Annotated in this window: 31 protein-coding genes and 2 tRNA genes (1 of these 33 cut by a window edge); 15 read left to right on the forward strand and 18 right to left on the reverse strand. The window is 63.7% G+C overall.

The annotated features are described in order from the left end of the window. The 3 genes from M2332_RS16055 to M2332_RS16065 all read right to left on the reverse strand — a co-directional run. Positions 1–521, reverse strand: partial view of a right-handed parallel beta-helix repeat-containing protein gene (locus M2332_RS16055; RefSeq protein WP_264574828.1) — the 5' portion only. 1,483 nt of this gene lie to the left of the window's left edge; 521 of the gene's 2,004 nt are visible here — the first part of the coding sequence; the start codon lies at positions 519–521; its stop codon lies beyond the left edge, outside the window. Between the two features lie 161 nt (positions 522–682). Continuing rightward, the gene (locus M2332_RS16060) at positions 683–2,227 is read right to left on the reverse strand and encodes a tryptophan halogenase family protein (protein WP_264574829.1); all 1,545 of its coding nucleotides are present in this window, start codon (positions 2,225–2,227) and stop codon (positions 683–685) included. 65 nt (positions 2,228–2,292) lie between these two features. Beyond that, complete coding sequence (locus M2332_RS16065) at positions 2,293–5,196, reverse strand: TonB-dependent receptor (RefSeq protein WP_264574830.1); 2,904 nt, start codon at positions 5,194–5,196, stop codon at positions 2,293–2,295. A gap of 364 nt (positions 5,197–5,560) precedes the next feature. On the opposite strand from M2332_RS16065, the gene M2332_RS16070 reads away from it, so the two are divergent. From M2332_RS16070 to M2332_RS16090, 5 genes are all read left to right on the forward strand, one after another. Beyond that, positions 5,561–6,250, forward strand: coding sequence for a SapC family protein (locus tag M2332_RS16070; RefSeq protein WP_264574831.1), 690 nt, complete (start codon positions 5,561–5,563; stop codon positions 6,248–6,250). 13 nt (positions 6,251–6,263) lie between these two features. Beyond that, positions 6,264–7,280: a cupin-like domain-containing protein gene (locus tag M2332_RS16075; protein ID WP_264574832.1), complete on the forward strand. Its 1,017-nt coding sequence runs from the start codon at positions 6,264–6,266 to the stop codon at positions 7,278–7,280. A 39-nt stretch (positions 7,281–7,319) separates the two neighbouring features. Continuing rightward, entirely contained in the window at positions 7,320–8,408 is a 1,089-nt protein-coding gene (locus M2332_RS16080; protein ID WP_319801492.1) for an alpha/beta hydrolase, read from the forward strand. Beyond that, positions 8,405–10,354, forward strand: coding sequence for an NPCBM/NEW2 domain-containing protein (locus tag M2332_RS16085; RefSeq protein WP_264574833.1), 1,950 nt, complete (start codon positions 8,405–8,407; stop codon positions 10,352–10,354). Before M2332_RS16080 ends, M2332_RS16085 begins: the two co-directional genes overlap by 4 nt. 366 nt (positions 10,355–10,720) lie before the next feature. Further along, a complete protein-coding gene (locus M2332_RS16090; protein WP_264574834.1) occupies positions 10,721–11,590 on the forward strand; it encodes an OmpA family protein in 870 nt (289 codons plus the stop codon). Between the two features lie 78 nt (positions 11,591–11,668). Here M2332_RS16090 and M2332_RS16095 read toward each other — a convergent pair whose 3' ends face one another. The 6 genes from M2332_RS16095 to M2332_RS16120 all read right to left on the reverse strand — a co-directional run bounded on the left by M2332_RS16095 (position 11,669) and on the right by M2332_RS16120 (position 19,813). Continuing rightward, the gene (locus M2332_RS16095) at positions 11,669–12,478 is read right to left on the reverse strand and encodes a FadR/GntR family transcriptional regulator (protein WP_264574835.1); all 810 of its coding nucleotides are present in this window, start codon (positions 12,476–12,478) and stop codon (positions 11,669–11,671) included. A gap of 120 nt (positions 12,479–12,598) precedes the next feature. Further along, the gene (locus tag M2332_RS16100; RefSeq protein ID WP_264574836.1) at positions 12,599–14,170 is read right to left on the reverse strand and encodes an alpha-N-arabinofuranosidase; all 1,572 of its coding nucleotides are present in this window, start codon (positions 14,168–14,170) and stop codon (positions 12,599–12,601) included. A gap of 82 nt (positions 14,171–14,252) precedes the next feature. Next, positions 14,253–16,172, reverse strand: coding sequence for a sialate O-acetylesterase (locus M2332_RS16105; protein ID WP_264574837.1), 1,920 nt, complete (start codon positions 16,170–16,172; stop codon positions 14,253–14,255). A gap of 111 nt (positions 16,173–16,283) precedes the next feature. Continuing rightward, positions 16,284–17,216: a Gfo/Idh/MocA family protein gene (locus M2332_RS16110; RefSeq protein WP_264574838.1), complete on the reverse strand. Its 933-nt coding sequence runs from the start codon at positions 17,214–17,216 to the stop codon at positions 16,284–16,286. Continuing rightward, positions 17,216–18,208, reverse strand: coding sequence for an AraD1 family protein (araD1, locus tag M2332_RS16115; RefSeq protein WP_264574839.1), 993 nt, complete (start codon positions 18,206–18,208; stop codon positions 17,216–17,218). The genes M2332_RS16110 and araD1 overlap by 1 nt, the downstream gene beginning before the upstream one ends. 72 nt (positions 18,209–18,280) lie before the next feature. Continuing rightward, positions 18,281–19,813 carry an aldehyde dehydrogenase (NADP(+)) gene (locus M2332_RS16120; RefSeq protein ID WP_264574840.1) on the reverse strand — a complete coding sequence of 511 codons (1,533 nt, stop codon included), beginning with the start codon at positions 19,811–19,813 and terminating at the stop codon, positions 18,281–18,283. A gap of 281 nt (positions 19,814–20,094) precedes the next feature. On the opposite strand from M2332_RS16120, the gene M2332_RS16125 reads away from it, so the two are divergent. Further along, positions 20,095–21,471, forward strand: a complete 1,377-nt coding sequence (locus tag M2332_RS16125) for a cation:proton antiporter (protein ID WP_264574841.1) — start codon at positions 20,095–20,097, stop codon at positions 21,469–21,471. A 51-nt stretch (positions 21,472–21,522) separates the two neighbouring features. On the opposite strand, the gene M2332_RS16130 is transcribed toward M2332_RS16125, so the two are convergent. From M2332_RS16130 to M2332_RS16145, 4 genes are all read right to left on the reverse strand, one after another. After that, positions 21,523–21,597 (reverse strand) — tRNA-Glu (locus tag M2332_RS16130). Between the two features lie 165 nt (positions 21,598–21,762). Beyond that, positions 21,763–21,838, reverse strand: a tRNA-Ala gene (locus tag M2332_RS16135). A gap of 190 nt (positions 21,839–22,028) precedes the next feature. Beyond that, positions 22,029–23,495 (reverse strand): DEAD/DEAH box helicase, encoded by a 1,467-nt coding sequence (locus M2332_RS16140; protein ID WP_264574842.1) that lies wholly within the window; start codon positions 23,493–23,495, stop codon positions 22,029–22,031. A 308-nt stretch (positions 23,496–23,803) separates the two neighbouring features. After that, the gene (locus tag M2332_RS16145) at positions 23,804–24,187 is read right to left on the reverse strand and encodes a hypothetical protein (RefSeq protein ID WP_264574843.1); all 384 of its coding nucleotides are present in this window, start codon (positions 24,185–24,187) and stop codon (positions 23,804–23,806) included. Between the two features lie 375 nt (positions 24,188–24,562). Here M2332_RS16145 and M2332_RS16150 point away from each other — a divergent pair, with 375 nt between their 5' ends. Continuing rightward, complete coding sequence (locus tag M2332_RS16150) at positions 24,563–25,357, forward strand: response regulator (protein ID WP_264574992.1); 795 nt, start codon at positions 24,563–24,565, stop codon at positions 25,355–25,357. Here M2332_RS16150 and M2332_RS16155 read toward each other — a convergent pair. Further along, positions 25,354–27,015, reverse strand: coding sequence for a CHASE domain-containing protein (locus M2332_RS16155; protein WP_264574844.1), 1,662 nt, complete (start codon positions 27,013–27,015; stop codon positions 25,354–25,356). The genes M2332_RS16150 and M2332_RS16155 overlap by 4 nt on opposite strands. A 106-nt stretch (positions 27,016–27,121) precedes the next feature. On the opposite strand from M2332_RS16155, the gene M2332_RS16160 reads away from it, so the two are divergent. From M2332_RS16160 to M2332_RS16180, 5 genes are all read left to right on the forward strand, one after another. After that, positions 27,122–27,625 (forward strand): Dps family protein, encoded by a 504-nt coding sequence (locus M2332_RS16160; RefSeq protein WP_264574845.1) that lies wholly within the window; start codon positions 27,122–27,124, stop codon positions 27,623–27,625. Between the two features lie 122 nt (positions 27,626–27,747). After that, on the forward strand, positions 27,748–27,921 hold the full coding sequence (locus tag M2332_RS16165; protein ID WP_264569909.1) for a NepR family anti-sigma factor: 174 nt from the start codon (positions 27,748–27,750) through the stop codon (positions 27,919–27,921). 31 nt (positions 27,922–27,952) lie between these two features. Further along, the gene (locus M2332_RS16170; RefSeq protein WP_264572220.1) at positions 27,953–28,492 is read left to right on the forward strand and encodes a sigma-70 family RNA polymerase sigma factor; all 540 of its coding nucleotides are present in this window, start codon (positions 27,953–27,955) and stop codon (positions 28,490–28,492) included. Between the two features lie 111 nt (positions 28,493–28,603). After that, positions 28,604–28,969 (forward strand): response regulator, encoded by a 366-nt coding sequence (locus M2332_RS16175; protein ID WP_264574846.1) that lies wholly within the window; start codon positions 28,604–28,606, stop codon positions 28,967–28,969. Positions 28,970–29,119: 150 nt separating this feature from the next. Then, positions 29,120–29,389: a GlsB/YeaQ/YmgE family stress response membrane protein gene (locus M2332_RS16180; protein ID WP_264574847.1), complete on the forward strand. Its 270-nt coding sequence runs from the start codon at positions 29,120–29,122 to the stop codon at positions 29,387–29,389. Between the two features lie 63 nt (positions 29,390–29,452). On the opposite strand, the gene M2332_RS16185 is transcribed toward M2332_RS16180, so the two are convergent. From M2332_RS16185 to M2332_RS16195, 3 genes are all read right to left on the reverse strand, one after another. Further along, positions 29,453–31,774 carry an EAL domain-containing protein gene (locus M2332_RS16185; protein WP_264574848.1) on the reverse strand — a complete coding sequence of 774 codons (2,322 nt, stop codon included), beginning with the start codon at positions 31,772–31,774 and terminating at the stop codon, positions 29,453–29,455. Positions 31,775–31,973: 199 nt separating this feature from the next. Next, positions 31,974–34,067: a peptidase domain-containing ABC transporter gene (locus M2332_RS16190; protein WP_264574849.1), complete on the reverse strand. Its 2,094-nt coding sequence runs from the start codon at positions 34,065–34,067 to the stop codon at positions 31,974–31,976. Positions 34,068–34,091: 24 nt separating this feature from the next. Beyond that, entirely contained in the window at positions 34,092–34,649 is a 558-nt protein-coding gene (locus M2332_RS16195) for an HlyD family secretion protein (protein ID WP_264574850.1), read from the reverse strand. A 564-nt stretch (positions 34,650–35,213) separates the two neighbouring features. Between M2332_RS16195 and M2332_RS16200 the strand changes: the two genes are divergently transcribed. Further along, positions 35,214–36,659, forward strand: coding sequence for an FAD-binding oxidoreductase (locus tag M2332_RS16200; RefSeq protein WP_264574851.1), 1,446 nt, complete (start codon positions 35,214–35,216; stop codon positions 36,657–36,659). A 126-nt stretch (positions 36,660–36,785) separates the two neighbouring features. After that, positions 36,786–37,559 (forward strand): glycosyltransferase family 25 protein, encoded by a 774-nt coding sequence (locus tag M2332_RS16205; protein ID WP_264574852.1) that lies wholly within the window; start codon positions 36,786–36,788, stop codon positions 37,557–37,559. Here M2332_RS16205 and M2332_RS16210 read toward each other — a convergent pair. After that, positions 37,556–39,502 (reverse strand): PAS domain-containing sensor histidine kinase, encoded by a 1,947-nt coding sequence (locus M2332_RS16210; RefSeq protein WP_264574853.1) that lies wholly within the window; start codon positions 39,500–39,502, stop codon positions 37,556–37,558. The two genes, M2332_RS16205 and M2332_RS16210, sit on opposite strands and share 4 nt — an antisense overlap. Positions 39,503–39,733: 231 nt before the next feature. Here M2332_RS16210 and M2332_RS16215 point away from each other — a divergent pair, with 231 nt between their 5' ends. Continuing rightward, the gene (locus tag M2332_RS16215) at positions 39,734–41,134 is read left to right on the forward strand and encodes an aldehyde dehydrogenase (protein WP_264569917.1); all 1,401 of its coding nucleotides are present in this window, start codon (positions 39,734–39,736) and stop codon (positions 41,132–41,134) included. Positions 41,135–41,304 lie beyond the last annotated feature (170 nt).

The following is a 41,304-nucleotide window of genomic DNA, read 5'->3' on the forward strand; positions in this document are numbered from 1 at the left end:
AAGCGCCAGGCCGGATCGACGATTTGGATGCCCCAATCGCAAAAGGCGAAGGCGCTCCGGGGCGCCTCGACAGCGGCGCGATGGGCGAGGCGGCCATCGACCCATAATTGGCGCGGATCGCTGCCTTTGCCGATCGACGCCGTCCAGATGTTGCGGTCGCGGTCGGCGAGCGTCCAACCCTGCACGATCGACCCGCCGGAGAGCGTGGGCTGCGCGCCCGGCGCGGCTTCCCAGCGGACGATATGGCCGGCATGGCCGCCATCCTCCGCGCCAAAGTGCAAAGGCGCGTCGAGGGAATAGACGCCGTCGGCGAGCTGGACGGTGACCGGCCTGTCGCGGTTCAGCCGCCGTACCGCTGCCTGCGCCTGCACCAGCGTGCCGAACGGACGCGCGGCGCTGCCATCGCCCGTCTCTGCGCCGATCGGCGCGACGTGCAGCACCACCGGCTTGGCCTCCGGTCGCGGGGATATCTGCACATTGGAGAAGGCATCTTCCGAATTGGGTGCGCCTCGCGCAGGCATTGCGGGGATGACGGGCGCAGGCGGCAATTGCGCGGCGACCACGCACGGCCATCCGCAGGTTAATGCGATCAGGATGCGAAGTGGTGGAAGAAAGGTAGCGCTACCCAATAAGCGTGGGACGTGGGGCCGAATGCCGGAAGCCTGTCTCATGCCCCCAAAGCTCAGACGGGCTGGAGGCCGTAGTCGCGAATCTTGCGCAGCAGGTCGCGATGGCGGGGGAGGCTGGTGCGCAGCCGGTCGGTCTGGCGGCTGTTTTCGCGGATCGCCTGCATGGCGACGGCAGCCTCCGGCGTCAGCGTTTCGGGTGCGACTTCTGTGCGGAAGCCCATGCCGTACAGCACATATTGGTAGCTCGCGGCGGGGAAGACCTCCTCGATGCGGTCGAACTCGTCATGGAACCAGGGCGACTGGTAGCGCCAGAGGTCCAGCAGGTCCTGCAACCGGTCCGGAATGGTCTCCGGCAGCAGATTGTCGCGCCAGAAGGCGCTGTCGGTGCGTTTGGTCAGCACATAATGCAGCTTGAGGAAATCGATGATCCGGCCCCAGCGATAGCTGGTGGTCTCGTTGAAGCGTCGGGCGATGATGTCCATCACCTCGCGGCAGGCCGGCATCTGCTCGGCGATCATCTTGGCGGAGAGTTCCACCAGCACGATGGCGGAGGCTTCCAGCGGCTCGAGGAAACCGGCGGCGAGACCAACCGCGACGCAATTGCGCTTCCAGAAGATTTCGCGATGGCCCGAGCGGACGTCGATCTTCCTCAACGGAAGGTCCGCGCCTGCCGGGCCGAGATAAGCGCGCAGCTCGCGCTCGGCCTCGTCCTGCGTGATGTGGCGGCTGGAATAGACATGGCCGATACCACGGCGGGAGGGCAGGCCGATGTCCCAGATCCAGCCGGCGCTTTGCGCGGTGGAGATGGTGTGCGTCGCGACCGGGCTGCTCTCGCTCTCATAGGGCAGTTGCACGGCCAGCGCGGTGTCGCAGAACAGGATGTCGCCGCAATCTTTGAACGGCACGCCCAGCGCATCGCCCAGCAAAAGGCTGCGAAAGCCCGTGCAGTCGATGAACAGATCGCCTTCGATTTCGCCGGCCTGCTCCGTGTCGATGGCGCGGATGTCGCCATTCTCCGCCAGCAGCACTTGCCGGACATCGGCCAGCACATGGCGCACGCCCAAGGTCTCGCAGCAATGGCGCTGCAGGAAGGGCGCGAACTTTCCGGCATCAAGATGATAGGCGTAGTTGGCGGCGCCTTCATACTCGGCCGTGGTGATGGATTTGGGCCCTAGATTCTCGTCGCAGATCACGCCCTGCGGGCACACCGTGTCGCAAAAGCTCTGGCCCTTGCCGTTGGCGAGCCAGTGGGGGACGAGATTGACCCGGGCAAAACCCTCCGGGAGAACGAGCGGGTGATAATAGCCGTCATCGGCCGCGCCGGTGGTCCAGCGGTTGAAGCGCGCGCCCTGTTTGAAGGCCGCGTCGCATTCGCGGAAGAAGTCGGTTTCGGAGACGCCCATGGTCTTGAGCGTTGAGCGCAAGGTGGGCCAGGTACCTTCCCCAACCCCGATGATCGGCGTGTTCGGCGATTCCACCAGCGTGACGGTGAAGCTGTGCGGAATGCGGCCGCGATGTCTCGCCGCGATGATCCCAGCCGTCAGCCACCCGGCGGTGCCGCCGCCGACGATCACGATATTCTTGACCGGATGAACCATGACCACTCACATGAACGATGCGGGGGAGCGCAGGAGTGCGCTCCCCCGGCAAGAAGTCAACCCGATCAGTACTTCACACGGACACCGGCCGAGAAGCGGCGCCCGTAAGAGAAGACATCCAGCGTCTGATTGCTGAACCGCCCGTGCGTGCTGTAGGTCGAATTGTTGAGGTTGTTGGCCTCGACAAAGACCGTCGCGAAAGGCGTGACGTCATAGCTGGCCGAGGCATCGATCTGTAGTTGCTGATCGACATAGACCGGCTCCGCACCGAAGGTGCCGCCCTGATCCTGACCGAGCCGGACCAGATATTCGTCGCGCCAGTTGAGGGCACCACGGATCTGGAAGCCGTCCTTGTCGTAGAAGGCGATCAGGTTGGCCGACTTGGCAAGGCCGGTGATCGAGAAGGCCGAGCCGTCCGTGCTGGTGGGATCGTAGTTGCGGTTGCTCCACGGGAAGGTGGCATTGGCCTGGAAGCCGAAGCCGCTCTCGCCAAAGACGTGCTGCACGGCGATTTCCACGCCCTTCACGGTGGCTTCCGGCCCGTTGACCTGGCTGTTCACGTTGAAGCGCGCAAGCCGGCCGGTGCTGGGATCGATCGCATCGTCGATCGACTGCACCGACACGCCACCGACCACGAAGTTGGTGATGTGCTTCAGGTAGAAGTTGGCCGAAACATAGGAGTTGCGCTGATAGTACCACTCTGCCGCCGCATCGAAGTTATCGGAGAGATACGGCTTGAGGTCGGGGTTGCCGCCACTGGCCGAGAGGCTGCCCACGCGCAACGTTCCCAGCGTGACGGTGGGACGCAGCGCGGCGAGGCCCGGACGGGTGAGGGTCCGTGAGGCACTCATGCGCAGCAGCAGGTTGGGCATCACCTCCAGCTTCGCATCGAGGCTGGGCAGGAGGAAGGTGTAGTTGGAACTGCGCGAGATGGTCGTCGGATCGGAGAAGCCGTTGGTCCCCAAGGCCGGGTTCGGCTGGATGAGGGTCGGATCGCCCGACGGGATGGACAGGCCCAGCAGACGGCGCCCGATCGCGTTCGAGGTCAGATGCGTGCCTTCATGCCGCAGACCGGCCGTCAGGCTGAACGGCATGCCGCCCAGATCGGTGTCGAAGGTTGCCCGGAAGAAGATGGCATAGGTCTTCTCGCGGATTTCATACACGCTGGCCGGATCGAGCGTCGGTGCCACCGATCCACCCGAGGCTTCGAGCAGCTTGTAGACCTGATAGGGATCATAGACGATGACCGAAGGCCCGAGATTGCCCTGATAGCCGGGGATCCAGTTCGCGGTGCTGATGATGCCCTGATAGACGCTGGCCGGCAGTGGCGCGATGCCGCCGCTTGATCCGCCGGGGCGTCCGGAAGGCGTGCCATAGCCCGAGCGGCTGGCGAACACGCCATTGCTGAACGTGCTGGTGTTCTCGCCGTACAGCTTGTCTTCCATATACTGGCCACCGAAGGCCAGCTTGACGTTGTCCTGATCCCAGCGGAGCACGGCCCGCAATTGCTTGACGGTGTCGGCATTGTAGGGCGCGCCACGGACAATCACGTGCGAACCGATCACGCTGGTGTCGGTAAAGCGCGAGACATTGCCTGCCGGACCGATGTCGTGGATCTGCGGCAGATAGTCCTTGCTGGGCCCAAGGATCGTGACGCCGGTATTGGCCCCCAGGATGGTGGTGCCGCCAGCATTGGTGCCACCGTAACCGATGTCCATGCTGTCATTATAGCCGTTCCGACCCGGATTGCGGGTGCTGCGGGAAATGAAGCCGTCGACATCCAGCTTGAGGTTCTCGCTGACATCCCATTTGACGTTCGCGCCGATGGTGTTCGTTTCGAGAATGGTGCGGGTGTAGTTGGCGTTGAAATCCATCGGCGTGCCGAACTGCGAGAAGTCGACGACCGTGCCGTTCTCGTCATACTTCACGTTGCGCAGGTCGCTGCCGTTGAACCAGGCGGCATAGCCGAACGCATTGCTGTGCACGGTCTGACGGCTGAAATTGTCATCGACCGTGATGAGCAGATTGTCCGAGGGCTGCCACTGCAGAGCGATGCGCGCATCGAGGCGCTCGTCCTTGGTGTGGATCTGCTCGATGCCGGTCTGCTGCGGAAACCAGTTCAGCACCGAATTGCGATTTGAGGGTGTCGCCCAAGCGGCGCTGGTCGCATCGCTGGTCGGCGTGCAGGTCGGCACGTTCGGGCCGGCCTGGCAGGGTGCGAAATTGGCGCCGATCCAGCCCGGTACGAACACGCGGTTGGAGGTGGTGTCCGTGCGCTTGTAGTTGACGTTGCCGAGGATGCCGATGGTGTCATCCGCGAACGTGTTTGAGATCAGCAGGCCGGCAGACGGCGTCACATCCTTGCTGCGCGACTGGTACGAGCCGGAGGCGCGGCCGATGACCTGGAAACCCGGACGGTCGAACGGCTTGGGCATCTCCACATTGATGAAGCCGCCGATGGCGCTGGTGGAGAGTTCGACATTGGGCGTCTTGTAGACGTTCAGCCGGCCGACGAAGTCCGAGCCGATGGTCGTGAAGTCGACACCGCGGTTGCCGATGGCGGTGGAAATGTGGCGGCCATCGACCAGCGTGTCGATGAAGTCCCCGCCAAAGCCGCGGATAGTGACGCCGTCCGCCTCGCCACGGCGACCGTTGCGCTGCACGGAGACGCCAGGCAGGCGCTGCAGGGCGGCCGCGACGTTAGGATCGGGGAACTTGCCGATGTCCTCGGCCGAGATCGCTTCCACGACGCCGGCGGACTCGCGCTTGATGTCGAGATTCTGCTGGAGCGAGGCGCGGTAGCCGGTGACGATGATGTCTTCAGTCGATGCGCTCTGGGGCGCTGCGCTGCTTTGGGCCATCGCCGGTGCCGAGACGATCAGCGCCAAGGCACTGGGGGCGCCGAGCAGGACCGCCTTGAGAATTGCAGGACGATTGAGATAATCGAAGTTAGGCTGATTGCCTTTCATAACCCCCTCCACTTGTAATCATCGAACGGCTCTGCTGGCCGGTTTCCCGGATAGAAGACGCCACGAAACGGCATTGCTGCCGCCGGTTTTCACATGATGCGGATAAAGTGGTCCCTTGTCGGCGTGACACGTCACGCTTACACCCTCTCCAGACATCGTGTTTTTCTATGCTTGAACGTTAGTGCGAAAAGGTAGCGCTATCAAGCTCAAATTTTCGGTGTATATATGGCCCACCAAAGGGCTGGATTATTGACCGGAAACGTCTGATTCCTGCGGTGGATTGCAGCGATCGAACTTGCGGTGCGGAGAATGGCGTCAAGAAGCGCGCTCCCGCCATCGCAATAAAAATGAGGAGAGGGATGGCATGGAAGCAGCACTCGAAATTCTGGATTCGCAGGCCCATCGGCACCTGCGTTTAGGCGCGATTTCGCCGGAAACGCGCAACTTCGTGCCGGTCCTGCCGTCGGAATTTGCGGCGGCTGCGGCGGTCTGCCCGATTCTCTTTGCGAAGAACCCGGAAACCGGCGCTTTCTATGTCGGTGCCCTGTTCGGCTTCAAGGAAGGCGAAAATCTGCTGGTCGACTCGCATTCCGGCAAGGCGCCTTTCCGCTCGCTCGATGAGCAGCGTGAGGCCTTCTTCGTCTCCGGCGAGAATATCGCGATCGACCGGGCCAGCCCCCGCCTGAGCGAAGTGTCCGGCGAGCCTTTGTTCGATGAGGATGGCGGGGCGACATCGACCACGCGGCATATGCAGCGGTTGCTCGGGCAGATCGTCGCCGGCCAGCAGGAGGCCGAGCGCTTCATCGCCACGCTCAACCGTTTGGGGATCATTCAGCCGATCGATATCTCGCTGCGGTTCGACGATGGCGAAACCATTGAGTTGGCGGGCTTATACACGGTCAGCCTCGATCGGTTGCACGATCTTGACGATGCCAGCGTGCTGGCGCTGTTCCGCAACGGCGATCTTCAATTGGCCTATTGCGTCGCCGCTTCGCTCAAGCAGGTTCCGGTGCTTGCCGAGCGTCGCAACCAGATGCTGACGCAGGCCGGCTGATCGGAGAAGCTCGATGGCCGCTGCCATTGCCGAGCTGGACCGGGAGGCACTCACCGACGCCGGCGCCTTTCGGCGCCTGCTGGTCGAGCCCTGCCAGCCTGCGGTCGTTCGCGGCCTGTGCGCCGATTGGCCAGTCGTCCGGGCGGCCGCGCAGGCGGACGGTGCGCTCGCGGACTATCTGGACCGCTTCGCCACAGACCGGCCGGGAGAAATCTTCGTCGGGGCGCCGGACATTGCCGGGCGCTATTTTTACGACGATGGTCTGGAGGGCTTCAATTTCGAGCGGCGCGAAGTGCCTCTGCGCGAGGGCTTGCGGCAGATCCTGGCGCGCGCCGAGACCCCCGGCGATGGCACGGTGTATATGGGTTCACTGCCGGCCAGCAGCTATGTGCCGGGCTTTGAAGCAGACAATGCCCTGCCATTCATGCCGCAGGGCGTGGTGCCGCGCATCTGGCTGGGCAACGCATCCCATGTGAGCTGCCATTACGACACGTTCGAGAATCTCGCTTGCGTGGTGGCGGGCCGGCGATGCTTCACGCTGTATCCGCCCGATGCGATTGGCGACCTGTATGTGGGGCCGATCGACCGCACCTTGTCCGGTCCGCCCGTCAGTCTCGCGGCCTCGGCGCCGGAGGGCGATCCCCGTTACCCCCGCATGGCGCAGGCCCGTGCGCGGGCCATGACGGTCGAGCTCCTGCCGGGCGACGCGCTCTACCTCCCCAAATTATGGTGGCATCAGGTGGAGGCGACAGCGCCGTTCAACATGCTCGTCAACTACTGGTGGGATGCCTTCTCCGCCGGCCCGGATGCGCCGATGACGGCGATGATGCTGGCGATGATCGCCATCGCCGAGCGTCCGGCGGCTGAGCGGGAAGCATGGCGCGCCTATTTCGATCATTATGTCTTTCAGCGCGAGGGGCATCCGCTCGCCCATCTGCCGGAGGCGCAGCGCGGGTTGTTGGGGCCGCTGCGGCAGGGCAATTACGCCCGCATCCGAGCGCTCGTCATGCAGCAACTGCGCGGTGGCTGACTGGCTGCCGCTGATAATCACCAAAACAGGAGGATGGGGATGACCATGAAGACAAGCGCAATTCACGCGGCCCTGCTGGCAGGTCTGTGCCTGGCGATGCCTGCCGCGCCGGCTCCGGCCCAGGTTGCCACCAACGCGCCGGCGCCGGTGCCGGGCGCGCCGAAGGTGACGCTCGAGCGTATCAAGGTCCATTCCCCGGCCATCGCAGGGAATCTGGAAGGCGAGTCTGCTGATCGCGATGTCATCGTCGTCCTGCCGCCCAGTTATGCCACCAACCGGGCCAAAAGATATCCGGTCGTCTACGCTCTGCACGGCTATTCCATCGGCGCTGAGCAGTGGATCGGCGAAATCCATGTGCCGCAAGTGATCGAGGGTGCGCTGGCCAAGGGCGCGCAGGAGATGATCCTGGTCTTCCCGGACAGCAAGACCATCCACAATGGCTCGATGTACTCAAGCTCGGCGACAACCGGCGACTTTGAGCGGTTCATCTCGCACGATCTCATCGCCTATATCGATAGTCACTATCGCACGGTGGCGAGCCCGCAGAGCCGGGGCCTCGTCGGCCATTCCATGGGCGGTTATGGCGCGGCGCGGATCGGCATGAAGCACGCCGATCAGTTTGGGGCGCTCTATCTGATGAGCCCGTGCTGCCTGTCCGCTCGCGATGCCTTTGCGCTGGATGAAGCCGGGTTGGCGCAGATCGCGGCAGTCAAATCTCCGGCTGACTCGGCGAACCTGCCATTCCCGTTGCGGGCGCAGCTCGCGGTCGGCGCGGCCTGGTCGCCCAACCCCAAAAAGCCGCCGCTCTATCTCGATCTTCCGGGCGGCGATGAGGCGCAGCGCAATGCCATTCTGGCAAAATGGGCGGCCAATGCGCCATTGGCCTTTGTCGACCAATATATCGGCGCGCTGAAAGGCTATGCCGCGATCGCGATGGACGTCGGCGATCAGGATAGTCTCAAGACCGACACCGAGACGCTGCACAAGGTCCTCGATTCCTACGGCATCGCGAACAGCTTCACCCTCTATGAGGGCACGCACACCAGCCATGTCGCGTTCCGATTCCAGGACCATGTGCTGCCGTTCTTCAGCGCGCATCTGGTTTCCAAGGCCGGCGCGGCACGATGACGGTCGGGCGTGAGTCCCGCTTCTGGCTAACGGTAGCGGCGGTGGCGCTGGCAGCGACGCAGGCCGTCGCCCAGACAGCCCCCGCCACACCGTCGGGTGCCGCCCGCAGCGCTACGGTTGATCCGCTGGCGCCAACGGGGCGCTGGAGCATCTATAGCGGCGGGCACGCCCCGCTGCCGCCAATGGGCTGGAACAGTTGGAACGCCTTCACCAGCGATATCGACGAAGCCAAGCTGATGGCCTCGGCGCGGGTGATCGTGGAGAGCGGCCTCGCCGCAAAAGGCTATCGCTACATCAACATCGATGATGGCTGGTGGCTCAAGCGCCGCCAGCCGGATGGCCGGATGCTCATCAGGACCGAGACTTTTCCCTCGGCGGCGACCGCAGGCGGCGGCAACAGCTTTCGGCCGCTCACCGACAAGCTGCACGCCATGGGCCTCAAGGCCGGCATTTATTCCGATATCGGCCGCAATTCCTGCGGACAGGTGTTCACATCGACCTTCCCCAACCAGCCCGAAGGCACGGTGCTGGAGCGCGAAGTGGGCCTTTACGGCCATGTCGATCAAGACATCGCGCTCTACTTCAAGGAATGGGGCTTCGACCTCATCAAGGTCGACGCCTGCGGTATTCGCGGGCTGCCACCCAGCGACCCGCGCGTGAAGGCAGGGCAATATCGCGGCCTCGATCCGCTGATCGACGTGGAGTCGCTCGGGCGTACCGACATTCCGGCCGTCAAGGCGCTGTATGACGACGTGCGGCAGGCGCTGGAGCGACATAATCCCGACCAGGATTATGTTTATTCGCTGTGCCTGTGGGGATCGGCGGACTCGCGGGCATGGTCCCGAACGGTCGGCAACATGTCCCGCACCAGCGAGGATATCTTCCCCACCTGGAGCCGGATGCTGCACAATCTCGACAGTGTCGCGCATCGCCCGCTTTATGCTCACCCCGGCTCCTGGAACGACCCCGACATGCTGTTCGTCGGCACCGGGGATTTCGACATGACCAACCCCGTCCGTGCGCGCTCGCACATGGCGCTGTGGGCCATGGTCAATGCCCCGCTGATCATCGGCTATGATCTGCGCAAGGCCTCGCCGCGGATGCTGGCGATCCTCGGCAATGAGCGGATCGTCGGGCTCAATCAGGACCCCGCAGGCAATCAGGCGGTCCTCGCCTTCGATTCGCAGGATGTGCAGATTTTCGTGAAGACGCTTGCCGATGGCGACAAGGCGGTTGCGGTCTTCAACCGCACGGCCGCGCCCGCCAAGGCGGTGCTGACGGCGGATCATCTGAAGTTCGCGACCAGTGCGCCGGTCAGGCTGACCGATCTCTGGCAGGGCGCAGACCGCCAGTTCACCGGCGAGCAAGCCCTCGACCTCGCGCCCTATGAGACGCTGATCTTTCGCGCAAAGGGCGCGCGGCGGCTCGTTGGAGGGCTCTATCTTTCCGAGCAGCCGTCACGGGTCAATCCTGCGGAGGATGGCGTGGTCGTGCCGGAGGCGGACCCGCAGGTGTATCGCGGACTCCTCCCCTGGCGCGGGACCAAGGGTGGAGGCGAGCGCACGCAATATGGCGGCTGGGGCGGGGCACGGCTGGACCAGACGCCGTTCGGGCAGGCGCTATCCGTTGCTGGCACGCATTTCGAGACCGGCCTTGGCATTCTCGCCAATTCGCGGGTGGAGGTGCGTAACGAGGGGTTCCGGCGCTTCGTCGCCTCCGTGGGAGTGGATGACTCCGCGCGCTCCCGCCAGCAGCCGGTGACATTCCTGGTCTATGGGGATGGCAAGCTGCTCGCCCGCTCCAAGCCGGCCCAGGCGGGGGAAGCGGCGCAGTCGTTTGATGTCTCGATTGACGGCGTTCGCATCATTGAGCTGGTCGCCCGGACGGCGCAGGCTGAGCGCTTTCCCGACCCGGTGACCTGGGGTGATGCGGCGCTGATGGAATAGGCGCCGACACGCTACCACGAGGCATGCCTTCGCTCTCCTCGCCGAGCGATAAGGACCATCCCGCCCGTTCGTCGGTCATCGCATTTCTGTGCGCCTGCATCGCCGAGTTGAGTCGGCGCAAAGTCGTCCTGCCGCACGATCCACTCTGGTTACCGGTGGTTAACGTGGGGGGAGGGGAACCGTTCATCTATGCGCAAGGTTCCCCTGAACACGCAGGAACTCGTGGTGCTTCCTGCGCCGCATTGAAAGGTTCGGAGAGTTCATGACGGAGGGGTTTCTGACAGTCGAATACGCACCTCGCGAGCGGCGGTCGGATGATGCTGCGATCCTGCAGACCCCAGCCGATCGACGAGTAGGAGAAACGCAATGAATACCCTTTCCACCAGTTCCAAGCTTCTTATGACGCTGGCCTTGATGACCGGCGTGGCGTCCGGCAGCGTGCTCGCGCAGACCGAAACCGCCCCTGAGGCGGATGTCTCGACGACGGTTTACACCGATTCCGCCCAGATGACGGCCGGCCCGGAGATCGAGGGGATCATCTCTGCGCGTAATGGCGACCAGCTGCAGATCACCTCGACCGATGGCACGCGCAATACGGTTACCGTTAACAGCTCGACCCGCATTACCGCCAGCGGCGGCTTCCTTGGCCTCAATCGCGATCAGCTGGGTGCCGATCAGCTCCTGAACGGCCTGCCGGTCAAGGTCGACACGCTGCAGGGCGGCGGCGGTCTGGTCGCCAGCAAGATCGACCTCAAGAACCGCGATCTGCGCACGGCCGAAATGATCCGCAATGGCACCTCGCAGCGCTTTGAGGAGCAGACTGCCGCCACGGACGCCTTGCGCGCCCGCATGGGTGATATCGACAAGTATAACATCAAGAGCACGACCAACGTGAACTTCGACACCGGCAAGGCGGTGCTCTCGCCGATGGCCAAGCAGAATCTCTGCGCTACCGCGGCGCAGGCTGAGGCGACCGAGAATGCCCTGCTGCTCGTGGTCGGCTACACGGACTCGACCGGCGACCCGGAATTCAACCAGACGCTGAGCGAGAAGCGCGCGGCGAGCGTGCTCAATTATCTGCAGCAGACCTGCAAGTGGAAGCCATACCGCATGCTCGCCCCGGCCGGCATGTCGCTTTCCGATCCGGTCGCTGATAACTCCACGCCGGAAGGCAAAGCCCAGAACCGTCGCGTGGAAGTCCATGTGCTGGTCAGCAAGGCGGTCGACGGCGCCTAAGTCAGGATCGCGGCGGCCCCGTCCATCTCTGGCTCAGTCGAGCCGGCGGTTGGCGGGGCCGATCTGCGTTCGGAAGCGTCAGGCGAGGCCGCCTGGCTCGTCATCCGTCGGACGCTGCATCGCCGCCCGTGTATCATCGAGGGCGAGCTGCACGAGAACCTGCATGGCCTCCGCCGCCGCATCTGCGTCCCCGGCGGCAATCGCATCGTACACGCGCATATGATCGGGCACCGGGTCGCGCGGAAGGCCAACGGACCGCTGCTTGAACTGCGTCGTCCAGTTGACGGCCGCACCGATACTGGCGCTGAGCGTCATCAACACGGCGTTGCCGGTGCAGGCAAGCAACGCGCTGTGGAAATCCCGGTCCGCTTCCCGCCCTTGCTCGGTCGCCAGCGTGAAGCGGCGCATTCGGGTCAGCGCATCCTTCATCGCGGCAACATCATTGCGATCCCGCCGCTTGGCGGCGAGGCGCGCGGCCTCCGGCTCGACGATTGCCCGCAGTTCGAACAGGTCGCGCACATAATTCACATCCGGCTCGCCGCCGAAGGCCCAGGCCAGCACCATCGGATCGAGCAGGTTCCAGTGACTGCGCGGCAGCACGCGTGTGCCGGCCTTGGGGCGGCTTTCCACCAGCCCCTTGGCGGTCAGCACCTGAATGGCCTCACGATAGGCACTGCGGGAGACGTCCAGCGCCTCGGCATTCTCAATCTCGCCCGTCAGTCGTTCGCCCGGCGCGATCCGCCCGGAGACGATCGCCGAGCCGAGATAATGAGCCACAGCCCCGCGAAGCCGCCGGCCCGATCCCTTCGCCGAGCGGGGGAGCCCGGTCGGGGTGTCGCCCAAACCCCCGTTCCCGGCCGCGCTGTTATCCTGCGTGCTGATAGTCATGCCCCTGTTGCCGCCAGATCGTCTGGACGTTGCTGGAGGCTCAATTAGCGGGACTTGGGGCCTTGTGGCAACAGGAGGGCTGGCGCGGGCGCGATCATGCGCGCCCGCGCGGCTTCTTCATCAGGGTTCCAGCGCGATCACCGCGACGGACTTAGCTGGCATGTCGATCGTCAGCTTGCCACCGCGCACGCTGCCCGCAATCGGCTTGGGGCTGACGGTATTGGGGGCGGCGAAGCTGTTGATGCTGTCCACCTTTGGCGCGGTCAGCACCTCGCCGCGCGCCGAGCGCACGTTCAGCCCTGCGACGTTCACCGTCACCGGCGCCGCGCGCTGGGTGTCGACATTGGTCAGTGCCAGCCAGTATTTGCCCTGCTTGTCCTTCACGGCAACGGCATCGATGCGAGGCAGGGTGATGTCTCCATGCTGGTACGTCCCGGCCTGGAAACTGACCGGAATGAAAGTCGCATCCTGGAACGGCACATACATTTTGAAGACGTGATAGGTGGGCGTGAGCACCATCTTTTCTTCATCGGTGAGGATCATGGCCTGTAGCACATTGATCATCTGGGCGATGTTGGTCAGCTTCACCCGGTCGGCATGGCGCGCGAAAATGTTGATGTTGAGCGCCGCGATAATGGCGTCGCGTAGCGAGTTCTGCTGCTGGAGGAAGCCGGGATTGGTGCCGGGCAGGGGCTTGAGCCAAACGCCCCATTCATCGATGGCGAGCGAAACCTTCTTCTCGGGGTCATATTTGTCCATCACCGCCGCATTGGCCTTGATGAAGTCGTCCATCCCGAGCGTTTCCTTGACCAGTCGGGCATAGGCGCCCTCATCGAAGGCGTCGCTGGGGTAGGAGGGCGGCCAGCCACCGGTCGTGTAGCGATGGAGCGAGAGGCTCTCGACCGACCACGCCCAGTCGTGCTGCTTCCAGGTCTTCATCACCTCTTCGGTGTAAGCGGTTTTGTCATCGCCCGGTCCGACTGCGACGCGCAGCATGGCATCAGGTTTTCCCTCGCCCTGCTCGGCGTGATAGTTGCGCACGAAGCGGGCATAGAGCTTCATCTGGTCGGCATAGAATTCCGGCCGCATCGCCCCGCCACAGCTCCAGCTCTCATTGCCGAGGCCAAGATATTTGATCTTGTAAGGCTCGCGGTGACCATTGTCGGCGCGCTCCTTGCCCGCCGATGTCGTGGGATCGGCGGTCATATAGGCGACCCAGTCGGCGGCTTCCTTCACCGTTCCGGAGCCGACATTGACGTTGAGGTAGACCTCGGCGCCGACCTGGCCGACGAAATCCATGAACTCGTCCGTCCCGAAAGCGCTGGTCTCGACCGAGCCGCCCCAGTTGGAATTGATCGAGCTGCGGCGGTTCTTGGCCGGACCCACGCCGTCGCGCCAATGATATTCGTCCGCAAAGCAGCCGCCAGGCCAACGCACCAGCGGGGTGCGAATGGCGCGCAGGGCGTTGACGACATCGGTGCGGATGCCGCGGACATTGGGGATCTTGCTATCCTTGCCGACCCACACGCCGCCATAGATGCCGGTGCCGAGATGTTCGGCAAACTGGCCGAAGATGTCGCGGCTGATCGTCGCGCCCGGCTTGGTGGCGTCGATCCGCACCTCGACCGGATCGCCGGCGCGAGCCTGCGCGGCGGCGGGCGTGGTCGCGGCGGTGAAAGCCGGGATGCTCATGGCTGTGGCCAGCAGGGCCAATGTTGGAAATCTCAAAGTCTCTCTCCCCTATTTGAATGTCTTGAGTGCGAATGATCTTTTGTCAGGGCTGCGCCTCGCTGCGGATCGGCAGTTCAAAGCCGGGAACGGGCAGCGCGCGGCCATCGAAGAGATTGACGACGGGGCTGTCGCCCCACGCATAGCGCACCCGGCTGGCGGCGCGGCCATCGTCCTCGAGCCACACGTCCGCTCCCGAGATGCGCGCCTGCGCATAGCGGCAGCTCTCCTGCGTATCGCCGCATAGCTCGAAGCCGATGGGCGCAGCGGCGCTCCATGCGGCGAGGCTGCCCTCGATCCCTGAGAAGCTGATCCTGATGCGCCCCCGCGTGCGCAAGGCTTGCATGGGCATCGGCAAAGGCGTTCCCTGCGCGGCCATGGCCAAGCGGGCGCCGAGCAGCGCCTTATTGGCAGGGTGGATATCGGTGCGCTCGCCGATGTCGATGGCGGTCACCAAGGCGGCATTGGCATCGCTGTTGACGAAGGCGCGCTGGTCTTCACGGACGGTCGCCCAACCGGACGCTGCCGGCGCCAGTTGCGCTGGCCCGTAATTGGCAAGCTGCACCACCAGCATCCGCATGTCCTTGCCAAACTGGTGGCGCCATCCTGCCGCAAGCGCGGTGAGGCGGCGGGCATAGCCGGGCACGTCCACGTCGCTCTCGCCCTGATACCATGCAGCGCCGCGCAGGGCGATCTGCCCCAAAGGCGCGACCATGGCATTGTGCATGACGCCCAGGCCGCCATTGCCGTCCCATGGCGGGCGCGGCGGGAAGCTGGGGACGGGGGCGATGCTGTAGCGCCAGCCTTGCGCGAGGGGGACCTCAGCACCGCCTGCGATCGTCAGCTTCAACCGTTCTGGGCCGGTGGTGAAACCGCCCTTGTCCCAGCTGTTGCTGATCGCGACCATGATCTCATTATCGCCCGCATGGAGCAACGCAGGCGGGACGGCATAGCGGCGCGCCTCGTCCCAGCTGAACGTATTGCCCACCGCGCGGCCGTTGACGAAGGTCATGTCCATATCGTCGATGATGCCCAGCTCCAGCATCGCGCCGGCATTAGCCTGTGAGCCGGTCAGCCGCACGGTGCGGCGCAGCCAGACGGTGCCGGTGGCATCCTTCGCGAGCCGCGTGCCTGTCCAGTCGTTCCACACGCCGATGGCGGGCACATCCTGCCAGCTGAGGATATCCGGCTTGCGCCAGGGCTCGCTCTTCTCGGCTTCGTCCCGATACCAGCGCTCCCATTGCGGGGCGAAGGCGGTGACGGCGCCGAGCGGATCGGTGGCATGTTGGCGCAGCATTGCCAGATCGTCCTTGCCGTCCAGCGCTTCGGCGGCATCCGGTGTGAGCCAGGGTCGCAGCCGCGAGCCGCCCCAGCTCGCATGGATGAGGCCGATGGGGATCTGTTGCTGCGCCCGCAACGCCTTGCCCATGAAGTAGCAGGCAGCGGAGAATTCCGGCGTCGATTGCGGCGTCGCGGCTGTCCATGCCGTCGGGCTGCCGAAGCGCGGCGCGGGCAGGCTGGCGGTCGCCTTGGGAATTTGCAGCAGGCGCAGGCCGGGATCGCCCGACTGCATCACCACCATCGGCCCGTTCAAGGCCCGTGCGAGCGGGAACTCCATATTGGACTGGCCCGAGCACAGCCACACATCGCCGACCAGCAGATCGCGCACCGTCACAGCATTGCCATCCGCGCCCGAGAGCTGAAGCGTCAGCGGTGTTTCGCTGGCCGGGCGTGGAGGGAAGTGTAGGGTGAAGGCGCCATTGGCATCCGCCGTGGCTGCGGCCTGTTCACTGCCGAGAGTGGCGCGGATTGTCTCGCCTCGGGCGGCGGTTCCCACGATGACGATAGGCGCGTCGCGCTGGATGACGGCCTGATCCGTCCAGACCGGGGAAAGCTGAGGGGCGGCCAATGCGCCGCTGGCCGTAAGCAGACAGCCGAGCGCCAGAACAGGTCGGGCATATCCCAAGCCCCGCCTCGCGCCGCACACGCTCATCGTCCTCTCCCCACTCTTTGTTGGTAGCGTTATCATGATTGGCCGATCAGGATTCGGCAACCCCTTACAGTCAGATTTTCCGGCTCAATCCTCGAAGGCTTCCACCTGCACGCGTTGGCCGCGCAGGAAACTGTCGGCGACAATGCAGAGCGGCGCGGCGTCAACATCGCTGCGCCCATCGCGCACCAGTTCGGCGAAGCGAGCATAGAGGCCGGGATATTCAACATCGGGGCTCTCGACCGTGCCCTTGGGCAGGGAGAGCACAGCGCCGCCCTTAGCCAGATGCACAGTCCCGGCGTCGGTCTCTATGATGATGTCCCAGCTCTGCGGCCCGGTCTGGCGCCAGTCGAGATCCATGTGGATCGGCGTGCCGAGCGTGTCGGACAAGCGCAGATCGGCGGCAATCGGCGCAGCCCGGTTCTCGGGGAATTGCAGCGTGGCATCCTTGAGGAACACCGGGTTGGGCAGGATCTGCGTGAGGATCGAGAGGGCATTGATGCCGGGATCGAACACACCAAGGCCCCCCGGTTCCCAGATCCAGTCCTGCCCCGGATGCCACACCCGCACATCTTCGCGCCAGATGATCGAGACATGCTCGATCCGCCGCTCGGCAAGCCAGTGGCGCGCTGGCTCCACGCCAGCGGCATAACGCGAGTGCCAGGAGGCGAAGAGGGTGACGCCTGCCGCCTCCGCCAGACCTTGCAGCGCAATGACTTCCGACAGGGTGGCGCCGGGCGGCTTTTCGAGGAACACATGCAAACCGGCCTCGATGGCGCGGGCGGCGAGTGCATAGCGCACCTGCGGCGGCGTGCAGAGGGCTATGGCGTCCACTGCGGGGCCATCGGCGATCAGCGCCTCAAGATCGCTGAAATGCGGGACATCGACAAATCCGTCCGGATGGCGGCTGACGGTTGCGGTCAGGGCGAAATCGGGATTGGCGGCAATGGCGGGAAAATGCTGGTCGCGCGCGATCTTGCCCACGCCTTGCAGCGCGATGCGGATGGGCGTGGCGCTCATCACAGCACGCCCGGGGTGATGCGGGTTTCTGCCATGCGCGTGAGCGGATTGGAGACCGGCAGCGTGAAGGGCGCCGCGCCGATCTCGAACACGTCCCCTTCCTGCGCGCTCACGCCATCACTGAAGGACAAAGTGGCCGTGCCGAAGAAATGCACGTGCAGATCGCCCGGCCGGCGGAAGAGCGCATATTTGAAATGATGATGCTCGAGATTGGCGATGCTGTGGGACATGTTTGCCTCGCCCGAGAGGAAGGGTTTTTCCCAGATCACGTCAGCCCCCCGGCGGATGCGACTGGTCCCCTCGATATGCGCTGGCGCCGGGCCGAGCAGCAATTCCGGCCCGAGCGCGGCCTTGCGGAGCTTGGAGTGCGCCAGCCAGAGATAATTGTGCCGCTCGGTCACATGATCGCTAAACTCATTAGCAAGCGCAAAACCGAGCCGCCACGGCTTGCCGTCTGCATCGATGATGTAGATGCCGGCCAATTCCGGCTCCTCGCCGCCATCCTGCGCGAAGCCCGGCATGTCCAGCGGCTGGTGCGGTCCGAGCAACTGCGAGCCATCGCCCTTGTAGAACCATTCCGGCTGCTGGCCGATCTCGCCAAGTGCGGGCTTGCCGCCTTCCAGCCCTTCCAGGAAGATGCGCATCGAATCCGTTAGCGTTTCGGCCTTCAGCGCCTGCTTGTGCATCTTGTCCCGGCCTTCTGCGGAGCCGAGATGGGTGAGGCCGGTGCCCGTCATCAGCAGATGGGCCGGGTCTTCATGGTCGATCGGCGCGAGCAATTCGCCGGCCGAGAAGGCGGCGGCGAGATCCACAGAGGCACCTTTGGCATAATGCTGCACGGTCTCCAGTAACGACTGGCGCCGGGCGAGGGCGTCCCGCGCCAGTGCCCGGATGCTGCTGCTGCCCTGCAGCAGCCAAGCCTCGTCATCCACGGCGAGGATCACGGATCGCGCGCCGGAAGGTGCCTGATGTTGGAGCAAACGCGTGGCCATTGGACGTCCTCTTCCGTTCCTCATGCGCCGCGCGGGCGCCGGTTCGTGCTGTCTCGTCGGGGATTGCCGGCCTCAGCGACCGGCGAGCAAAGTGCCATCATACAGGCGCGGGATGCCATCCCCCAGTGCGGTATCGCGCAGCGGCTCTGGCAGCACCGACTGGGCGAGGTTCTGGTAGCTCACCGGCCGCAGGAAGCGATCGATGGCGAGGCTCCCCACCGAGGTGGTGCGGCCGTCCGACGTGGCCGGGAAGGGGCCGCCATGGACCATGGCGTGGCAGACCTCGACGCCGGTCGGCCAGCCATTGGCGAGGATACGCCCCACCTTGCGTTCCAGCACCGGCAGCAGCCGCGCAGCAAGCGGCTCATCCTCGGCGTCCATATGGAGCGTCGCGGTAAGCTGACCTTCGAGCGCCTCGAGGATCGCCACGATCTCGGCCTCATCGGCGCAGCGCACCAGGATGCCGCTGGCGCCGAATACCTCGTCGGCGAGATCGGGGTTGGCGAGGAAAGCCTCGGCGCTGGTCTGGAACAAGATGGCGCCACCGCTGGTGCCCTCACCGGGGTTGCCACTGGCCAACGTTTCGACTGCGTCATGGCCGGCCAGCGCCGCAACGCCTTTCCCATAGGCATCGCGAATGCCGGCGGTGAGCATGGTCTGTGGGGCGGCCGCTGCCACGCCCTCGGTTGCGCTGGCAATGAAGGCATCGAGCCCGTCGCCCTCCATGGTGATCAGCAGGCCCGGATTGGTGCAGAACTGGCCGGCGCCCATCGTCAGCGAGCCGACGAAGGCGGTGCCCAGCGCCGCGCCGCGCGCCTTGAGGGCCTGCGGGAGAAGCAGAACCGGATTGATGCTCGACATCTCCGCATAGACCGGGATCGGAACCGGGCGGGCCTGCGCCAACTTGACCAGCGCGAGGCCGCCGGCGCGTGAGCCGGTGAAGCCGACCGCCGTGATGCGCGGGTCTTGGACGAGCGCGGCGCCGAGTTCGTGCGACGGCCCCATGATCTGGCTGAACACGCCCGCCGGGAGATCGCAGGCCTTCACCGCCGCCGTCAGCGCCTGCGCCATCAGCGAGGCCGTGATCGGGTGGGCCGGGTGGCCCTTGACGACGACCGGGCAACCCGCCGCGAGTGCAGAGGCCGTGTCGCCACCGGCGGTCGAGAAGGCGAGGGGGAAGTTGGAGGCACCGAACACCGCCACCGGGCCGAGCGGGATCATCCGCATCCGCAGATCGGGGCGGGGCAGCGGCTGCCGGTCGGGCATGGCGGGGTCGACGCGCAACTGCTGCCACCATCCTTTGCGCACGACATCGGCGAACATGCGCAGCTGGCCCACGGTGCGTCCACGCTCGCCTTCGAGCCGGGGGCGCGGCAGGCCGCTCTCGCGCATGGCGGTTTCGATCAGGCCATCGCCCAGCGCCATGATCTCCTCGCCGCAACGCTCAAGAAAACGCGCACGATCTTCGCGGCTCGTCGCGCGATAGACCCCGAAGGCCTCCTCGGCGGACGCGCAGGCGGCGGCGACATCCTGCGGGCCGTGAACGGGCAGCGGGTCACCATAAGGCGCACCGGTTTCGGCAGTGATCGAGCGGAATTCGGTCATGAGAGACTCCCTTTATTACTCCGACATATGAGGCCGGGCGCGCAAAGGCAACGGGGCGCGGCTGCGCTCGGGAAGTTTTGTATCGCCGAATTTCCGATGCCTCCCCAGCTCGCCGGGCAATCCATAGGCAGCGCATAGCCGCTTTTTTGTTGGGCCAGACGCGCCAGTTGGCCATTCACAGCCGCTTCAGTCCTCGCTTTCAATGATAACGCTACCATGGTAGCTTCCGATCAGGCGCGGGACAAGCGGGCCATCGGGGAGGACATATGGAGCAGGGCGCGATGCAGCAATCGCTTTGGGGTGAACTGGGCCGTGTCTTGACGCCCCACGGCCCCGCCGTCCAGTCCGCTGTGAGCTTAATGCCATCCGACTACAGCGTGCACTTCTTCCTGCAGATCGCCGTCATCCTTGTGACGTGCCGGGTGGTGGGATGGCTCGGCCGCACCCTGTTTCGCCAACCGCAGGTGGTCGGGGAAATGATCGCCGGCGTCGTGCTGGGTCCGTCGCTCTTTGGCCTATTTGCGCCGGATCTGCAGGCCGCGGTTTTCCCCAAGGAAACCAGCAACGTCCTTTATGTCGGCGCGCAGCTTGGCGTGGGCCTCTATATGTTTCTGGTTGGACTGACGCTCCGGCTCGATCACGTCCGCTCGAAGGCGCGCGCCGCCGGCGCGGTGTCGGCGGCGGGCATCGCCGTGCCGTTCATGCTGGCGGCGGTGATCACCCCCTGGCTGCTGACGATCGACGGGCTGTTCACGGCCGGGGTGGGAAGGGGGAGCGCCACCTTGTTCCTCGGCGCGTGCATCGCGCTCACAGCCTTTCCCATGCTGGCGCGGATCATCAACGAGCGCGGCCTCGCCAACACGTCGCTGGGCACACTCTCGCTGACGGCGGGCGCCTTCGACGATGCCGCCTCCTGGTGCGTGCTCGCGGTCGTGCTGGCGACCTTCGGTGCCGGACCGGGCGTGGCGGTGATCGCCATTGTCGGCGCGCTGCTCTACGCGGGGCTCATGCTGCTGTGGGGCCGCCGGCTGCTCATCCCGCTCGGGCGCCTCGTGGAGGCGGAGGGCGGGCTGAGCATGACGGTCCTCGCTATCGTCCTTGCCCTGTTCAGCCTCTCGGCGTTTCTCATGGACGCGATCGGCATACACGCAATCTTCGGCGGTTTCCTGCTCGGCGCCTGTATGCCGCGCGGGCTGATTGCGCTTGAAATCAAGCGCAAGGTCGAGCCGCTGGTGGTGGTGCTGCTCTTGCCGATGTTCTTCACTTATTCCGGCCTGAACACGCGCATGGACATGGTGAACTCCGTGCAGCTGCTCCTGACGGCGCTGGCCATTCTGCTCGTCTCGGTGATCGCCAAATTCGGGGCCTGCTGGGCCGCCGCTCGGCTGGCGGGCGAGGATCATCGCACGGCGCTGGGCATCGGTGCGTTGATGAACGCCCGGGGGCTGATGGAACTCATCATCATCAACATCGGCCTGCAAAAGGGTATTATCGGTCCGACGCTGTTCGCGATGCTGGTCCTCATGGCCATCGTCACGACGGTGATGGCGGGGCCGCTGTTTGAGCTGGTCTACGGTCGGCAGGCACGGGCGCGCGGCGATCTGGCGGCGCTGGACGAGGCAAATGGTCCATCGGCCGCCATGGCCCCGGCGGAGTGACGCCGGCGCGACCGGTGTGATGCTGCGCTTGATAATGAGGGAAAGTCTGAGTGGTGACCCCTACGGGAATCGAACCCGTGTTTCAGCCGTGAAAGGGCCGCGTCCTAACCGCTAGACGAAGGGGCCATCCATGTCGGTCCGTTGCGGAGCCGTCATCAGGTCCGGCGCCTATGCCGTGGGATGGCCGGAGTGGCAACCCCAAAAAGGCGGACCGGTTCACAGAAAATGCGTCTTCCCGCCGCGCGGCTTAAGCCGGGGAGGGAGCGATAGCGTGGCTGGAAGAAAAATCCCTGGTGGAGCTGAGCGGGATCGAACCGCTGACCTCGTCATTGCGAACGACGCGCTCTCCCAACTGAGCTACAGCCCCCAGGGAGGGCTGCCTATAGGCAAGGCCCGCGCCGATTGCAATCGGGTTTTGCGTGTTGGTGGCGCGTCGCGTTGCGATAGCGACCTGAGTGTCGGATAGCACCGAAATCGCCGGTTTGCGCACCGCCAATTGGCAGGCGTGGAGACGCGTTGCCGCGTCCCCGAGCCTCCCGTCTGTATCGTCGGTAGGTTTAGTTGTTGAAGCCTACGGAGAGGAAATCCGGCATGGGGCCGTTCCATCCGTCATCCGGCTCCTGATCCGCGCGATTGCGTTGCTGCGGGGCCTTGGGACGCTCAGCGTCAGACCGGGCATCCTGGCGCCGTGGCTGGGGCTGGCGATCCTCACGGGTCTCACGCGGCGGGCGCGCATCCTCACGCGCGGGGCGTGCCTCGGGGGCGAGCGATTCGGTTTCACGATCACCCTTGGCGTCGGCGCCACGCTCACGCCGAGCGGGTGCCTTGGCAGGACGCTTGGATGCGCCTTTCGCGCCACCGCGACGATCGCGTCCGCGCCCTTCATCCTCACCATCGTCGGTGGCCTGCGTGCCCATGTCGAGGCGCGGGATTTTCGTGCCGATCAGCTTCTCGATATTCTCGACAGCTTCAGCATCGCTATTGGTGATGAAGGTGAATGCCTTGCCGGTCGCGCCGGCGCGGCCCGTGCGGCCGATGCGGTGCACATAATCGTCCGGGTGCCAGGGCGCATCGAAGTTGAAGACGTGACTGACGCCCTTGATATCGAGCCCGCGCGCGGCAACGTCGGAGGCGACAAGCAAGTTGATCTCACCGGACTTGAAGCGATCCAGCTCCGCGATGCGCGCGGCCTGATCGATATCGCCGTGGATTTCGCCAGACCGGAAGCCGTGGCGCTTGAGGCTCTTGTTCAGCTCCCGCACCATCGTCTTGCGATTGCAGAAGATGATCGCGCTTTCCGCGCTCTCGCTCCGCAGCAGCGAGCGCAGCGTCTCGCGCTTGGCCCGCTCGGCGACGGGCACCAGCATCTGCGTGATGTTGGCGCTGGCGGTGGCCGGGCGCGCTACCTCGATCGACTTGGGATTGCTCAGGAAGCGATCCGAAAGCTTCTTGATCGGCGGCGGCATCGTCGCCGAGAACAATAGCGTCTGCCGGTTCGCGGGCAGCTTGGTGCAGATATTCTCGATATCGGGGATGAAGCCCATGTCGAGCATCCGATCCGCCTCGTCGATGACCAGCAGCGAACAGCCGGTCAGCAAGATGTTGCCCCGCTCGAACAGGTCCATCAGGCGACCAGGCGTCGCGATCAGCACGTCGACGCCCTTTTCGAGCGCCTTGATTTGGTCGCCCATCGAGACGCCACCGATGAGCAACGCCATCGAAAGCTTGTGATATTTGCCGTATTTCTCGAAATTCTCGGCGACCTGCGCCGCGAGTTCGCGCGTCGGCTCGAGAATGAGGCTGCGCGGCATCCGGGCGCGGCTGCGGCCCTGAGCCAGAATGTCGATCATCGGGAGGACGAAGCTGGCCGTCTTGCCGGTGCCGGTCTGCGCGATGCCGATGATGTCCCGCATCATCAGGACGGAGGGAATTGCCTGCGCTTGAATCGGAGTCGGCTCTGAATACCCCGCCTCGCCGACGGCTTGCAGCAATTCGTTCGAAAGGCCGAGATCGGCAAAGGGCATCAGAATTCCGTGAATAGAGGGCGCGTGACTCTTTTGGATCACACGGGCAACCGCTTGCGCCATGATGAAGGCGGGCGCGGATGTCAAGATTTTCTAGGGATGCGGGCGCTCTTCGAGGCTTTGTCACGGCCCGCGTCTGCGCGACCCTAGCCTGTCCGAGGCGAAGGAGGGGATCTGGCACCACCGGGCTAGCAGCATCTAAAATAGCCTGATGGTGCCAGATCTGCCCGTTAAACGAGCTATAGACGGGTTCGTTCCGGCCTTCGAAAACTTTCTCGCTTAATTTGGCAGAGAATGGTTTTCGCTTATTAACCCTCTGAAGAATCGTCTGATTCTTCAGTGTCTTGCTGCGCGCGCCATGCGAGATATCCCACCGTCGCAGCGGTCAGTCCGACGGCAACGAGCAGGGCGGGGTGGCGGCGGACGAACCGGGCGGCCGGCGAAGCCGCGAGGCCTGAGGGCTTCATGCCGGGCACATGATCGCGCACATTCTCAACGAGGGATTTCGAGCCCTTCGAAACCTTGCGCGCTGTATCCTTCCCCAACCGGGATGCCCGGCGGCCGGCCTCGTCCGCCAGCGTTGTTGCCCTGGCAAGACCACGCTCGGCAATATCCTCCGCGCGGGAGCGAAGCGTTATGATCACGTCGCGGCCGTCTTCCAGAGGCGTGGAACGGTTTGTGCGAATGTGCATGGCTTAACTCCTCGTGATAACCTTCCTGAACCCAACGGTGGTTCGGACGGATGGTTCCTCTGTTCGCCGCGCGGGCACGGGCTCAGCAGAGGAAGGACGGGAGATAATGTGGGGTGGTTGACCGGTTTCCGCGCTTTGGGGGGGGTGAGGAGGAGCGGAAACCGGTCAAGTGACGCTGACATTATCGGGGGCAGACTAATGTCAATGCTGATCCTCAAATGCACCTGAATCGCGTTGGTTCCCGAGGTCTGCAAAAATAAATTTCTTGTGGGGAACCCTGTCGAAACCGTACATTCCGCGCACTTTTGGTGCTCCACCGCGTCATGCGGTGTTCTTGGTTGTGGGCGCTGGCTGAAATGCAGGAGACACGTTCATATGGCTCTATCCGACCTTATCGCGCGGCAACTTCCTTATCTGCGGCGATATGCTCGAATTCTGACGGGGTCTCAGTCGCTGGGTGACAGTTTCGTGCGGGAGCTTCTGGAGGCGGCTTTGGCCGATTCCAGCCTGCGCGAACAAATCTCCACATCGCGGACCGGGCTGTTCAGTGCCTTCTCACGCATCTACGCTTCCGCCGGCGCTGAGCTGTCGATGAGCGGCGGCCTCGGCTCGGATGAAGGCACGACTGCCAGCAATCGCCTGGAACTGGTGACGCCGCTGGCCCGTCAGGCGCTGCTGCTGAACGCCGTGGAAGATTTTTCGGAAAGCGAGATCGCCGAGATTCTCGACTGCCCCGAGGACGACGTTCGCGAGATGATCGACAGCGCGCTGGCGGATATCGATTCCAGCAGCCGTCTCAACGTGTTGATCATCGAGGATGAGCCGCTCATCGCGTTCCAGATCGAGGAGATCGTGACCTCCATCGGCCATGTTGCGGTGGGTACCGCTGCGACGCACGCGCAGGCGGTGGCACTGTTCGATCAGCACCGGCCGGATCTCGTGCTGGCCGATATTCAGCTGGCGGACGGCAGTTCAGGGATCGATGCGGTCAACGAGATCCTAGGCAAGTTCTCGGTTCCGGTGATCTTCATCACTGCTTTCCCGGAGCGCTTGCTCACCGGCGAACGCCCGGAGCCGACCTATCTGATCACCAAGCCTTTCAGCGACGACTTCGTTCGCGCGACGATCGGGCAGGTCGCGTTCTTCGGGTCCACGGCGCCGCTGCGTTAAGCGGCGCCATCCTTCCTGCGCAACTGGAACGATTTCGGTTTGCGCAGGGGGATATCGAACGTGCACATGAGGCCGCTCGACAAAAAGTCGATGCGGATCGGCGTTCCCAGCTCGTGGGCCAAAGCCCGCTCGATCAGGTTCAGGCCAAAGCCGCGCTTGACCGGTTCCACAACCGGCGGACCGCCGCGCTCTTCCCACGATACCGAGATCTTCTCATCTCCCACCGACCAGTGCAGATGCACTTCGCCCTGATCGGCGGACAAGGCGCCATATCGTGTCGCGTTGGTGAGCAGTTCGTGCAGTGCCAAGCCGATGGACAGCGCATCGTTGGGCGAGATTAGCACATTGGGGCCATCGGACACGATGCGGCCGCGCGCGTGGCCATGCGATCCCAACTGAGTCTCGATAAGCGCCTTGAGGTCCGTCGGTCCCCATTGCGCGCCATCCAGCAATGAGTGGCTGGCGGCCAACGCGCGCACTCGCTCCATTAGATTGTCGGCAAAGCTATTGATGTCGGTTGCGTTCCGCCGGGTCAGGGCGATGATCGACGTGACGTTAGAGAGCGAGTTCTTCACCCGGTGGTTGAGTTCGCGCACGAAGGCGGCGCGCTCCGCCTCGCGCTCGGCCTGCGCATTGACGAGCGCGACGAGATCCTCGTTGCGGCGCTGCACGAGCAGGATGTAGGCGAGTAGCAGCATCGAAAAGGAGACGCCGCCGACCAGCACGACCAGTGTGAGGGGGTAGAGCCAGTGCTCACCGGCTGGATAGAAGCGCACGGACCATTGCTGGTCGAACAGGGAGAAGCGCTGCTCCAGCGGCCTTTCCACTCTCTCGCTATCGCCGGCGGCAAAGATGCGCTCCTGCCCATCCGGGGTGGTGTCGAAAATCTCGATCCGGCCGGTTTCCAGCAGGGATGGTTTCACAGCAGCGCGAATGAATTCCTCGACCCGGATGGCGCCATAGATGAAGCCATTGACTGGGCCCTCATCACTCTGCGCGACCGGGAGCAGCACGACGATGCCGGTGTTGTGGTCGGCATGCTCGTCGATCTTCAGCTTGACCGGGTCTGTCGCCGCCATTGAGCGGGTTCGCAACGCGCGGTCGATCGCGGCCGCCCGCCGTGCGTCGCTATGGATGTCGAAGCCGAGAACGCGGCGATTGGCCAGGGAATTGGGCTCGACGATGGTGATGATATACATCGCCTGCTTCGACGGTGCGGGAGCAGGGTTGACGGCGAAGTCCTCATAACCCGCTTCTTGCATTCTTGAGGTCAGCGCCGGAAGTTCCGCGGCTGTGGTGTGGCGCGCCCAGCCAATGGCCACGACACCCGTAAAATCATAATCCTGGCGCAGCCGGGTGATGAAGTCGCGAAAGAACTCGGGGCTGACCCCGTCTGCGCTGAGAAAGAGCGCGCTGGTGGCTTGGAAATAGGCGGAACTGGCGGCTGCCTGCCGCTGCAGAGCGGCCACGATCTCCCCAGCCTGCATGACAGCGGCCGCTCGCCGCGTCCGCTCGGACGCGACTTCGACAGACCACGCGCTGGCCCCGACAAGCGTAAGCGAAAACAGGAAGACCCCGATCGGCGTCGCCCGGGGATACTCTCTTAACCAGCTATCGAAGCGTCGCTTGGCACGTTTGCCAATATCCCAATTCACCATGAACCCAAATTACCAAAGAGGTGCCAAAGCGCCGTGATCCGTTAGATCGGAACTCTTTCCCCTTGGGATCGTTCCCCCACTCGTACGCCCCCAGCGGAGATCAGTGATGGCGAATAGCGCCCTGAATGCAAAACCGAAAGATGCGGCCTTCAACACCGGGATCGATCGGCAGAATGTCGATGCGATTGCCGACAAGCTTGCCGATGCTCTGGCTGACAGTTTCTCGCTGTATCTCAAGACGCTGGGTGTACATTGGAACATCGTCGGGCCGAGCTTCTTTGGTCTGCACAAGCTGACCGAAGCCCAATATGAGGATCTGGCGCTGGCCAGCGACGCGCTGGCGGAGCGTATTCGGGCGCTTGGCCACGTCGCTCCTGCAGCCTTTGGCGACTATGCCGAGCGCAGCGTGGTGGAGAGCAGCAAGACGGTCCAGTCCTCCGCCGAGATGATTGATGCGCTGATCAAGGATAACGAAGCGGTCGCCCGGCGTCTTCGTGAGGCTGTCGCGGTCGCCGAAGAAGGCGACGATGTCTTTAGTGCAGACATGTTGACAGCTCGCATCGGAAAGCATGAGGAAAATGTCTGGATGTTGCGCGCTGTCGCGGCGTGAGCTGCGCGCCGGAACGCACATCAGTCACTTTACGAGGGGGCGGGAATTGGATTTCAGAGGTTTTGGGAACGGTTGTGCAGTCACATCTCAACAATTCTATATTCTGCGAGGCAAGTAGGGGCATGTCCAGCACGCCTGAAAAGCCCGGAAAGAACTCCGTGCAGCGCAGTGGTCGCGCAAAACCCGTTTGGGCCGAAGGCTTGAGGCGGATGTACGATGAAGTCGTCGACGAGCAATTGCCGGACGACTTTGTGGCGCTCCTCAAGAAGCTGGATAAAAGCGGTGACAGCCAGTAACATCCCGAAAAATTATGATTTTCGTACGGAGATGACCGGCGTTCTTCCGCACCTTCGCGCTTTCGCGAGAGGTTTGTGCGGTCGCCCGGACTATGCCGACGACCTCGTTCAGGAGACGATGCTCAAGGCTTGGGCCGCGCGGGATTCCTTCCAGCCCGGCACCAGCATGCGCAGTTGGACATTCGTCATTCTGCGCAACGTCTATCTGAGCGAAGCGCGACGCAACCGGTTCCGCGGCGATTATGATCCCGACCTTGCCGAAAAGCTGCTGAGCCAGCCCGCGGGGCAGGAAGATGGCCTGCACATGGGCGATCTGCGGGCCGCGATGATGCGCCTGTCGCCCGAACGTCGCGAGGCCTTGCTGCTCGTCGGGGCGGGTGGCTTCAGCTACGAGGAAGCCGCGGACATCGCCCAATGTGCGGTCGGCACGATGAAAAGCCGCGTCGCGCGCGCCCGCCGGAGCCTGGAAGACATGCTCGGCGACGAGGGTGAGAAGGGCGGGCGCTCGAAGAGCCGCGCCGTCTCTCACACGGAAATGCTGGCGGATCTCGACAAGGTCGCCAGCCTTTAACCTCGAAACAAGCGTAAAGACCCGCACTTGGTTCGGTCCATCGCAACGCTGTGGATCGCATCGGGCGGGTGCGCATAATTGCCCCGTCAATCCTTGCTAACAGGCTCGCCCTTGTCGCCACGCCCCCACGCCGTTCTTCTGGTCGAAGATAATCCGATCATCGCGATGAATACCGAAGCCCTGCTCGAAGACTTGGGCATCACGGATGTGCGGGTGGCCGCCAACCTCGCCGAAGCGCTGGCATTCGTGAACGAAGTCGCGTTCGATTTCGGGCTGCTCGATCTCAAGCTAGGCGATGAGGAAGACAGCCTTCCCGTCGCTGCCCGTCTCGCGGAAAAAGGTGTCCCGTTCGCCTTCGCAACCGGCGCGGGTGACGCGATGGACGGGGCGGAGCATCGGAACGCGGTCGCCATTCTCAAGAAGCCCTATCGCCTCGAAGACTTGCGGCGCGTGATCGAGGCGCAATTGAGCCTGTAACTTGTGTAAAGTTACGGCCGCAAGATGGGCCCATGTCGCGCCCTGCACTCGATTCAAGATGACGGCCTTTGTCAACTATTCGTTCAGCAAGAACGGAACGAATTCCTCAGACAATTGTTTTGCCTTCAACATCACTGAGGGAGACGGAATATGGGCCTTATCATTCTTCTTATTGTCGGTGGCATTGTTGGTTGGCTTGCCAGTCTGATCATGCGCACCGATGCCCAGCAGGGCATTTTGCTGAATATCGTGGTGGGTATTGTCGGTGCGGTTCTCGCCGGCTTCCTGCTGTCCCCGATCCTCGGCGCCGCCCCGATCACATCGGGCGCGATCAATCTGACCTCGATCATCGTTTCGCTGCTTGGCGCCATCGTGCTGCTCGCGATCGTCAATCTGGTTCGTCGCGGTTCGGTGCGGTAAATAGACCGACATAAACGCCAAAAAGGCGCCGGGTCTTCGATCCGGCGCCTTTTTCGTTGCCTGTTATGCTGCGGAAAGGGCGCTCTTGCGGGCTCGGCTCGCAGCCTTGCGGTTCGCCGCTTGCAGATTGGCGAGAAAGTCGGGAAGCGCCACCGGGCGACCGATATGATAGCCTTGGATGATGTCGCATTCCATCGCGGCCAGTGCCTGCAGGACATTCTCGTCCTCCACGCCCTCGGCAACCACCTGCATGTCGAGCTCATGGGCCAGCTTGATGGTGGAATTGATCAACACAGCATCGCTGCGGCTGGTGAGGATTTGCCGCACGAAGCTCTGGTCGATCTTGAGTTCGGACGCCGGCAAGCGCTTGAGATAGGATAGCGTTGATTGGCCGGTGCCATAGTCATCGATGGAGATATGCACGCCCATCGCCCGGAGCGACTCCAGTTCGGCGATGCCCTGTTCGTCCGCCATGCTGGCCGATTCTGTAATCTCCAGCGTAAGATTTTCGGCAGGCATTCCGTAGGTATCTAGCAGCAGGCGAAGTGGCGCCTCCAGCTTGTTCTTGCCGACCATGCGCATGGAGAGATTGACTGCGACCGAGAGATTGAGCGGCGCGAAGTCGGCAATGGCGCGTTCGAGCACATAGAGCGTTAGCCGCTCGATCCGCCCTGCATCCTCGATGGCGCGGACGAACCGGTCCGGCCGGATAAAGCCGCGCTCGGGGTGAATCCAGCGGATCAGCGCTTCGGCGCTGGTGATGCGATTGCCGTGCAGGTCCAGCTTGGGCTGGTAAGCGACCCACACATCGCCGCGGCGCAATGCCTGCTCGAACTCGTTGAGGATGGAGAGCTTCCAGAACAGCTCGTCCTCCTCGGTCTCATAGCGCTCCCACAAGATGCCGCGATTGGTGGCGTTGGTCGCCGCGAGGACTGCCTTAGGAATGGCTTCGGACACGCTCATGTCCGGCTTGTCGCAAAAGCCGGCGTGCAGGGTGATGTCGACCGTGAGCTGTTCGACCTGAACCCCCGGCGCGAACAGCGCTTCCAGACCCTCGAGACTGTCGACCACCTGCGGCACATCCTCCCGGCTCCGCCAGGCAAAGCTGTGATTGTCGATCTGGTAGATCCGCTCGTGGCCTGCGGCGAGGATGAGGCGGTCGCGAATCTTGGCGAGCAGCGTGCCCTGCGCCGCGAGGCCAAGCAGCGCCGTCGTTTCCACATAATTGCGCAGGCTGACAACGATCGTCACGCCTTCTTCGCCCTCGTTGAGAACCATGGCGGCCAGATTTGGGAGCCCCGCTTCAGCCGACTTGGTGCTGCGATCCAGCAAGGCCTGCGCGACACTGAGGAGCGACTGTGCGACCAGCGCCGCGACCAGCGTAAGGATCGCCGGGCCGACATCCGGCCGCCAGAGGGTCAGATGTTCCGTGTAAATCTGCGCGGGCACCAGCCCTATGGTTCCGGCCAGATAGAGCGGATAACGAAAGCGGGGCTTGAGCAGGAAGGAGAGGCCGATCAGCGCCAGCGCGAGTAGCATGGCCGGCCACGGCCCCACCTCGACCGGCAGTCCGGCGATCAGCGTTTCCGCTGCGGCGGCAAAGACATAAAGGCTGGAGAGCTTCTCGTGATAGGGGACGTTGAACTGGTCGCCGAAGCCGAAGGCATCGATGCCGACCAGGACCTTCTTGCCCTTGAAAAAGTCCTTGGGGAATTTGCCGGCCAGCACGTCCGAATAGGAAATATGGTCGATCTGGTTCCACCAATAGGACCAATCGATGGGGAAGGAGCCTTCCCCCGGATAGTTGGTGCCGGCAAGCGCCTGGGAAATATCGCGCAATTCCGTACCCAGGACCGGAGCATTGAGCACCAGTCGCCGATAATATTGGTCGGGATCGCTATGCAGCCACACGTTGACGGGCGTGACATAGGGCAGCAACGCCTCCGTCGGCAGCGCCTCGTAGGTTGCCCGCCCATTGGAGCGATTTTCCAGCAGTGCGGCCAGATAGACATCGGCCTTCGAGGCCGCGAGTGCCTTGATGAGCCGGTCGTCCTGCGCAGGGTCCGCTGCAGGTTGGTCGAAAATAATATTGGAGACGATGCGCTCGGCGCCTGCGCGATTCAGGGCATCGATCAGCTCGCCATGGCGCCCGCGCGGCCAGGGCCACGTGCCCAGCGCCTTGATGCTGGGCGTGTCGATCTTAACGATAACCAGCTCGCCGCTCGGCTGCTTGGGAAAGTGCTGGTAGCGCTCGGTGCGCGTCAAATTGTCCAGCGACGTGCCGGCGCCACTCATCATCACGATCATGCCGATGAGGCACGCCGCGGCGAGGATGAGGCTGCGAGCCGACCGGGTCAGTCTCGCAAGGAGGCGCAATCGCAACATGGGTCCACACTCGGGCGGTTCAGTCGCCAGTGGACGTCAATGTCAGGAAACTGTGAACAAGTTGTTCACAAGAGATGGAAAGGCTTGTGCGAGGGGACAGGCAGGGAGGTGCGGCGGCGGTCTTCGAGAGCTTGGGCCGACTGTTCGTCGCGACGCGCTGGTGTACCGTCTGTGGTGTGAAACCGGCGTTCTGCTTGCTCTAGCTTGTCGTCGACCGCGGCTGACTATCGCTCGTGACCACCCCGTTCTCCACCCTGATCACCCTGTCGGCGGCGGCAATCGTCTCCGGCCGATGCGCGATAATGAGTCGGGTGATGCCCAATGCAGCGACGGCGCGATTAACCATGGCCTCATGCTCCAGGTCGAGATGGGCGGTGCCTTCATCCAGCAGTAGCAGTGCCGGCTCACGATAGAGCGCGCGGGCAAGGAGGATGCGCTGTTTCTGTCCGCCGGACAGGGTTGAGCCCATATCCCCGACCAGCGTCTCGGTCCGCATCGGCATCGCCTCAATGTCCTCCAGAATGGCAGCGGCTTTGAGGCAATCCCGCAGGCGATCAGGGTCGATCTCCCCAAATGCCGCGACATTATCGGCGATGGACCCAGCATAGAGGACGTCGTCCTGCAGCACCGCAGCGACATACTGGCGAAAGGCGCGGCGGCCGAACTGCGGCAGTGGCTGGCCGTCGATCAGCACCTGCCCCTTGGTCGGATCGATCAGGCCAAGGATGATCTTGGCGAGGGTCGTCTTGCCGCTGCCGGAAGCGCCGGTGATCGCGACATGATCGCCCGGCTTGATGACGAGATCGACGCCCCGCAGCACAGGCGGATCGTGCGGGCCGTAGGCAAAATGCACATCGCGCAGTTCTATCCGGCCGGAGAAGTCGGCGTGGTTCAGTGGTTCGGCAAAGCCCGCATCGTCCTCGCTCTGCACAATGTCCGCGAGCTGATCGAGATGGAGTTCGAGCAAGCGGAGCTTGACGCCTTCATCCAGCAGCGATTGGCCAGCTTGCACAAATTGCGTGCGAAAGGCCAGATAGGCGAACAGGGTGCCGAGCGTGATGGCACCATCCATATTGGCGCGCATGGCGACGAAAATCACTATCACCAGTTCCAGAGCGGGGATCATCGTCTTGGCGGTCTCGTGCCAGGCCTTGACGCGCTCGTGCTGGTAGCGCGCGCCGAGCGCCTCGGTCAGTCGGTTCTGCCAGTAGCTGTGGCGCATCGCTTCGCGGCCGGCGAGGCGCAGCGTGACCATGCCGCGCAAGGTCTCGATGAGCGTGCCCTGTTCGCGGGCGAGGGCCTTCACATATTCCGCCTCACGCTGTTTCTCGCGTGCGAGCAAGGCCAGCCGAACGCCGGAATAAAGGACGAGCCCGACCAGCGTGATCGGTGCCAGTTCGGGCGCGATCAGGAACATCATCACTAGGGTGAGGACCGAGAGCGTGCCATCGATCAACGCGAGCGGCGCGCTTTCGATGAGGAAGCGCTGGATCGGCAGTACGGATTGCACGCGGGTGAGGATGTCTCCCACCTTGCGCTTCTCGAACCAGGCGATGGGCAGGCGGAAGAGGTGGCGGACGATGTTGGAAGTGATGCCGAAAGAGAGCAGAGCGCCTGACGACAGCAGCACATATTTACGCAGCAGCGCCGCGCCGGCACCAATGAGCGCGAGCGCGCCAAATCCCAGCGCCAGCGTGAGCAGCAGGCCGCCGTCCTGCGCAGGCAGAACCTCATCGACGGCGGTGCGCAGATAGAAGGGGCTGGCGAGAATGAAGATCTGCATGACGATGGAGAGGATGACCGTCTGCGCAAAGGTGCGGCGTGCGCCCGTCATGCCGCTCCACAGATCGCGGAAGCGCAGGCGCCGCCTGGCCCGGACGGACTGGAAGTCCTGCGAGGGGCGCAGTTCCAGCGCGACGCCGCTGAAATGGCGTCCCAGTTCGTCGAACTTGTACCAACGCGCGATGCCCACCGGGTCGACGACATAGGCACGGCCCGGCTCGACGCGTTCGAGCACGACAAAGTGGTTCAGATCCCAGTGCAGGATGGCGGGCAGATGCAGAAGATGCAGGCCGGCCAGATCGAGCTTCAGCGGGCGCGGCAGCAGCTGCATGTCGTCCGCAGTCTGCATCAGTTGACGCAGCGTCATGCCCCGCGCGCTCACGCCAAAGCGCTGGCGCAGGGCATTGAGATCAAGCTCATGCCCGTGCCAGTTGGCGACCATTGCCAGCGAGGCGAGACCGCATTCCGCCGCCTCGGTCTGCAGGATCTGGCGAATGCGCCGCCGGCCCATGATTTTGGCAATCAGCGCGTTCATCTAGGACTCGCTGCGGGGAAGGACCGGCGCGAACAGCCAGCGCCACAGGCGGACCCGTTCGATGAGGATAGTCGCGGTGACAGGCTGTCCGTCAATGGCCCTGACCCTGAGGTTGCCCGGCTCTGCGCCTGGCGCTGTCAGATGGATCTCGACCGGCACCGTTGTTTCGCCGGGGTCCATGCGCGTCGCGATCGCCGCAATCGTGCCGCTCAGCGTCGTTGCGTCGGCAGCGCTGCCGCCAGCGAGCGAGACCCGGGCTTGTTGGCCTTGATGAACATCCTTGATCTGGGCGAGCGGCACGGTGACGCGGGCCGTCCATTCCGGCGAGGGGCGCGCTGCGGGTTGGGAAGGGGAGGGCGACGGCGTGTCTGACATGTGCAGGCTTCCCTCGGCCTTGATGGTCCGGCTGAAGCTGCCGAACGCGAGACAGGCTACACCGGCACAGACCAGACCAAGCAACAGCCAGCCGATGGCCTGCCAACGCAGTGGAGGGACGAGGAAAATGTCCCCGTGCAGTCGGTTGTGATGATCGAGTGCTTGTCGCCTGAAGAGTGGCATCCGGTCCCCCTGAGCGGCTTTCTAGGATGCTCTGCTGTGCCGAGGCGATGAAAAAATGCCGTTTCAGGTTATGACAAATAAAAACCGGGCGGACGATCGCATATTCGCGCGCGCCCCCCCGGCCATAAGATCAATCTGATCGTGGTGACCAGAAGCGACTGACAAATCAGCCGCGAATGCCACCGCTCGATTCGTGGCTCGGACCACCGCCCGCAACCAGATCGACTTCCTGCTCGCTGAGTTCTTCAACGATCACTTCGTTTACCATCGACGACTCCTGTATTTGGTCGGATCACCCGACCTCGAGGACAATAAACTATGGTTAACAAGACGTAAACCAAGTTTACCTTTTTGCACTTAAGGAGCCGCTTGCGTGGCAATTCCACTAAAAATCACAGAAATGTGGATACTTAACAGAATTTTGACGGGCCTCGCTAATTGAGGGCCGTCTCACGGTGAAACAGAGGCGGCGCTCGCGGCCGATTTCATGATTCGTTCTATCGCCTTGGCCTATGCAGGGCGCCGCCGGGCGCTATGTTGTGGCTGCAAGAGGAGAGAGGCCTTATGACCCAAGCAACGCTGGACGAGCGCGGACAAGGCTTCGCGGACGAAGCCCAGCGCGGTGCCCATGTCATCGCGCGCCTCCGCCAAGCCTTGGGCGCTGATATCGTGAAGGATGGGACGGACGGCGATTTCGCGCGCCATGTCTCTGATTTCACGAATGTCATGCCGGCGGACATTCCGCTCCCCGGCATCGCCTATCCGCGCACAACCGAGCAGGTCTCGCAGATCATGGCGATCTGCAATGAGGAGCGCTGGCCGGTCGTGCCACAGGGCGGCTTGACCAGCCTGTGCGCGGGGGGCCTTGCGGATCGGCCTTGCCTGCTACTGTCGCTGGAACGGATGCGGGGCATCGAGGAACTAGACGAGGCTGGCCGCACGATGACCGTGCTCGCGGGGACCGTGCTGGAGACCGTTCAACGCGCCGCCGATGAGGCCGGCTTTCTGTTTCCGCTCGATCTTGGCGGACGCGGAACGGCGCAGGTCGGCGGTAATGCGGCCACCAATGCCGGCGGCAACCGCGTGCTGCGCTATGGCATGATGCGCGATCTCATTCTGGGTGTGGAAGCGGTGCTGCCGGATGGCACGATCATCTCGTCGCTCAATGTAATGATCAAGAACAACGCCGGCTATGATCTCAAGCATCTCTTCATCGGCAGCGAGGGTACGCTCGGTGTCATCACCCGGCTGGTGCTGCGGATGTTCCCCAAGCCGCGCAGCGCCTGCACCGCCGTCGTCGCGATCGAGGATTATGCGGCCACGCTGGAATTGCTCAAACAATGCAATTCGGCATTCGCGAGCACCTTGTCCGCCTTTGAGGTGATGTGGCCGGATTTCTACCAGATCGGCACGACGGCGCTGGGTCGCCAGCCGCCCTTGCCGCACGGTTACAACGTCTATGCGCTGGTCGAAGTGCTCGGGACCGACCCGGAACGCGATCCCGAGCGGTTTGAGGAAGTGCTCGGCGGCATGATCGAATCTGGCCTGGTCAAGGATGCCGTCATCGCCCAGTCGGACAAGCAGCGGCAGGAGATCTGGGCGGTGCGCGATTGCCCGGGCGAGTGGCACAAGGGCGTGCACTGGCCGCAAGTGGCCTTCGATGTGAGCCTGCCGACGCGCAAGATCGGCGATTTTATCCCTTATGTACGCAATCTGCTGCTGGAGCGCTGGCCGGACTGCGTGACCGTTTTCTTCGGGCACCTCGCCGATTCCAACCTCCACCTCTCTGCGCGCGTCCCCCGCGACCCGATGCCCGAGCATGAGATGGAGGCGCTGGTTTACAAGGCGGTCGGCGAATGGGGCGGCTCGATCACCGCCGAGCATGGCATCGGCAGCATCAAGCGCGAATTTCTCCACCACTGCCGCACGCCAGAAGAGCTGGCGCTGATGCGCACGCTTAAGCGCGCGATGGACCCGAACAATATCCTCAACCCCGGCAAGGTGATCTGAAGCGCTGGCCCGGCTGGGGGCGGTTTTGCGATTCCTTAAAGGGAGAAGCCCAGTCTATAGGCCCGTTGAGGGCCGGAGCGAGTCGCGGCTGATCATCCATTACCCAGTCGAGAAGGACCGCAGCCGATGGTAAGCCCAACCCCCGCCGGTCATGCTCTGCTCGATGCGTTCGATGCCATCCGGATCATCAATCTTCCTCACCGGGCCGACCGGCGCCGCGAGATGGCCGCGCAGTTCAGGCGTCTGGGGCTGGACCTCGATCATCCGAAAATCGCATTCTTCACGGCCAAGCGCTTTTCGGATTCCGCAGGGTTTCCGACGCCGGGGACGCGAGGGTGCTTCGATAGCCATATGAGCGTGCTGCGGGAGGCGGCGGAGGCGGGGCATCGATCCGTTCTGGTGCTGGAGGATGACTTCGATTTCCATGACCGGATCGAGACGGTTCTGCCTGCCGCTCTGACCACGCTGGGCGGGGTGGAATGGGACATCTTTTTCGGCAGCCTTCTGCCGGGGCAATATGAAGCGACCGAGCGCCCGCTTGAGCTGATCCCACCCGGCAAAGGGCTCGCCGGATGCCATTTCTACGCGGTGCGTGGAGACACGATCGGTTTTGCCGCTCACTATTTGGCAGCGATGCTGGAGCGCCCCGCAGGGGGGCGGCATCCGGATGGCGAGCCGATGCATTATGATGGGGCGCTGTCTGTCCTGCGCAACCGCCATCCCGACCTGCGTACCTATGTCGCCAACCCTGACCTTGGGCACCAGCGCCTTTCGCGCACGGACATCCACGATGTTCGCTTTTATGACCGCTTGCCGGTCCTGCGTACCTTCGCATCGTTACTGCGCCGGGCGATCCGCCTGAGCGGGCGGACCCGGCAAATGGGGCGCAAGTCCGTTTAAACCGCAGGGGTGGGGCGATCCTCCCTGCAACAGGCCTGGTAAATGGCCTTGGCGAGCTGGTGCTCGCCAAACGGTTTGCTCAGGCGATGAATCTGCCCTTCTGGCAACACCAGCCCCTCGCCATATCCGCTTGCGATGATGATCGGCATGTCGCTCTGCACGGCGGTAATGGCCGCGGCGAGGTCCGTCCCGGTCATGCCGGGCATGGCTTGATCCGTGATGACCAAGTCGAAGCCGCCATCCTTGAATTTTGAAAGGGCATGAGCGCCGTTGACTGCGCTGACGACCTCGTGCCCCAGATCCTCCAGCAGCGCGACCGTGTTCATCAAAACCAGTGCATCGTCATCCACCGCTAGGACACGACATTTGGCTTGCGGCGGCAGCGGCGGTTCCTTCGCAGCGGGCGTGGTGGCCTGTGACTGCTCGGCGGCCTGCGGCAGCCACAATTGCGCCGATGTCCCCTTGCCCGGCGCGCTGGTGAGCGTGAACGCGCCACCGATCTGGCGCGCAAAGCCATGGATCATGGGGAGGCCAAGGCCCGTGCCCTTACCGACGCCCTTCGTCGTGAAAAAGGGTTCGGTCGCGCGCCTGAGCGTCTCGGCATCCATGCCGATGCCGCTGTCCACCACGGTCAGGACCACATAATGCCCCGCCTCCAGATCGGAGATCTCGTTGCTCCGCACGGTCTGGCGGTTCGCCTTGATGATGATCGCGCCACCGTCCGGCATGGCATCGCGCGCGTTCACTGCGAGGTTGAGGATGGCCATTTCGAGTTGATTGGCGTCGGCTTTCACCGCCTGCAGTCCGAGTGGAATGATCATGCTGACGGGCCATTCCGGCCCGATGGTCCGCTGGACGAGTTCGGTCATGCCGCGCAGCAGTTCGGGAATATGCACGCGACCGATGGACAACTCCTGCCGCCGCGCGAAGGCGAGCATGCGCTGGGTTAGGGTCGCGCCGCGATCGACGGCCTGCATGGCGTTGTCGAGCAGGCGTTGCGTCTCGGCCTGTTCCGGGATCCGTCGGCGCAGCAGGATGAGGCTGCTGTTGATCGCCATCAGCAGATTGTTGAAGTCATGCGCCACGCCGCCGGTGAGCTGGCCAAGCGCTTCCATCTTCTGAGCCTGGCCCAGCGCCTCGCGCGCTTCGTCCAGCGCGCGCTGGGCTGCCTCCCGCTCCGTGACGTCGCGGGTGATCTTGGCGAAGCCCACCAGCGCGCCGGTCTCATCGCGCAGCGCCTCGATGACGACGCTCGCGCGGAAGCGTTCGCCGCCCTTGCGGACGCGCCAGCCTTCTGCCGTGAACCGACCTTCCGACCGCGCGGTCTCCAGGGCACGTTGCGGCTCGCCGGCTGTGCGATCTTCTTCTTGATAGAATTGCGAGAAATGCTGCCCGAGCACCTCGTCCTTGCGATAGCCCTTGATCCGCTCCGCACCGGCATTCCAGCTGGAAACCATGCCCTCAGGGTCCAGCATGTAGATGGCGTAATCGGTGACGGACTGGACGAGCAGGGCGAACTGTTCTTCGCTTTTACGCAGCGCCTGCTCTGCGAGTTTGCGTTCGGTGAGGTCACGAGTGATCCCGGCATAACCGATCAGCGCGCCGTGTGCGTCCCGAACCGGATCGATGACGACATGCGCCCAGAAGCGCGAGCCATCCTTGCGCAGTCGCCAGCCCTCGGATTCGTGCTTGCCCTGTGTCGCGGCGATCTCCAGCGCGCGCTCGGGCATACCCTTTTCCACGTCTTCGGCTGTGTAGAAGCGCGAAAAATGCACGCCGATAATGTCTTCCGGCTGGAAGCCCTTGAGCTTTTGCGCGCCTGCGTTCCAGTTCGTGATATGGCCCGTGCGATCCAGCATGCACATGGCATAATCGGTGATGCTTTCGACCAACTGCCGATAGCTCTCCAACGATGCTGCCCTGAGGTCTTCGGATGCCTGCACGTCTCGAACCCGCCGTCTGTTCCCAGTTATGCGCCACAACGCGCGAGGATCGACCCCTGTTCCTTCATTTCTTGGCGCAAGTCGAGCGTGGGGCGCGCAAGACAATTGCATCCGGCGGTTCCGCAAGGCAGAGGGGAGCCGCGCCGCCGCACGCATTTGGTCTGATCATTGCCATCCGGCCTCATGCGAGTGCGCGACACTGGTCTTGAGAGAGAGAACTGGAGGAACGCCATGGAGTTTAGCCGCAACAATCCGATGACGGGCGAGGTCGCATCCTCGGCGACTGCGATGAAGGCCGCCGATATCGCGCCGATCGCTGCCAAGGCGGCGGAAGGGTTCCAGAGCTGGTCCGTCATGGGGCCGAATGCGCGCCGCGCTGTGCTGATGAAAGCCGCCTCGGCACTGGAATCGAAGAAGGATGCCTTCGTCGAAGCGATGATGGGCGAGATCGGTGCAACGGCGGGTTGGGCGATGTTTAATCTCGGCCTGGCTGCCAGCATGATCCGCGAAGCGGCCGCGCTCACCACCCAGATCAATGGTGAGGTCATTCCATCGGACAAGCCCGGCTGCCTCTCCATGGCGCTGCGCGAGCCGGTTGGCGTCATCCTCGGCATCGCGCCGTGGAACGCGCCGATCATCCTCGGCGTGCGCGCCATCGCCGTGCCGCTCGCCTGCGGCAATAGCGTCATCCTCAAGGCGTCCGAATCCTGCCCGCGCACCCATGCGCTGATCATCGAGGCGTTTGCCGAGGCCGGCTTCCCCGAGGGCGTAGTGAACGTCGTCACCAACGCGCCGGAAGACGCGGCCGATGTCGTGGGCGCTCTGATCGACGCGCCGCAGGTCCGCCGCATCAACTTCACCGGCTCCACCGCCGTCGGCAAGATCATCGCCAAGCGCGCTGCCGAGCACTTGAAGCCTGTTCTGCTCGAACTGGGCGGCAAGGCGCCGCTGGTCATTCTGGAGGATGCCGATCTCGATGAAGCGGTGAAGGCTGCGGCCTTCGGCGCATTCATGAACCAGGGCCAGATCTGCATGTCGACCGAGCGGATCATCGTGGTCGATGCTGTTGCCGACGCCTTCGCCGCCAAGTTCAAGGAGAAGGTCGCCTCCATGCCCGTGGGCGATCCGCGTCAGGGCAACACCCCGCTCGGCGCGGTGGTGGACGCCAAGACCGTGGCGCACTGTCAGAGCCTGATCGAGGACGCGCTGGCCAAGGGCGCGACCCAGCTCACCGGCGGCGAGACGACGCACAATGTGCTCATGCCCGCCCATGTCATCGACAAGGTGACGCAGGACATGAAGCTGTTCCGCGATGAGAGCTTCGGGCCGGTCGTTGGCATCATTCGCGCCCGCGACACCGAGCATGCGGTCGAACTGGCCAACGACACCGAGTATGGCCTCTCGGCGTCGGTGTTCACCAAGGATATCGCCAAGGGCCTCGGCATCGCGCGGCGCATTCAGTCCGGCATCTGCCACGTCAATGGCCCGACCGTGCATGACGAAGCGCAAATGCCCTTCGGCGGCGTCAAGGGTTCGGGCTATGGCCGCTTCGGCGGCAAGGCCGGCATCGACAGCTTCACCGAGCTGCGCTGGGTGACGGTGGAAACCCAGCCGGGCCATTTCCCGATCTGATCGGATTGCGATCATCGCGCCAAGGAGCCCGCGCCTTCCGAGGGGGAGGGGCGGGCTTCTTTGGTTTTGGGGCGCACACTTTCCCATTCTTTTATTCCAGTTCGTGTCGAGCGAAGTCGAGACACGGCAAGCACAGGTCCTGAGTGCCTCGACTTCGCTCGACATTAACG

The sequence above is a fragment of the Sphingobium sp. B11D3A genome (assembly GCF_025961695.1).
In the GTDB taxonomy this organism is placed as follows: Bacteria; Pseudomonadota; Alphaproteobacteria; order Sphingomonadales; family Sphingomonadaceae; genus Sphingobium.

Excerpts from the sequence above, each read along its gene's own strand:
- M2332_RS16060 (WP_264574829.1), bottom strand. The coding sequence starts at position 2,227 with ATGGTTCATCCGGTCAAGAATATCGTGATCGTCGGCGGCGGCACCGCC.
- M2332_RS16065 (WP_264574830.1), bottom strand. The coding sequence starts at position 5,196 with ATGAAAGGCAATCAGCCTAACTTCGATTATCTCAATCGTCCTGCAATT.
- M2332_RS16070 (WP_264574831.1), top strand. The coding sequence starts at position 5,561 with ATGGAAGCAGCACTCGAAATTCTGGATTCGCAGGCCCATCGGCACCTG.
- M2332_RS16075 (WP_264574832.1), top strand. The coding sequence starts at position 6,264 with ATGGCCGCTGCCATTGCCGAGCTGGACCGGGAGGCACTCACCGACGCC.
- M2332_RS16080 (WP_319801492.1), top strand. The coding sequence starts at position 7,320 with ATGACCATGAAGACAAGCGCAATTCACGCGGCCCTGCTGGCAGGTCTG.
- M2332_RS16085 (WP_264574833.1), top strand. The coding sequence starts at position 8,405 with ATGACGGTCGGGCGTGAGTCCCGCTTCTGGCTAACGGTAGCGGCGGTG.
- M2332_RS16090 (WP_264574834.1), top strand. The coding sequence starts at position 10,721 with ATGAATACCCTTTCCACCAGTTCCAAGCTTCTTATGACGCTGGCCTTG.
- M2332_RS16095 (WP_264574835.1), bottom strand. The coding sequence starts at position 12,478 with ATGACTATCAGCACGCAGGATAACAGCGCGGCCGGGAACGGGGGTTTG.
- M2332_RS16100 (WP_264574836.1), bottom strand. The coding sequence starts at position 14,170 with ATGAGCATCCCGGCTTTCACCGCCGCGACCACGCCCGCCGCCGCGCAG.
- M2332_RS16110 (WP_264574838.1), bottom strand. The coding sequence starts at position 17,216 with ATGAGCGCCACGCCCATCCGCATCGCGCTGCAAGGCGTGGGCAAGATC.
- araD1 (WP_264574839.1), bottom strand. The coding sequence starts at position 18,208 with ATGGCCACGCGTTTGCTCCAACATCAGGCACCTTCCGGCGCGCGATCC.
- M2332_RS16120 (WP_264574840.1), bottom strand. The coding sequence starts at position 19,813 with ATGACCGAATTCCGCTCGATCACTGCCGAAACCGGTGCGCCTTATGGT.
- M2332_RS16125 (WP_264574841.1), top strand. The coding sequence starts at position 20,095 with ATGCAGCAATCGCTTTGGGGTGAACTGGGCCGTGTCTTGACGCCCCAC.
- M2332_RS16140 (WP_264574842.1), bottom strand. The coding sequence starts at position 23,495 with ATGCCCTTTGCCGATCTCGGCCTTTCGAACGAATTGCTGCAAGCCGTC.
- M2332_RS16145 (WP_264574843.1), bottom strand. The coding sequence starts at position 24,187 with ATGCACATTCGCACAAACCGTTCCACGCCTCTGGAAGACGGCCGCGAC.
- M2332_RS16150 (WP_264574992.1), top strand. The coding sequence starts at position 24,563 with ATGGCTCTATCCGACCTTATCGCGCGGCAACTTCCTTATCTGCGGCGA.
- M2332_RS16155 (WP_264574844.1), bottom strand. The coding sequence starts at position 27,015 with ATGGTGAATTGGGATATTGGCAAACGTGCCAAGCGACGCTTCGATAGC.
- M2332_RS16160 (WP_264574845.1), top strand. The coding sequence starts at position 27,122 with ATGGCGAATAGCGCCCTGAATGCAAAACCGAAAGATGCGGCCTTCAAC.
- M2332_RS16165 (WP_264569909.1), top strand. The coding sequence starts at position 27,748 with ATGTCCAGCACGCCTGAAAAGCCCGGAAAGAACTCCGTGCAGCGCAGT.
- M2332_RS16170 (WP_264572220.1), top strand. The coding sequence starts at position 27,953 with ATGACCGGCGTTCTTCCGCACCTTCGCGCTTTCGCGAGAGGTTTGTGC.
- M2332_RS16180 (WP_264574847.1), top strand. The coding sequence starts at position 29,120 with ATGGGCCTTATCATTCTTCTTATTGTCGGTGGCATTGTTGGTTGGCTT.
- M2332_RS16185 (WP_264574848.1), bottom strand. The coding sequence starts at position 31,774 with ATGTTGCGATTGCGCCTCCTTGCGAGACTGACCCGGTCGGCTCGCAGC.
- M2332_RS16190 (WP_264574849.1), bottom strand. The coding sequence starts at position 34,067 with ATGGGCCGGCGGCGCATTCGCCAGATCCTGCAGACCGAGGCGGCGGAA.
- M2332_RS16195 (WP_264574850.1), bottom strand. The coding sequence starts at position 34,649 with ATGCCACTCTTCAGGCGACAAGCACTCGATCATCACAACCGACTGCAC.
- M2332_RS16200 (WP_264574851.1), top strand. The coding sequence starts at position 35,214 with ATGACCCAAGCAACGCTGGACGAGCGCGGACAAGGCTTCGCGGACGAA.
- M2332_RS16205 (WP_264574852.1), top strand. The coding sequence starts at position 36,786 with ATGGTAAGCCCAACCCCCGCCGGTCATGCTCTGCTCGATGCGTTCGAT.
- M2332_RS16215 (WP_264569917.1), top strand. The coding sequence starts at position 39,734 with ATGGAGTTTAGCCGCAACAATCCGATGACGGGCGAGGTCGCATCCTCG.